This is a genomic window from Polyangium spumosum, from assembly GCF_009649845.1.
Lineage (GTDB): Bacteria > Myxococcota_A > Polyangia > Polyangiales > Polyangiaceae > Polyangium > Polyangium spumosum.
This window is the reverse complement of record NZ_WJIE01000022.1, coordinates 1-57,347: the sequence shown is the minus strand read 5'-3', so window position 1 is coordinate 57,347 and position 57,347 is coordinate 1. Positions and strand designations below refer to the sequence as shown.

The 57,347-nt window shown below is 68.9% G+C and carries 52 protein-coding genes (1 of these 52 running past the window's edge); 21 read left to right on the top strand and 31 right to left on the bottom strand.

The window, feature by feature from the left end:
- Nucleotides 1-419: the 5' end (the start) of a hybrid sensor histidine kinase/response regulator gene (locus GF068_RS39210; protein ID WP_153824681.1), read on the bottom strand. Its footprint begins 1,933 nt before the window's first position; only the first 419 of its 2,352 coding nucleotides appear in the window; its start codon is at nt 417-419; the stop codon falls past the left edge of the window.
- 158 nt (nt 420-577) lie between these two features.
- Nucleotides 578-2,557 (bottom strand): MopE-related protein, encoded by a 1,980-nt coding sequence (locus GF068_RS39205; RefSeq protein WP_153824680.1) that lies wholly within the window; start codon nt 2,555-2,557, stop codon nt 578-580.
- A gap of 175 nt (nt 2,558-2,732) precedes the next feature.
- On the opposite strand from GF068_RS39205, the gene GF068_RS39200 reads away from it, so the two are divergent.
- From GF068_RS39200 to GF068_RS39190, 3 genes are all read left to right on the top strand, one after another.
- Nucleotides 2,733-4,322, top strand: a complete 1,590-nt coding sequence (locus tag GF068_RS39200) for an ATP-binding cassette domain-containing protein (RefSeq protein WP_153824679.1) — start codon at nt 2,733-2,735, stop codon at nt 4,320-4,322.
- Entirely contained in the window at nt 4,319-5,227 is a 909-nt protein-coding gene (locus GF068_RS39195; RefSeq protein ID WP_153824678.1) for a nucleotidyltransferase family protein, read from the top strand. Before GF068_RS39200 ends, GF068_RS39195 begins: the two co-directional genes overlap by 4 nt.
- 61 nt (nt 5,228-5,288) lie before the next feature.
- Nucleotides 5,289-6,650, top strand: a complete 1,362-nt coding sequence (locus GF068_RS39190) for a hypothetical protein (protein WP_153824677.1) — start codon at nt 5,289-5,291, stop codon at nt 6,648-6,650.
- Nucleotides 6,651-6,673: 23 nt separating this feature from the next.
- On the opposite strand, the gene GF068_RS39185 is transcribed toward GF068_RS39190, so the two are convergent.
- Entirely contained in the window at nt 6,674-7,357 is a 684-nt protein-coding gene (locus GF068_RS39185) for a hypothetical protein (RefSeq protein WP_153824676.1), read from the bottom strand.
- 258 nt (nt 7,358-7,615) lie between these two features.
- Here GF068_RS39185 and GF068_RS39180 point away from each other — a divergent pair, with 258 nt between their 5' ends.
- Nucleotides 7,616-9,079 (top strand): FAD-dependent monooxygenase, encoded by a 1,464-nt coding sequence (locus tag GF068_RS39180; RefSeq protein ID WP_153824675.1) that lies wholly within the window; start codon nt 7,616-7,618, stop codon nt 9,077-9,079.
- Nucleotides 9,080-9,112: 33 nt separating this feature from the next.
- Here GF068_RS39180 and GF068_RS39175 read toward each other — a convergent pair whose 3' ends face one another.
- Complete coding sequence (locus tag GF068_RS39175) at nt 9,113-9,769, bottom strand: hypothetical protein (protein ID WP_153824674.1); 657 nt, start codon at nt 9,767-9,769, stop codon at nt 9,113-9,115.
- On the bottom strand, nt 9,721-11,013 hold the full coding sequence (locus tag GF068_RS39170) for an AAA family ATPase (RefSeq protein WP_170319946.1): 1,293 nt from the start codon (nt 11,011-11,013) through the stop codon (nt 9,721-9,723). Before GF068_RS39170 ends, GF068_RS39175 begins: the two co-directional genes overlap by 49 nt.
- A 591-nt stretch (nt 11,014-11,604) precedes the next feature.
- Between GF068_RS39170 and GF068_RS39165 the strand changes: the two genes are divergently transcribed.
- The 6 genes from GF068_RS39165 to GF068_RS39140 all read left to right on the top strand — a co-directional run bounded on the left by GF068_RS39165 (nt 11,605) and on the right by GF068_RS39140 (nt 15,484).
- Nucleotides 11,605-12,453: a class I SAM-dependent methyltransferase gene (locus GF068_RS39165; RefSeq protein WP_153824672.1), complete on the top strand. Its 849-nt coding sequence runs from the start codon at nt 11,605-11,607 to the stop codon at nt 12,451-12,453.
- Between the two features lie 74 nt (nt 12,454-12,527).
- Nucleotides 12,528-12,710: a hypothetical protein gene (locus tag GF068_RS39160; RefSeq protein ID WP_153824671.1), complete on the top strand. Its 183-nt coding sequence runs from the start codon at nt 12,528-12,530 to the stop codon at nt 12,708-12,710.
- Between the two features lie 37 nt (nt 12,711-12,747).
- Complete coding sequence (locus tag GF068_RS39155) at nt 12,748-13,803, top strand: radical SAM protein (protein WP_153824670.1); 1,056 nt, start codon at nt 12,748-12,750, stop codon at nt 13,801-13,803.
- Nucleotides 13,803-14,222: a lasso peptide biosynthesis B2 protein gene (locus tag GF068_RS39150; RefSeq protein ID WP_153824669.1), complete on the top strand. Its 420-nt coding sequence runs from the start codon at nt 13,803-13,805 to the stop codon at nt 14,220-14,222. The genes GF068_RS39155 and GF068_RS39150 overlap by 1 nt, the downstream gene beginning before the upstream one ends.
- Complete coding sequence (locus tag GF068_RS39145) at nt 14,219-14,497, top strand: PqqD family peptide modification chaperone (protein WP_170319945.1); 279 nt, start codon at nt 14,219-14,221, stop codon at nt 14,495-14,497. The genes GF068_RS39150 and GF068_RS39145 overlap by 4 nt, the downstream gene beginning before the upstream one ends.
- A 6-nt stretch (nt 14,498-14,503) precedes the next feature.
- Complete coding sequence (locus tag GF068_RS39140) at nt 14,504-15,484, top strand: phosphoenolpyruvate carboxykinase (ATP) (RefSeq protein WP_153824667.1); 981 nt, start codon at nt 14,504-14,506, stop codon at nt 15,482-15,484.
- Here GF068_RS39140 and GF068_RS39135 read toward each other — a convergent pair.
- Complete coding sequence (locus GF068_RS39135) at nt 15,481-15,906, bottom strand: hypothetical protein (protein WP_153824666.1); 426 nt, start codon at nt 15,904-15,906, stop codon at nt 15,481-15,483. The two genes, GF068_RS39140 and GF068_RS39135, sit on opposite strands and share 4 nt — an antisense overlap.
- A gap of 123 nt (nt 15,907-16,029) precedes the next feature.
- Here GF068_RS39135 and GF068_RS39130 point away from each other — a divergent pair, with 123 nt between their 5' ends.
- Entirely contained in the window at nt 16,030-16,839 is an 810-nt protein-coding gene (locus tag GF068_RS39130) for a formylglycine-generating enzyme family protein (RefSeq protein WP_338046753.1), read from the top strand.
- Here GF068_RS39130 and GF068_RS39125 read toward each other — a convergent pair.
- Genes GF068_RS39125 through miaB form a run of 3 tightly spaced genes read right to left on the bottom strand, consistent with a single transcriptional unit; the run spans nt 16,778 to nt 20,292 of the window.
- Nucleotides 16,778-18,232, bottom strand: coding sequence for a VanW family protein (locus GF068_RS39125; RefSeq protein WP_170319944.1), 1,455 nt, complete (start codon nt 18,230-18,232; stop codon nt 16,778-16,780). The two genes, GF068_RS39130 and GF068_RS39125, sit on opposite strands and share 62 nt — an antisense overlap.
- 55 nt (nt 18,233-18,287) lie before the next feature.
- On the bottom strand, nt 18,288-18,812 hold the full coding sequence (locus GF068_RS39120; protein WP_338046752.1) for a gamma carbonic anhydrase family protein: 525 nt from the start codon (nt 18,810-18,812) through the stop codon (nt 18,288-18,290).
- 4 nt (nt 18,813-18,816) lie between these two features.
- Entirely contained in the window at nt 18,817-20,292 is a 1,476-nt protein-coding gene (gene miaB / locus GF068_RS39115; RefSeq protein WP_153824662.1) for a tRNA (N6-isopentenyl adenosine(37)-C2)-methylthiotransferase MiaB, read from the bottom strand.
- Between the two features lie 98 nt (nt 20,293-20,390).
- Here miaB and GF068_RS39110 point away from each other — a divergent pair, with 98 nt between their 5' ends.
- Nucleotides 20,391-22,235, top strand: coding sequence for an AMP-dependent synthetase/ligase (locus GF068_RS39110; protein WP_240808082.1), 1,845 nt, complete (start codon nt 20,391-20,393; stop codon nt 22,233-22,235).
- A 40-nt stretch (nt 22,236-22,275) separates the two neighbouring features.
- Nucleotides 22,276-23,028, top strand: coding sequence for an AgmX/PglI C-terminal domain-containing protein (locus GF068_RS39105; RefSeq protein WP_153824661.1), 753 nt, complete (start codon nt 22,276-22,278; stop codon nt 23,026-23,028).
- Here GF068_RS39105 and GF068_RS39100 read toward each other — a convergent pair whose 3' ends face one another.
- From GF068_RS39100 to GF068_RS39090, 3 genes are all read right to left on the bottom strand, one after another.
- On the bottom strand, nt 23,029-23,232 hold the full coding sequence (locus GF068_RS39100; protein ID WP_153824660.1) for a hypothetical protein: 204 nt from the start codon (nt 23,230-23,232) through the stop codon (nt 23,029-23,031).
- Nucleotides 23,233-23,350: 118 nt separating this feature from the next.
- Complete coding sequence (locus GF068_RS39095; RefSeq protein WP_153824659.1) at nt 23,351-25,819, bottom strand: sodium-translocating pyrophosphatase; 2,469 nt, start codon at nt 25,817-25,819, stop codon at nt 23,351-23,353.
- Between the two features lie 365 nt (nt 25,820-26,184).
- Nucleotides 26,185-27,930 (bottom strand): serine/threonine protein kinase, encoded by a 1,746-nt coding sequence (locus GF068_RS39090; protein WP_153824658.1) that lies wholly within the window; start codon nt 27,928-27,930, stop codon nt 26,185-26,187.
- Nucleotides 27,931-28,255: 325 nt separating this feature from the next.
- Here GF068_RS39090 and GF068_RS39085 point away from each other — a divergent pair, with 325 nt between their 5' ends.
- A complete protein-coding gene (locus tag GF068_RS39085) occupies nt 28,256-28,522 on the top strand; it encodes a hypothetical protein (RefSeq protein ID WP_153824657.1) in 267 nt (88 codons plus the stop codon).
- A gap of 9 nt (nt 28,523-28,531) precedes the next feature.
- Here the strand turns inward: GF068_RS39085 and GF068_RS47520 are convergent, their stop codons facing one another.
- The 7 genes from GF068_RS47520 to GF068_RS39055 form a co-directional block, all read right to left on the bottom strand.
- Complete coding sequence (locus GF068_RS47520; protein WP_240808081.1) at nt 28,532-29,110, bottom strand: sterol desaturase family protein; 579 nt, start codon at nt 29,108-29,110, stop codon at nt 28,532-28,534.
- On the bottom strand, nt 29,017-29,349 hold the full coding sequence (locus tag GF068_RS45835; RefSeq protein ID WP_240808080.1) for a hypothetical protein: 333 nt from the start codon (nt 29,347-29,349) through the stop codon (nt 29,017-29,019). Before GF068_RS45835 ends, GF068_RS47520 begins: the two co-directional genes overlap by 94 nt.
- Nucleotides 29,350-29,384: 35 nt before the next feature.
- The gene (locus GF068_RS39075) at nt 29,385-30,287 is read right to left on the bottom strand and encodes a hypothetical protein (protein WP_153824655.1); all 903 of its coding nucleotides are present in this window, start codon (nt 30,285-30,287) and stop codon (nt 29,385-29,387) included.
- 27 nt (nt 30,288-30,314) lie between these two features.
- Nucleotides 30,315-31,403 (bottom strand): hypothetical protein, encoded by a 1,089-nt coding sequence (locus tag GF068_RS39070; protein ID WP_153824654.1) that lies wholly within the window; start codon nt 31,401-31,403, stop codon nt 30,315-30,317.
- 647 nt (nt 31,404-32,050) lie between these two features.
- On the bottom strand, nt 32,051-32,815 hold the full coding sequence (locus tag GF068_RS39065) for a DUF6065 family protein (RefSeq protein WP_153824653.1): 765 nt from the start codon (nt 32,813-32,815) through the stop codon (nt 32,051-32,053).
- A gap of 48 nt (nt 32,816-32,863) precedes the next feature.
- Nucleotides 32,864-35,254 (bottom strand): FG-GAP repeat domain-containing protein, encoded by a 2,391-nt coding sequence (locus GF068_RS39060; RefSeq protein WP_153824652.1) that lies wholly within the window; start codon nt 35,252-35,254, stop codon nt 32,864-32,866.
- 48 nt (nt 35,255-35,302) lie between these two features.
- The gene (locus GF068_RS39055) at nt 35,303-36,325 is read right to left on the bottom strand and encodes a hypothetical protein (protein ID WP_153824651.1); all 1,023 of its coding nucleotides are present in this window, start codon (nt 36,323-36,325) and stop codon (nt 35,303-35,305) included.
- A 210-nt stretch (nt 36,326-36,535) separates the two neighbouring features.
- Here GF068_RS39055 and GF068_RS39050 point away from each other — a divergent pair, with 210 nt between their 5' ends.
- The 3 genes from GF068_RS39050 to GF068_RS39040 all read left to right on the top strand — a co-directional run bounded on the left by GF068_RS39050 (nt 36,536) and on the right by GF068_RS39040 (nt 41,210).
- Entirely contained in the window at nt 36,536-38,629 is a 2,094-nt protein-coding gene (locus tag GF068_RS39050) for a M4 family metallopeptidase (protein ID WP_153824650.1), read from the top strand.
- Between the two features lie 37 nt (nt 38,630-38,666).
- Nucleotides 38,667-39,287, top strand: coding sequence for a YkgJ family cysteine cluster protein (locus GF068_RS39045; protein ID WP_153824649.1), 621 nt, complete (start codon nt 38,667-38,669; stop codon nt 39,285-39,287).
- Nucleotides 39,288-39,359: 72 nt separating this feature from the next.
- Complete coding sequence (locus GF068_RS39040) at nt 39,360-41,210, top strand: IgGFc-binding protein (protein ID WP_153824648.1); 1,851 nt, start codon at nt 39,360-39,362, stop codon at nt 41,208-41,210.
- A 36-nt stretch (nt 41,211-41,246) separates the two neighbouring features.
- On the opposite strand, the gene metG is transcribed toward GF068_RS39040, so the two are convergent.
- From metG to GF068_RS39020, 4 genes are all read right to left on the bottom strand, one after another.
- On the bottom strand, nt 41,247-43,310 hold the full coding sequence (gene metG / locus GF068_RS39035; RefSeq protein ID WP_153824647.1) for a methionine--tRNA ligase: 2,064 nt from the start codon (nt 43,308-43,310) through the stop codon (nt 41,247-41,249).
- Nucleotides 43,311-43,386: 76 nt separating this feature from the next.
- The gene (locus tag GF068_RS39030; protein WP_153824646.1) at nt 43,387-44,223 is read right to left on the bottom strand and encodes a lysophospholipid acyltransferase family protein; all 837 of its coding nucleotides are present in this window, start codon (nt 44,221-44,223) and stop codon (nt 43,387-43,389) included.
- A 20-nt stretch (nt 44,224-44,243) separates the two neighbouring features.
- Entirely contained in the window at nt 44,244-45,455 is a 1,212-nt protein-coding gene (locus tag GF068_RS39025) for a heparan-alpha-glucosaminide N-acetyltransferase domain-containing protein (protein ID WP_206079651.1), read from the bottom strand.
- A gap of 50 nt (nt 45,456-45,505) precedes the next feature.
- Nucleotides 45,506-46,078, bottom strand: a complete 573-nt coding sequence (locus tag GF068_RS39020; protein ID WP_153824645.1) for a hypothetical protein — start codon at nt 46,076-46,078, stop codon at nt 45,506-45,508.
- Between the two features lie 342 nt (nt 46,079-46,420).
- Here GF068_RS39020 and GF068_RS39015 point away from each other — a divergent pair, with 342 nt between their 5' ends.
- Nucleotides 46,421-46,819, top strand: coding sequence for a hypothetical protein (locus tag GF068_RS39015; protein WP_153824644.1), 399 nt, complete (start codon nt 46,421-46,423; stop codon nt 46,817-46,819).
- A gap of 106 nt (nt 46,820-46,925) precedes the next feature.
- Here the strand turns inward: GF068_RS39015 and GF068_RS39010 are convergent, their stop codons facing one another.
- The 3 genes from GF068_RS39010 to GF068_RS39000 form a co-directional block, all read right to left on the bottom strand.
- Nucleotides 46,926-49,250 (bottom strand): DUF2169 family type VI secretion system accessory protein, encoded by a 2,325-nt coding sequence (locus GF068_RS39010; RefSeq protein WP_170319943.1) that lies wholly within the window; start codon nt 49,248-49,250, stop codon nt 46,926-46,928.
- 100 nt (nt 49,251-49,350) lie between these two features.
- Complete coding sequence (locus GF068_RS39005) at nt 49,351-49,710, bottom strand: cytochrome b5 domain-containing protein (RefSeq protein WP_153824642.1); 360 nt, start codon at nt 49,708-49,710, stop codon at nt 49,351-49,353.
- Nucleotides 49,707-50,990, bottom strand: coding sequence for a ferric reductase-like transmembrane domain-containing protein (locus GF068_RS39000; RefSeq protein ID WP_153824641.1), 1,284 nt, complete (start codon nt 50,988-50,990; stop codon nt 49,707-49,709). Before GF068_RS39000 ends, GF068_RS39005 begins: the two co-directional genes overlap by 4 nt.
- Nucleotides 50,991-51,148: 158 nt before the next feature.
- Here GF068_RS39000 and GF068_RS38995 point away from each other — a divergent pair, with 158 nt between their 5' ends.
- Entirely contained in the window at nt 51,149-51,523 is a 375-nt protein-coding gene (locus GF068_RS38995) for a hypothetical protein (protein ID WP_153824640.1), read from the top strand.
- Between the two features lie 16 nt (nt 51,524-51,539).
- Here GF068_RS38995 and GF068_RS38990 read toward each other — a convergent pair whose 3' ends face one another.
- From GF068_RS38990 to GF068_RS38975, 4 genes are read right to left on the bottom strand one after another with little or no spacing between them, the layout of a single operon-like run.
- Nucleotides 51,540-52,322 (bottom strand): AAA family ATPase, encoded by a 783-nt coding sequence (locus tag GF068_RS38990; protein ID WP_206079650.1) that lies wholly within the window; start codon nt 52,320-52,322, stop codon nt 51,540-51,542.
- A gap of 13 nt (nt 52,323-52,335) precedes the next feature.
- Nucleotides 52,336-52,551 (bottom strand): hypothetical protein, encoded by a 216-nt coding sequence (locus GF068_RS38985; protein WP_153824639.1) that lies wholly within the window; start codon nt 52,549-52,551, stop codon nt 52,336-52,338.
- A gap of 23 nt (nt 52,552-52,574) precedes the next feature.
- A complete protein-coding gene (locus tag GF068_RS38980) occupies nt 52,575-53,018 on the bottom strand; it encodes a hypothetical protein (protein ID WP_153824638.1) in 444 nt (147 codons plus the stop codon).
- Nucleotides 53,019-53,055: 37 nt separating this feature from the next.
- The gene (locus GF068_RS38975; protein WP_170319942.1) at nt 53,056-53,682 is read right to left on the bottom strand and encodes a hypothetical protein; all 627 of its coding nucleotides are present in this window, start codon (nt 53,680-53,682) and stop codon (nt 53,056-53,058) included.
- Between the two features lie 554 nt (nt 53,683-54,236).
- Between GF068_RS38975 and GF068_RS38970 the strand changes: the two genes are divergently transcribed.
- Both GF068_RS38970 and GF068_RS38965 read left to right on the top strand, forming a co-directional pair.
- Nucleotides 54,237-54,722, top strand: a complete 486-nt coding sequence (locus GF068_RS38970) for a hypothetical protein (RefSeq protein WP_153824636.1) — start codon at nt 54,237-54,239, stop codon at nt 54,720-54,722.
- 103 nt (nt 54,723-54,825) lie between these two features.
- Nucleotides 54,826-56,157: a neprosin family prolyl endopeptidase gene (locus GF068_RS38965; protein WP_153824635.1), complete on the top strand. Its 1,332-nt coding sequence runs from the start codon at nt 54,826-54,828 to the stop codon at nt 56,155-56,157.
- A gap of 702 nt (nt 56,158-56,859) precedes the next feature.
- On the opposite strand, the gene GF068_RS43940 is transcribed toward GF068_RS38965, so the two are convergent.
- The coding region (locus tag GF068_RS43940) for a hypothetical protein (protein WP_170319941.1) at nt 56,860-57,347 on the bottom strand (488 nt) is incomplete at its 5' end.

The following is a 57,347-nucleotide window of genomic DNA, read 5'->3' as shown; positions in this document are numbered from 1 at the left end:
GCCCACTCCGCTTCGGTCTCGAAGAAGACGGGCGCCCGCGTTCGTACGGCCATCGCGATCGGCGTCGAGGCGTCGAGCGGGTGCCGCCGCCACGACGAGAGCATCTCCTCGGACATCCCCTTCACGTCGAGGATCACGAGCGTATCGTCCTCGATCAGCGCGACGAGCGCCGCGCTCGCCCCCAGCGCGGCCGCGCCGAGCTCCAGGATCACCTTCGCGACGGCGTCCTCGCTGGTCGCCGTGAGGAGCGCGATCGTGATCTCTTCGAGGCACGCGAGCCGCCTCCGGGCGCTGCAGGCGTGCGTGTCGCCTCGCGGCGCGGGAGCCCGGCTCTCCTCGTGGCCAACCGAGGATCGAGCGTCCGAGGTGAAGAAGAGGTCGGTCCCAGAATCCCCCTCCCAATGTCCAGCACGATCCATGATTTGCGGGAGATTCTTCCCCGCTCGGGGCCAGGCGCGAAACCCGTGAAGATCCTGAACCTACGTCGGGGAGTTCCGGAGCGGGCTGATCCGGTACCTCGACGCCCGCGTCGGTCGCGTCGGTCGCGTCGAGGGGCGCCGGCCGCCTCGGGCCCGGCTCAGAACTCGCATTGGTTTGTCGCGGAATTACAATATGAACCGGCGGCGACGAACGGGCAGACGTCGCCGAAGTACTGCGTGCAGGGGATGCCGCAGGCGAACGCGGTGTGGGTGTAGCAGACCTGCCCGCCGGGGCAGTCGGCGTCCGAGGCGCAGCGGCAGTTGAAGTCGTCGGGGATCCCGTTGCCGTTCTCGTCGACGCCGTCGCAGCACTCGGTCACGTAATAATCGCTCGCGCTGCAGTCGTCGTCGGCGCAGTCGACGGTCCCGTCGCAATCGTCGTCGAGGCCGTTCTTGCAGGCGGCCGTGCCGAACTCGGGCTTGCCGGGCCCGCCCCCGAGGCACGTCGCGCAGAACCCGACGCTCGTGCAATCCGGATCGGCGCAATCGACGTAGACGTCGCCGTCGTTGTCCTTCCCGTCGTCGCACTTCTCCTTGGGGTTCGGCTCGATCTCCACGTTGAGCACGAAGGGCCCCTCGTTCGCGCCGAGCTCCGGGTCGATCGTGTATCCGTCGAGGAACACGTAATACGTGCCCGGATAGAGCAGCGTGAACTCGAGCTTCGCCGACCAGGTGACGCCCGCGCTGTCGTCGTCGCAGCCGATCTCCTTGCCCGAGTTGCACTTGCCCGTGCGCACGTAGAGCACCGAGTCGAAGCTCGTCCCGATGGAGTCGAGGTAGACCCGCGACGGCTGGTTCAGCACGAAATAGAACACGGCCTCGCCCGCGTCCCCGCCGCAGACGCCCTTCGTCTCGCTCACGTTGCCCGTCGTGTCGCCCGTGTACGTCCCCGTGCCCGGGATGAGCTTCGGCGAGAGGCAGTTCGCCTGCTGGAGCACGCAGATCGGGTTGTTCGCGCAGTCGGGATCCTGGCAATCGACGAGCGTGTCGTTGTCGTCGTCGAGCCCGTTGTTGCAGACCTCGGGCTTGGGCGCGCAGTTCGGCGCGAAGAAACACGCCGGATCGGCGCAGTCGATCTTGTTGTCGCAGTTGTTGTCCTTGCCGTCGTCGCAGACCTCGGCCGTGCACGTCTGGCAGGCCGGCGAGACGAAGCAGCTCGGGTCGGCGCAGTCGACGAGCTTGTCGCAGTCCTCGTCGACGCCGCCCGTGCAGACCTCGGGCGAACCCGGCGGCTGGCAGGCGCAAGGGAAGACGCCGAAACAATCGGGATCGGCGCAGTCGACGAGCAGATCACAGTCCTCGTCGGCCTTGTTGTCGCAGAGCTCGGCCTTCGCCTGGCACGAGCAGGCGGTGGAGCCGAAGCAGTCCGGATCGGCGCAGTCGATGCTGCCGTCGCAGTCGTCGTCGAACCCGTTGTCACAATCGAGCCCCTCGCTCGGCTTGCAGCCGCACGCCGGCGTGCCCGCGCAATCGCTGTCGAAGCAATCGACGATCGTGTCGCAGTCGTCGTCCACGCCGTTCGCGCAGGCCTCGCCGCCCGGCGAGGGGACGCAGCCGCAGGTGGGCGCGTTCTGGCAGGCGGGATCCGCGCAGTCGGCGACGCCGTTGCAGTCGTTGTCGGCCGCGTCGGTGCATACCTCGGGGCTGCCCGGGAACACCTTGGGGTTCAGGTCGTTGCAATCCCCGCCGCCACAGGCGAGCGGGGGAAAGCCGTCCTCGTCGTCGTCGCGGGGCCCGTTCTGACAGACGCCGCCCACGCAGGTGTCGGTCGTGCAGGGGTCGGCGTCGACGCAATCTTGAGGCACGACACACGGCTCGGAGCCGCCCGCGCCGCCGACGCCACCCACGCCACCCACGCCGCCGACACCACCCACACCGCCGACGCCGCCCTGCCCCCCTGCGCCGCCGGGGCCCGCGGCGGACTCCTCCGGCGGCGTGCCGATGCCGGTGCGGCTGCAGGCCACGAAGGAGAGGCCCGCCCACGCGAGCGCCGAGAGCAGCGACAGCGCCCGTGCGCGGCCAGGGCGACGGCCAGGGAAGAGCGGCGACGAGCGGAGCGCGGATCGGTTGGTCGACATCGGGGTGCTCGCGGGAGGGCGCGCGCGGGCGTCCCCCGCGGCGGCCGCGCCGATGCTATCAAGCCGAGGCGCCTGCGGGTGAAGTTCATGGTCGAGCTCGCCCGCGGACGTCCCCACGCAAGTGCCGCACGAGGCCCCCATCCCCCCGCGACCGTCCCGACCTCACCCCGCGCGCGTGCTGCTCCGCGGGGCCGGGCCGAGCCTCGTGCTCGTCGCGGCCGCCGCGTGCGCGCAACGCGTGGCCCTGCCGCTCGCGGCCCTCTGGCTCGGCGACCGCGGCCCCCGCGACGCCCTCGTCCTGCTCGCGGCCGCCGCCGCGTTGAGCTTCGTCCGCGCGCGGGCCGCCGACGCCCTCGCCCGCGAGGTGCGCCTGCGCCTCGTCGACCTCTTCGTCGCGCCCCTCGAGCGCGGCGCGGTCGTCGGGATGCCGCCGCCGGCGATCACCTCCGCGCGCCTCTCCACGGCGCTGCCGGTGCTCGTGAGCTGGGCCGTCGAGGGCGTGGCCATCCTGCTCGCCGGCCTCGTCGCCGTGCCTGCCGTGACCGCGCTGCTCGTCTCCGCGCTCGGGGCCTCGGCGCTCGCGCCGCTCGCCTGCGCGGCCCTCGCGGGCGGGCTCGTCACGATGCTCGGCGCGTCACGCGTGGAGGCGGCTTGGTCGCTCGTCTTCGATCGATCACGCCTCCTGCTCGCGCGGGCCTCGGCGGGCTTCTCCGGCGCGGCCGAGCTCGTCGCGCATGGTCGCGCGCGGGCCTTCGTGGACGAGCTCCGCGCCGAGGTCGCCGCGTGGTCCTCGGCCGAGCTCCGCGCCCGCGCCACGAGCGCCGTCGCGGGCTGGGGCGCGCTGCTCGCGACGGTCGCCGCGGCCCTCGGCGCGGCCGAGCTGCTCGGCGCGACGGCGTTTCAGGCGGGCGAGGGGCGCGACGTGCACCGCTCGCTGCTGCTCGTGCTGGCGGCGATCCCCACGCTCCAGATGACGATCGCGGGCCTCGGCAATTTCGTCCACGCGCGCGGGGAGCTCGTATCGCTCGGCGACATGCTCGCGAGGGGCGCGGCGGACGGGCCTGCCGCGAGGGCAGACGCCGAGGGACACGCGCTCGATCCACGCGCCGAGATCCGCGTCGAGGACGTCGCCTACACCTATCCTCCGCGGGACGACGCGGCCGGGGCGGAGCGCACCCGCGCGCTCCGTGGCGTCTCGCTCGTGCTGCCGAAGGGCGAGAGCCTCGCCGTGCTTGGCCCGAACGGCGCGGGCAAGACGACGCTGCTCTACCTCCTGCTCGGGCTCGTTCGTCCGGACGAGGGGCGTGTCCTCGTCGGCGGCGAGGCGCCGGAGCGCCGCGCTTGGTTCGGCGATCGCGTCGCGTTCGTCTCGCAGGAGCCCTTCGAGCCACCCGACGCGACGATCGCCGCCTTCCTCCGCGCCTTCGACGCGGACGCGCCCGACGCTCGCCTCGCCTCTGCGCTCGACGAGGTCGGGCTCTGGGCCTCGCTCCGCGCCCGCGCCGGCTCCGACGTGGCGGCGCTCGCCTTGCGCCTCGGCTCGCTCTCGCGTGGGCAAGCGCGTCGGGTGATGCTCGCGCGGGCGCTCGTGCGCGAGGCCGACCTCGTCGTCCTCGACGAGCCCGAAGCGCACCTCGACGCCACGAGCGTCGCCGAGCTCGCCGCCCTGCTCCGCCGCCTCGCCGAGCGTCGCCGCGTCATCGCCGCGATCCACGATCCCGCCGTGCTCGGCTTCGAGAAACACGTGCTCCGCCTCTCCGCATGACGCCGCCGACGCCGCTCCTCGACCTGCTCCGCGATCCACGCGCCGTGATGCCCGCGCCGACGCCCGAGGCGCACGCCGAGGCGCTCCTCCGCGCGCACGTGCTCGTGTCGATCTCGCGCGCGCTCGTCTCGCGAGGCGAGCGCGTGATGCTGGTGAAGGGCGCGGCGCTCGCGCTGACGGTCTACCCTTCGGCTGCCGCGCGGCCGATGTGCGACGTCGATCTGCTCGTGCCACCGCGGCGGGAGCGGGTGGTGATCGAGGCGCTCGCGGGCGCGGGGCTCGAGGTGCACGAGCATCCTTTGCGCCCCAGGAGTCGCGTGATGCTCGGCGAGACGCAGCTCGTCGCGCGCGCCGGGCAGATGCGGCTGCTCGTGGAGGTGCACGGCACGCTCGACAAGATCGTGCCGCGGCCGATCGACGTGGCGGCGATCGAAACACGCGCGACGCCTGCGCCGGGGCTCCCGGGGCTCTCCTTGCCGTCGGTGGAGGATCATGCGCTGCTCGTGGCGCTACACGCGGCGGGCCACGAGTTCCGGCATGAAATGGCGTGGCTCGACCTGGAGCTCCTGCTGCGAGCGGGGCTCGACCGGCGGGTGCTCGTGGAGAGGGCGCGCGCGTTCCGGCTCGAAACGGTGATGTTCGTGATGCTCTCGACGCTGCGCGCGCTCGGGGCCGCGAGCGTGGATGCGGAGCTCGTGCGCGCGTTCGAGCCGGGGAGGCTGCGGCGCGTGGCGCTCGCGCCGTTCTACGACGTGGGAGCATTTCAAGTGCCGCGCACGAAGGCGGCGCTCGGGATCCGGTGGGTCGTCGGTCAGACGCCGCTGCGGGACGACCTCGCGGCCTGGATACGAGGGCTCGCGCGGTATGCGGTGGCGCGGGTGGAGGATCGGATCGGGAGGTGGTGACGAGGCGACGCTCGACGCCCGTGCGCGGTCGAGTGATCCTCGGCGCCGGAGGTTCTCCACCATGATCCAGCACATCACGAAGCGCATTGCGACCGGGGCTCTCGCCGTCGTCCTCGGGCTCGCGGGCGTGGCTTGCGACGACGGGGACGACCCGAAAACGACGGGAGGCGGAGGCAACGGCGGAAGCGGCGGAAGCGGCGGCAGCGGCGGCAGCGGCGGCGGATCGAGCCAGGGCGCGCAGTACGTCGACGCCGTCTGCGGCAAGCTCTTCGAGTGCTGCAACGCCCAGGACCTCGTGGCCCGCGTCGGCAATTCGGGCATCGTCGACTACGCGGGCTGCCGGATCCTCTATCGCACGTTCTGGGAAGGCGGCTACGAGCCCACGGTGAAGGAGTCGGAGGCGAGCGGGCGCGCCACGTTCGACGAGGCCGCGTTCGCCTCCTGCCTCGACGCGCTGAAGGGGCAGAGCTGCAACGACTTCGCGACGAGCCTCTCGGCGGGCTGCGACGATTTCATCATCGCCAAGGTCGAGAAGGGCGGCGCGTGCGCGCACGACTTCGAATGCAAGACCAAGGCGTGCGAGGTCCCGGACGGCGCGACCATGGGCACCTGCGTCGACGCCCCCGCCCCCGCGGCCGAGGGCGCGGCCTGCGCCGGCAATGACGATTGCGCCGAGGGCCTCTATTGCGACGGCCCCACCGACACGTGCGCGCAGAAGAAGCCCGACGGCCAGGCTTGCACGAGCAACAACCATTGCCAGAACGGCACCTGCGCCCTGGAGAACGGCATGGGGACGTGCGCCACGGTTTGCCAGGGCGGCGGCCCTGGGCCCGGCAGCATCGACGCCGCGCTCGAGACCGTGGGCGCGGCCTACGTCATCGCGGGGTGCAAGCGGACGTTCGCGTGTTGCACGGAGCAAGAGCGCATGGACTCCTTGTTCGACACCGAGGCCGAGTGCCGCCTCCTCACGGGCGCCTTCCTCGGCGTCCGGCTCGTGAGCATCCACAACGACGTCGCCGAGGGCCGCGTCTCCGTCGACCCCGAGAAGCTCGCGTCCTGCGCGCAGGCGTACGAGGCGCTCACGTGTGAAGAATCGGCGAAGGACCAGAGCGGCCTGGATTGCGAGGGCGCCCTCGTCGGCCTCGTCGCCGACGGCCAGAGCTGCACGGATCACGGGCAATGCGCGAGCAAATATTGCAACGAGCCGTCAGGCCAGCCGATGGGCACGTGCGCGGCGCTGCCCGGCGTGGGCGCCCCCTGCACGGACACGTGCGCGGAGTCGCTCTATTGCGCGGCCGGCACGTGCGCGCCGCAAAAGGTGATCGGCGCGGCGTGCGACACGACGAACGAATGTGTCGAGGGCAAGTGCGTGGCCGACGCCATGGGCGCGAAGAGCTGCGTGCTGGTGTGTGACGGCATCTAGGCCCGGGGCGTGCCCGCGCCCCATCACGGCAACCGCTCGGCGCGGGCCACATCGAAGAGCGGGAGCGACCCCTCGATCAGGCATTGCGCATTCGGCTCGCAGACCACCGTCCGCGGCTGCCCGTGGAGCCGCACCCGATCCCCCGCGCGGCCGCCGTTCGGGGCGAGGGACCAGGCGAGATCGTCCTGGGTGATCAGGTGCCCGGCGAGCGCGAAGAAACCCTTCGATCGGGCGAGCGTGCCTTCGATCCTCACCGCGGGCTTCTCGATCGAGGCCGCATCGATCCGCGTCACCTGCGTGAACGGCCCCGAGCGCATCTGCACCGCGACACCGTCCTCGTCTTTCGCGGGTGACGCCGCGACCTCGTGGACCTCCCCCTCGATACGCACGACGGCGCCGAGAAACCAATCTGCCTTGTCCGGATCCCGCCCCGGCGCGTCGGCGAGCGCCTCTTGCAGGAGCTCACCGTCGACGATGGCGCCTCCGACCTCGTAGCCGCCTTTCGTGGGCTGGACCATGCCTCGCGCCACGGCACGCGCGGGGGTGGGCGCGGCGACGGCGGTCTGCGGCGGTGGTGGTGTCTCCGCGGGAACGGGCACGACGGGGGGCGGCTCGGGGGGTGGCGCGGGTGTACACGCCGCCGTCATCGAGACGATCGCAGCGGCGAGAGCAAGCGGCGGCGGAACAAGAAGAGGTCGGTGGCGCACCGGGATACCGTAGACGTATCACGAGCGTCTCACAAGGCTGCGGCGGCGATACGGCCGATGGGCGACAGGGGGTGATTTTTCCCCCCTCTTGCTTCCAGCCTATATCACAGGGGGGGGCTTGCGGGAAGACCCATGACGTGCCGTAGAGTCGCCCGCCTCGGCCCGACGAGCTGGCCGACACCAGCACACGGGGCCATGGGAGGACGATATGAGCGCAATGGTATCGACGGACGGGCGTGAACCGACCGGAGGCGTGCAATGACCGGCCATGCGGTGGTGATCGCCGGAGGAGGTCCGACGGGGCTGATGCTGGCGGGTGAGCTCTCGCTGGCGGGCGTCGACGTCGCCATCGTCGAGCGGCGCACGAGCCAGGACCTCGTCGGCTCACGCGCGGGGGGTCTACACGCGCGCACGATCGAGGTCCTCGATCAGCGCGGAATCGCCGATCGGTTCGTCTCGCAGGGACAGTTGCACAAGGTCGTGCATTTCCACATCCCCCTGGACATCAGCGACTTTCCCACCCGGCACAACTACGTGCTCGCGTTGTGGCAGAACCATATCGAGCGCATCCTGGCCGGCTGGGTCGCCGAGCTCTCGGTGCCGATGTACCGCGGACGCGAGGTGACGGGCTTCGTGCAGGACGACACCGGCGTCGACGTCGCGCTGTCCGACGGACAATCGTTACGCGCGCAATGGCTCGTCGGCTGCGACGGCGGACGCAGCCTGGTCCGCAAGGCGGCCGGCATCGAGTTCCCCGGCTGGGATCCGACGACGAGCTGGCTCATCGCCGAGGCCGAGATGGCCGACGAGCCGGCCTGGGGCTTCCGCAACGACGCCGTGGGCACCCATGCGATCGGCAAAATGGAGGACGGGAAACGCGCGCGGGTGGTGCTGACCGAACCGCGGGTCGCCCCCGCCGGCGAACCGACCCTGCAGGACGTCCGGGAAGCATTGATCGCCGTCTACGGGACCGATTTCGGCATCCACAGCCCCACCTGGATCTCGCGATTCACCGACATGACGCGGCAGGCCGCGACCTACCGCGACAGGCGGGTTTTGCTGGCCGGGGACGCGGCGCACGTGCATCCGCCCGTGGGCGGACAGGGGCTCAACCTCGGCGTGCAGGACGCGGTGAACCTGGGGTGGAAGCTGGCGCAGGTGATCGAGCGGAGGTCGCCGGAGAGCCTGCTCGACACCTATCACGCCGAGCGGCACCCGGTCGCCGCGCGCGCGCTTCAAAACACGATGGCGCAAATGGCGCTTCGCCGCACGGACGACCGCACGAAGGCGCTGGGCGACCACGTGTCGGAGCTGCTCCGCATGGAGGAGCCTCGCAAGCGATGGGCCGCGGAGATGTCCGGCCTGGGCATTCATTACAACCTGGGCGAGGGACACCCGCTGCTCGGGCGCCGGATGCCGGATCTCGACGTGCTGACCGCCGACGGCCCGCGGCGGGTGTTCACGCTGCTGCACGATGCGCGGCCGGTGCTGCTGAACTTCGGCGAGCCCGGCAGTTTCGACGTCGCTCCGTGGGCGGATCGTGTTCGGCGGGTCGACGCGAGATACGAGGGTGGTTGGGAGCTTCCGGTGATCGGGGCGGTCGCTGCGCCTGGCGCGGTCCTGGTTCGGCCGGATGGATATGTGGCCTGGGTGGGAGACCGAATGCAGGTGGGGCTCGGGGAGGCGTTGACGACGTGGTTCGGACCGCCGGGGGCGGTGTAGCGTCCTCGACAGGAAACCGCCTACGTCCGCCGTTTACGAGCTCGACCGCACGTACGCAGCCACCAAGGGCGCGTCGCGCTCCAGCACCTTCAGGGCTGCGTCGGCGTCCATTCCGTTTGCGATCTCCTCCTCGTACCTCGCCAGGAAGCTCTGACGCAATCGCATCACGGCCGTGCCGCGGTCCAGCCCCAGGTGCTCGATCGTGAACGCTGCCTTCGCGCGCTTGCTCTTCGGGCAGGCCGTGGTGACCTCCAGCTCCAGCGCATTGTTCAACTGGAACCAGACATCACGCACCTCGTGCGGGTCGAGGATCTCCGCGTCGCGATTTCGCTTCCGGTTGTTCACTTCGCCGTCGGCATAACGAAGGTTACGCCACTCGTAGGCGAGCGCTCGTTGCTGCTTGCGCACCGTGGGGTCGGGATGATGTTTGCTGAGGTAATGGTCGACCTGGCCGCGCGCGATCCACATCGCCAGCCAGCCGCAGCGACACTTGAACGCTCTGCGCAGCTCCGGCTCGAACTGGCTCCAGAAATCCCTCGGCTGCTTATCCAGCCGCGACGCGTTGGCTTTGAGCCACCTCTTCCCTTCGCTACGGCAGCGCGTGTCGAAATCCTTCGGTTCGCGAGGACGTCGTACGCGAATCACGAACCCTCGACCTTCAGCTTCATGCGCTGCAATCCGAAGCGCCATACCGCCCAGTATGGATCGGTGGACGGGAGGAGCTCCGCGAGCTTTCGCTGGATCTCGCGCGCGCGGCGAGGCATCGCGCCTTCGCCCAGCAGGAACGTGTGCGCCTGCTCGAGGGCCTCCTCCGCTTCGGGAGAGCGAGCCTCTTGCAGCCCGAAGACCTCGCTCACGAGCCAGCCGGTCGCGTCACCGTGCTTCGTCCAGTCGATGCGATGAAGCTCCACGTGTCCTTCTTCCATTGCGAAGCGGAACAGTTGATCGCGCTCCTCCTCGAAGTGCGGCTCCAGGGAGGCGAGCACCATGGGCGAATGCGTGGTCATCAGCACCTGCACGCTCACGTCGCGCTGCACGTGCTCGATGGCCTTCAGGATCGCAGGCACGATGACCCGCTGCCACCGTGGATGCAGGTGCGCCTCCACCTCGTCCACCAGCAGCACCATACGCGTCTCGGGTGGGATTCCGCGGGATTCGCTGGCCTCACGGTGCTTCTCCCACGACCATACGAGCAGATAGGCCAGCGCGAGCACACGACGCATCCCCGCCGAAGCGTGGATCAGCGGCACCTCGCCATAGGGGAGCTCGAGCATCGGGATACGCCGCCCGTCATCGGGTTCGAGGACGCGCGGAGGGCCTCCCGGGCGCATGCGCTCCGACGGTTCGGGAGACAGAATTTCCAGCAGTTCGGTCAGGAGCCGGAACTCGTTGGAGGACGAATTCTGTTGCCAATCCCGCCAATCGCGGATCAGCCCCTCGCAGATCTTGCCAGGCGCATCGAGCGGCTTGCCGTCCCAGACCTCCTCCCGCGTAAAGTGATACGCGGGCGGCCGCTCGTGCTCCTCGTCCCACCAGTAGTTACGCGCTGGATCCCAGAGCGAGAATCCGCCGTCGATGCGGGCATAGAGCACCAGGCCCACGAGAGGCGGCCGGCCCTTGGAGCGTGTCCACTCCGTCGGCGACGCCCCGGGCTTGATCGTCGCAGACCCCTCGACGGCTCTGCGCCCGCGCAGACTCCAATGGATCGACGGTGAAGACATCTGCACGATCCCCTTGCGCGCGTCACGACGCAGGGGAACGGCCACCTTCCGACGTCCCATCGCGGGTCTGCCTGCCCAGGTTCGCGTGAGGATCCACCACGCCACGTCGAGCAGGAAGCTCTTGCCCAGCCCGTTGTCACCTGTGAAGACGTTCAACCGCTCGTCGAGCTCGGCCTCCAGCGGATCTACCGGCCCGACGTGGGTCAAACGCATGTGCTTCAGCACGACGCGCACCGTAGACAGTCGTCCATCGGCGTGATTCTGCCACCCGACCGCAGAGCGGGGCCAAGAAAGTTCGGCCCCACGCCTCACCTGGCCCCACGCCACCCATCCACCCACGCTCCTCACCCCGAGGAGCGCCCCCCGACGACCGTCAACCCCCGCTCCTCACAACGAGGAGCCACCCCGGACGCCCATCCACCCCCGCTCCCCACAACGAGCAGCGCCCCCGGACGCCCGTCCACCCCCGCTCCCCACGACGAGGAGCCTCCCCTGACGCACGTCCACCCACGCTCCCCACGACGAGGAGCCTCTCCTGACGCCCATCCACCTTCGCTCCCCACGACGAGGAGCCTCCCCTGACGCACGTCCACCCACGCTCCCCACGACAATCGTCGAATTTCTGCTCCCTCTGGAGACCGCTCCCGCGGGGAATGACATCCAGGCCGTGACCGAGGCGCTCGGGGCGCAGCAGGACAAGCGCTTTCCCGTGATCGAGGAGAGCCGGAAAGCCAAGAACGAACCGGCCGAAGAGCTCGAACCCGAACCCACGAGCACCACCCCCGCCGGCTACCATACGCCCCCGTGCCCTACCGCATCCCCTCCTGGGTCCGCGCCCTCCTCGCGGCCGATCGCCTCGCGCACCGCCTCGCCACCGCGCGGGAAGGCTTACGCGACGAGCTCCTCCTCGCCTGGATCCCCGAAACCGATCGCGCCGCCCTCACCGCCGCGCTTTACGCCCGCCAGCGCACCTACCTCCCCGGCGGACATCGCTTCGAGAGTGGCCTCTTCACCTGGGAGAAGCGCGCCCTCGACGCCCCCGCCTTTCCTCGTGAAGGCCGCGTCCTCGTCGGCGCCGCCGGCGCGGGTCGCGAGGTCGTCGCCCTGCTCGATCGTGGCTACTCCGTCACCGCCTTCGACCCCTGCGTCGACTTCGTCGAGAGCGCTCGTGCGCTCGTCCAGAATCGCCGAGCAAAGATCCTCCTCGGCTCCTACGACGACCTCGTCGCCGCCTCCGAAGGCCGCGGCGGCGCGCTCGCCTCGCTCGCCGAGCCTCCCTCCTTCGACGCCGTCATCCTCGGCTGGGGCAGCCTCTCGCACGTCCTGCCCGCCTCCGCGCGCCTCGGCCTCCTCCGCGCCGTCCGCACGCTCGCGCCACGCGCCGTCGTGCTCACGAGCTTCCAGCTCCGACACGACACCGAGGCGAAGACCGAGACCAAGGGCCGCCTGCGCGACGCGCTCCGGCGCGCCTTCACGACGATGGGCGCGCCCGGCCGCAGCGAGCCGGGGGACCAGTTCTTCCCGGATGGTGGATTCTTCTCGTATCTCTCGCCCGACGAGATCCCACGCGCCGCGTTCGAGGCCGGCTACGAGGTCGCGCTCTTCGAGGAGGGCCCCTACCCGCACGCCCTGCTCGCGCCGCTCCGGGCCTGAATGGCGCGACGCGCGGACGCAACGAAGTCTCGGCGCTCCCGTTGTGGTACGCTGGCAGGAGGAGAACGACGCGTATGGCCGACATCAAAGACAGGAGCGCCGAGCTCGAAGGCGAGCAGCTCACGCAGGGCGCCGAGGCCGAGGACACGCGCAAGCCCTACGAGCCGCCGCGCCTCACGAAGAAGCGCTCCGTGGCCCGCGCGACGCTCTTCACGCCGATGGGCCCGGCCATGACCGGCGTCACCATCATGGGGTAGGCGCCCCCCGCGCCCGCCCCGGAGTCCCCATCCCGCCATGGCCGTCACGTGGATCGCCTTTCACCTCACGGACCGCTGCCAGCTCGACTGCCAGCATTGCCTGCGTGATCCCGGCCAGAAGCCGAAGGACCTCTCACTCGCGACGATCCGCAAGGTCCTCGGCGAGGCGCGGCGGCTCTACAGCACCAAGCAGGTCGCGCTCACCGGCGGCGAACCCACGCTGCACCCCGAGCTCGAGGGCGTGCTCGACGCGATCGTGGAGCACGACTTCACCTGGCACGTCGTCACGAACGGCAGGCGCTTCGAGCAGCTCCTCGGCCTCGTGCACGACGACCCGGCGCGGCGCGCGCGGCTCACCGCCGTCAACCTGAGCCTCGACGGCGCCGACGAGGCCACACACGACACGATCCGCGGCAAAGGCAGCTTCCGCGACGTCATGAAGGCCGTCACCCTCTGCGCCGCGCACGGCATCCCGTTCGTGCTCCAGATGGTGCTGAACGCGCGCAACGTGCACCAGATCGAGGCCTTCGGCCTCATGGCCGCCGAGCTCGGCGCCACGCGCGCCTCGTTCTCCATGCTGCAAGCGACGGGCACGCACCACGACGAGGCGCTCGCCCTGCCGCCACGCGCCTGGCAAAACGCCCAGCACCGCGTCGAGCGCCTCGCCGCCGTGCTCACCTTGCCGGTCACGATGCCCGAGGGCTTCTACCGCGAGCAGCCGTTCCACGTCTGCGAGCCCATGAAGAGCGAGCTGCTCCACGTCGACGTCGAGGGCCGGCTGAACCTCTGCTGCCAGCACGCAGGCGTGCCGAGCGAGGGCCCCGCGCGCGACGTCGCCGCCGACCTCACGACGACGAGCCTGCTCGAGGCGCACCGCCGCTTGCTCGGCATCATCCACGAGACGCAGGCGGCCAAGCTCGCCGCCATGGCCGAGGGCTCGCTCGGCACGTGGGACCATTTCCCCTGCAACTGGTGCATGAAGCACTTCGACAAACCCCACTGGACGGACGAGGGCGCCCGCGGCCCGGAGGCGCAGCGGGAGCGGTGGCGCGGCGCGTGGGCGAAGAAGGTCGTCTTGCCCGTCGTGCGCTGATGCCCGCGCCCCTCGGAAAGCGCCTGCGCCTCGCCGCGAGCGCGCTCGCCTTGCGCTTGTCGTTACCCGCGCGGGCCCGGCGATCGAGCCTGCCCGCGCTGCTCGACGCCCTCTCGCGAGGCACGATCGAGCCCGCGCCGCTCGACGTGATCGACGAGGCGCTCGCGCGGGCGGACGCGCTCACCCATCACTTGCCGTTCGTGCCCGACACCTGCTTCTACCGCTCGCTCGCGCGTTTCTCGCTCCTGCGCCGCGCCGGGCACGCGGCTCGTTTCGTGATGGGCCTGTCGCGCCCGGGCGAGATCGAGGGGCACGCGTGGGTCGAGCTCGACGGCGCGCCGTACGGCGAAGAGCTGGATCCGGACCTCGTCGTGACGTACGCCTACCCCTGTACAACCCCCAAGGAGCCCACCGCGTGACCGAGCCGCGCCTGCCCAGGCCGAATCCCCAGGTGCTCTTCACCGAGCTCGACGACGGCACGGGCGTGCTCTTGCACCTCGACACGAAGTTCTATTTCACGCTGAACCCATCTGCCGTGATCGTCTGGAAGTCCCTCGCCGAGCCCACCTCTGGCCCGAGCGCCATCGCCGAGCGGATCACCAAGCTCTTCCGCGTCGATCACGAGACCGCGGCGCGCGACGTCGACAACGTGCTCGGCGAGATGCTCGAAGACGGCCTCGTCCTGCCCGCCTGACGCCCGATGAAGACCGCGGCGCTACACGGCGCGACGCTCGCCTGGACCACGGAGGACGGCGCGCCCGATCTCGTCACGTCCCTCGGCCTCGCCGAGGGGATCGGACACGCCGAAGGCCGCGGGCGTATCGAGATCATCCTCCGCCGCGCGGAAGGACCCTTCGCCTCGGATCCCGCCGCCGAGGGGTTCCGCCCCTCGTTTTTCCACGGCGTCGTGCAGGCCTACCGCGAGCCCGCGGGCGCGCCGCCGACGTTCCTGCTCTGGGATCGCAAAAGCCGCATCCTCGTCCCCCGCGGCGCCGCGCGTATCGAGGCTCTGCTCGCCGCCGAGGAGCTCGTTTTTGGCTCGGCCCGCGCGTCCCTCGAGATCGCGCTCTCGCTCGCCCTGCGCGACGTCGGCCTCTTCCACCTGCACGCCGCGGCCCTCGTCCGGCCTGCGCACGGCGACGCCGTGCTCGTCGTCGGGGGCGCGGGCGCGGGCAAGACGACGACCACGATCACGCTCGCGTCCGCGGGGTACGGCTTCCTCGGCGACGACGCGCTCCTGCTCGAAGACGGCCCGGCAGGCCCGCGCCTCTGCGCCTTCCCGCGCCCGTTCCACCTGGGCCCCGCGACGCTCGCCGCCTTCCCGCGCCTCGCCGCCCTCGCAGGCCCCACGAAGGCGCACGGTGACAAACGCGACCTCGACCCGAGAGGCGCTTTCCCCGGCCAATCCCTGCCCACCGCCGCGGCCCCGCGCCTCGTCCTGCACCCGCGTATCGAGCCCGATGAGCCGACCACGCTCACGCCGCTCGTGAAGGCCGAGGCCCTCGGCAACCTCGTCGCGTCGAGCGGCGGCCTGGTCATCGACGACGTGCCCCGAAAAACGGAGCACCTCGCCCTGCTCGCGCGGATCACGAACGGCGCGCGCCACTTCGAGCTGCGCATGGGGCGCGATCTGCTCGCGGATCCCGCGACACTCCCTGCGCGCGTGGAGGCGGTGTTCTAGAAGAAGAACTGCGCGCAGCAGCCCTCGGTGGCCGAGCAGGCCGGGGCGCCGGACGAGTTCGCGCCCGTGCACGAGCCGACCGACACGCCGTCGACGCTGCACTTGCAGGACGCGGTGCTGTCGCTGGTCGGAAAACAAGCCGTGTTCAAGGTGCTGCCGTTGCTGCACTCGGCCACGAGCTGGCAGGAGTCGTCATTGCCGCTGAGGATCGGGCCGTTGCAGGTCACGGATCCCCCGACGCTCACCGACGTCGTCATGGGCTCGCCCGCGCCCACGCCACCCGCACCGCCCGCGCCCGCGCCGCCCACGCCATCGTCGCCGCCGTTGCCCTCGGCGTCGATCACGACCTTGCCGCCACAAGCCCCGAGCCCCGCGAACACGAGCGCGACGATCCCCACGAAGCCAAGCCTCATCCGTTGCATCGCAGCATCCTAACCCGGACGGACGGGGCCGGCGAGGGGACGGACGCGCCGCCCCGGGTTCGTCGCCGCGCGTGCTCCTCGCCCCCGCCCGCGTTTTTCTGCGCTAGGATGGGCCCCGCTTCGGTGCAGCTCACAACGCTCCTCGCCCTGCTCTTCGCCGCGCCCGAGCCCGCGCCCGCCGCGCCCGTGGCCCCGCCGCCCGCCGTTTGTCCCGCGGGCACGAGGCTCGTGGAGGGGACGCATTACGAACACGTGCAGCGCCTCTGCACCACCTGGCGAAGGGGGCATTGTTATTCGTTCCTCCCCGGAATGCTGGCGCTCGAGCCCGTCGCCACGCCGGTGCGCGTGTGCATGGACGAGCACGAGTGGCCGAACCGCGAGGGCAAGCGGCCCGAGGTGATGATGCGGTTCGTCGAGGCCGAGAAGAAATGCGCCTCGGTGGGCAAGCGCCTCTGCAGCGAATTCGAATGGGAGCTCGCCTGCGAGGGCCCCGAGACCCTGCCCTGGCCCTACGGACACACGTTCGACGCGGACGCGTGCAACGCGTCGAAGGAGTTCATCCCCTACAGCGAGGCGAAGCTGAACCACGAGGAGAAACGCGTGCGCGAGGTCGAGACGTGGCGCCTCTACCAGGGCGAGACGAGCGGATCACGGCCGCGCTGCGCGTCGAGCTTCGGCGTGAAGGACCTCGTGGGCAACGTGGAGGAGTGGGTGTTGACCTCACGCAAGGCCTGGCGATACCGCTCGTCGCTGAAGGGGGGATTCTGGGCCAAACCCTGGGCCCATTGCCGCGGGACGAACGACTCACACGGGCCGATGTTCCGCTATTACGAGATCGGGTTCCGCTGCTGCAAGGACCCGGAGGAGACCGTCACGGAGCCGGTGCCGGCTCCGGCGCCGGCTGCGACACAGGAAATGACGCCGTCTCCGTAGGAATCTCGTCCTCTTCGAGCCGCCCCTCGACGCCCTTCGCGCGCTCGGGCAAAGGCGGCAGGTTCGCCTCGTCGTACCCGGGCGCGACCCAGAAGACCTCGGGCGAGGGGCGATAACCGCTGTACCAGCGCCGCTCCTCGACGCGGCCGTCGACATACGAAATGCGGAGCGTCGAGGTGACGTCGTACCCGGGCACGCCCTTCTGACGCCGCACGCGTTTCCCGGGCGGGAAATGTTCTTTCACCGTGATCCGTCGGACGAAATCGTACGACTGCCCGACGCCGTAGGCGTACTCGACCTTCGCGACCGGCGCGCCGCCGAGGATCTCGACGCGGATCTTCGTGGGTTCGGGCGAATACGCGTGGATCAGGATGGGGAACGGATACGGGTTCTGCAGCTTGAGGTCGACGAGAGGGAAGCTCACGGTCGCGTCGAGGCCGAGCTTCGTGTAGCTGGAGGCGCGCGAGTGCCCCTTGCGCTGGACGACCTCGAGCCCGCCATAAACGGCCGCGGCGTGGAGCGTCGACGAGAGCTGGCAGGTGCCGCCGCCGATGCCGTCGGTGAGCTCGTCGCCCTGGATCTCGGGCGCCAAGGTAAAACCGTTCTCCCGCGTGCGAGGCCCGACGCGGTCGTTGAAGGAGATCATGGCCCCGGGCGGCAAGACGACGCCGTCGATCTTGCTCGCAGCGTTGCGGATGTTGACCGCGCGCCCCGCGCCCGAGCCAAAAAGCGAGAAGGAGGTCTCGAACGAGGAGACGACCTTCGTCACGTCGACGTTCGCGAGATCGAGCGCCGTCACCTTCGCCGGCACGCGGCGCGTGACCAGGCGGACCACGACGCCGTCCTCGAACTTCGCCGCGCGCATCTCGGCGAGCGAGGCGTCGATGTCGAGCTCGCGGCCAGGGACGTCCTCGATCTTGCGCTTGTTCTCGAGGTCGAGCGCCGCGTCGACGGGCGCGACCACGAAACGCGGCGCGATCGACTCGAGGAAGCGCCGCGCCTTCGGCTCGTCGATCCAGAACGAGAGCGGCACGAAGACCTGCCCCTGCCGCGCGAGGCTCGCCTCCTTCACGCGCCGCGAGAGCGAGCCCGTATGCCCGACCTCGCCAGCCCGATCGAGCGAGGCCTGCACGTCGATCTCGACGCCGATCGCGCCGAGCGAGGTCTCGACGACCTCGCCGTCATGATGGAAACGCGCCTCCCAGCCGAGCGCGTCGAGCTGACGACGCGCGAGCCACGAGGCGGGCGAGCCCTCGTCGGGCACACGTTGCTCGCCGAGGAACAGGCCCTCCACGACGGGAGAACGTGGCCCGTATCGATAGGCGCCGAGCCCGAGGCCCGCGGCGACCGTGGAGCTGATGCCCAGGACGAGGAGAAGGGTGGATTTCTGCACGGACGACGGCCGCAATCGTAGCGGCGATCCTCCGGTCTTTGGAAGTTTCTCGGCGCTAGTCGCCGCAGATCCCGCGATACCGCCGCGCATTCACGACGTAGTGCGCCGCCCCGGCGAGGCCGAGCATCGCCTCCTCGTCGGTCACCTCGCGGACGACCTTCGCGGGGCTGCCCTTCACCATCGATCGCGGCGGGATCACCATGCGCGGCGGCACGAGCGCGCCGGCGGCGATGACCGAGCCCGCGCCGATCACCGCGTTGTCGAGCACGATGCTGCCCATGCCGATGAGGCAGCCATCCTCGACCGTGCAACCGTGCAGGATCGCGCCGTGGCCGATTGTGACGTCCGCGCCGATCGTCGTCTTGGAGACGCCGTCCGTGAGGTGCAGGCAGGCGAGGTCCTGCACGTTCGTGCGCGCGCCGATGCGGATCGGGCCGATGTCGCCGCGCACGACGGCACCGAACCACACGCTCGCCTCGTCGCCGAGCTCGACGTCACCCACGAGCGTCACGTTCGGCGCGAGGAAGACGCCCCGCCCGAGCCGCGGCGCGTGGTCGCCGTAAGGAAGGACGAGCGCCACGCGCTTACCCTCCCCCGACAGGCACGATCGGAAGCGATCGCCGCTCCCCCGCGACGCGGGGCTTCGGCGGCGGCGCCGCGGGCGCGGACGGCAGCGGCTTCGCAGCGGCGCGCGCCTCCTCCGAGAGCTCGGCCTGCAGCGAGTGCTTGTTCGCGCGCGTGATCACGACCTCGACGATCTCGCCGCGCAGATCGAGCCCCTCGGCCCCGGCGACGTGCACGATCTCGTTGCGCTCGGTGCGGCCCGACCACGCGTTCGTGCCCTCTTTGCCCGCGCCCTCCACGAGCACGCGCTGGCGGCTGCCGACGAGCTTTTGCAGGTGGGCCCCGAGCAGCTCCTCGCTCACCTCGAAGAGCCGCGCGAGCCGCTCGCTCTTCTCCGCCTCGGGCACGTCGTCCGCGAGCTTGCGGGCCGGCGTGTAGGGCCGCTGCGAATATTTGAACCCAAACAATCCACGGAAGCCCACCTCCCGCACGAGCGAGAGCGTCGCCGCGAAGTCGTCCTCGGTCTCGCCCGGGAAGCCCACGATGATGTCGGTCGAGAGCGAGAGATCGGGCAGCCGCGCGACGAGCGAGCCGACCCGCGCCACGTACTCGGCGCGCGTGTAGCGCCGGATCATGCGCTTGAGGATCCGATCGCTGCCCGACTGCACGGGCATGTGCACGTGGCGGGCGAGGACCCCGAGATCCGCGTGCGCCTCGAGGAGCGACGGCGTGAGGTGCCGCGGGTGCGGGCTCGTGTACCGGAGCCTCGCGAGGCCAGGGACCTCGGCCGCGATGCGGCGCAGCAGCGCGGCGAACTCGCTCTCGTCCGGATCGTCGGGCGAGGCGCCCGGAGCGCGCGGCAGGGCCTCACTCGGATCGCGGTAGCTGTTCACCGTCTGCCCGAGCAGCGTCACCTCGCGCACGCCCGCCTCAACGAGGCCCGCGATCTCCGCGACGATCTCCGCGCTCGGCCGATACCGCTCGGGGCCACGCGTATACGGCACGATGCAGAAGGAGCAACGCTCGTTGCAGCCCTTCATGATGGTCACGTACGCCGTGGGCGTTTTCGAAGCCACGGACAGCGCAGTCAGGAAGCGCGGCGCTTCCAGGTCGAACACCGTCCGCACGAGCGGCGGGGCGCCGAGGCCGATGTCGTCGAGCAGGCGCGGCAGCTCGGGGATGTTGTCGGGACCGAGCACGAGGTCGATGCCCTGGCTGCGGCCGAGCAGGCGCTCGCCCTCCTGCTGGGCCACGCACCCGGCCACCACGAGGACCATCTCGGGGTGCTTCTGCTTCCACTTCGCGAGGCGGCCGACCTCGCTGAGGAGCTTCTGCTCGGCCTTCTCCCGGACGCTGCAGGTGTTCAGGACGACCACGTCCGCGGCCTTGGGGTCCTCCGATTCCGTGTACCCGGCGCGCCGGAGGACCTCGTGCATCCGCTCGGAGTCGTGGACGTTCATCTGGCAACCGAACGTCGTGATGGCGTAACGAGGCATGGCGCCGCTCATGTAACAAAACCGCGGAGGGGCGGCCAGCGCGCGTGCGCGCTTCTTTGCCGCCATGGCTGTTGCAGCGGGCGAAGGGAGCCGCGATCATGCCGGTCCCGGAAGGAGAGGACATGTCGTCGGCGAAATTCGAGACACTCGTGGACCTGTTCGAGCGCTCCGTGAAGCAGTTCAAGAACAAGGAACTGTTCGGCGTGAAGAAGGACGGCGCGTGGGTGTGGACCACGTACGGCGAGGTTGGAAAGCTCGTCGACGACTTCCGCGCGGGCCTCGCGTCGCTCGGGGTGAAGCGCGGCGACAACGTCGCCATCATCTCGAACAACCGCATCGAGTGGGCCGTCGCGGCCTACGCCTGTTACGGCCTCGGCGCCGCGCTCGTGCCCATGTACGAGGCGCAGCTCCCCAAGGAGTGGGCCTTCATCGTGAACGACTGCGAGGCCGTCGCGCTCATCGCGGCGACCGACGAGATCTACGAGAAGGCCAAGGAGATCCCGGAGAAGGCGCCCTCGCTGAAGCACATCATCGGCCTCACCCGCCCGAAGAGCGACGAGACGTCCTACGCGGCGCTGCTCGAGGCGGGCGCGAAGAGCCCCGCGCCGGCCATCCGGCCCACGCCCGCCGACACCGCGTGCCTCATCTACACCTCGGGCACGACGGGCAACCCCAAGGGCGTGATCCTCTCGCACGGCAACATCGCCTCGAACATCAACGCCGTGCACGAGATCCTGCCGCTCGTCACCGACGACCGGAGCCTCTCGTTCTTGCCGTGGGCGCACTCGTTCGGCCACACCTGCGAGCTGCACGCCCTGCTCTCGCTCGGCGGCGCGATGGCCCTCGCCGAGAGCGTCGACAAGATCGTCGCGAACCTCGCCGAGGTGCAGCCGACGATGCTCTGCAGCGTGCCGCGCATCTTCAACCGCATCTACGACGGCGTGAACAAGCAGATGGCCGCCAAGCCCAAGGCCATCCAGTCCCTCTTCAGGGCCGGCATCGCCGCGGCCACGAAGCGGCGCAAGGAGGGCCCGGGCTCGCTCTCGCTCGGCGAGAAGATCAAGCTCGCGCTCGCCGACAAGCTCGTCTTCTCGAAGATCCGCGCCAAGTTCGGCGGCCGCATGAAGTACGCCTTCAGCGGCGGCGCGGCCCTCTCGCGCGAGGTCGCCGAGTTCATCGACGCGCTCGGCATCACGGTCTACGAGGGCTACGGCCTCACGGAGACGAGCCCGATCGCCACGGCCAACCGCCCCGGCGCGCACCGCATCGGCAGCGTCGGCAAGGCGATCCCGGGCGTGAAGATCGTGATCGACAAGGAGGCCGCGGGCGAGAAGGACCAGGGCGAGATCATCATCCACGGCCCGAACATCATGCAGGGCTACCACAACCGCGACGAGGAGAACAAAGCGGTCTTCACCGAGGATCGTGGCTTCCGCACGGGCGATCTCGGGTACGTCGACGACGAGGGTTTCCTCTACATCACGGGCCGCATCAAGGAGCAGTACAAGCTCGAGAACGGCAAATACGTCTCGCCCGCGCCGCTCGAGGAGCAGCTCAAGCTCTCGCCCTACATCCTCAACGCGATGGTCTACGGCGACAACCGCCTCTACAACGTCGCGCTCGTGGCCATCGACGTCGAGGCCGTGAAGACGTGGGCGCAGGGCCAAGGGCTCTCGCTCGAGAGCGACGACGCGATGTGCGAGAACGCGCGCGTCAGGCAGCTCGTGATGGACGAGATCCACAAGTACTCGGCCGAGTGGAAGGGCTTCGAGAAGATCCAGCAGGTCACGCTGACGAGCGAGGACTTCACCACGCAGAACGGCCTGCTCACGCCCTCGCTGAAGGTGAAGCGGCGCGTGGTCTGGCAGCGCTACGGCCAGCAGATCGACGCGCTCTACGCCGCGGGCAAGTCCAAGGAGCAGAGCGCGTCGACGGCCGCGTGACGCGTTGACGCCCCCGTCCCCCGCTTCTACCCTCCTCTTCATGCACACTCAGGCTCGCTTGGTGGCGCTCGCAGCGGCGGCGTGGCTCGTCGTCGGTTGCGCGAGCAGCGCCGCCCGCCCCGGCGGCCCGGAGCCCGTCGTGATGGTCGGCGACGCGGTCAAGCCCAGGGCCGCAGACAAACCCGTCGTCGCCGAGGCCAAGAAGGACCCCGGCGAGGCGCGAAGGAAGGCGCTCGAAGACGCCGCCAACTACGGGATCCTCGGCGTCCTCGGCGGTCCGTCCGCGCGCATTGACAGCGTGGAGGGCGGCGTGGTCGGCGGCCTCGTCGGCGGGGGCGGCGCCGGCTTCGGCGGGCTCGGCCTCAGCGGGATCGGCAGGGGCGGCGGCGGCACGGCCGAGGGCATCGGCGGCCTCGGCACGATCGGCACCGCAGGCCGCGGCTACGACTACGGCGGCAGCCGCCCCCACGAGCGCGTGAAGGCCCGCATCGAGGCCGCCACCATCACCGGCCCGCTGACCGACGACGTCGTGCAGCGGATCCTCGCGGATCATCACAACGACGTGCAGGACTGCTACCTGCTCGAAGGCAAACGCGCGAGCCGCGTCCGCGGCCGCATGACGCTCTCGTTCACGATCGACGACGCGGGCCGCGTGATCGAGGTCTGGGTCCCCGAGCAGAGCTTCTGGTCGCGCGAGCTCTCGAGCTGCGTCGCGCAGGTCGTCGGCACCTTCCGCTTCCCCGCGCCTCCCCAGGGCGCGCAGGTGAAGGTGCTCCTGCCCGTCATCTTCTGATCAGACGTCGTCGTCCTCGTGCAGGATCGCTTCGAGGCCGTGGCGCGCGCGCGCGTCGAGCAGGTCCTGCTCGCTGAGCCACGTGCGGTCACACTCGGGCAGCGGCGCGACCTGGTAGACGTCTTTGCGGCTTTCGCCGTGCCCGTCTTCGAGCACGCGGACGACCTCGTGGTGGAAACCGCACGACGGGCAGAGAGCTCGCATGGCCTGATTTATAGTTCGAAGGCGTAACGCTCGCTTCGAAAAAGCGAACGCCCCCGCTCCGCGAGGAGCGAGGGCGCTCGGCCAGGACCGCTCGTGGCGGCCCGTCAGACGGGACAGATCAGTGCGCTGCGGGCGCAGCGGCCTTCACGTCCGTCTTGATGCGCATGCCGTAGAACGAACGCCACACGAAGATCGTCGACGCGACGAAGAAGACGCCCGCGAGCACGAGGCTCGTGGTGTGCGGGATCTTGATCGCGAGCTCGACGGCGAGCAGGCCGAAGAGCGTCGTGAACTTGATGATCGGGTTCATGGCGACCGACGAGGTGTCCTTGAAGGGATCACCGACGGTGTCGCCGACGACCGTCGCCGCGTGCAGCGGCGTGCCCTTCTCCTTCAGCTCGACCTCGACGAGCTTCTTCGCGTTGTCCCAGGCGCCGCCGGCGTTCGCCATGAAGAGCGCCTGATACAGGCCGAAGAGCGCGATCGAGATGAGGTAACCGATGAAGAGGAACGGATCGAGGAACGCGAAGGCCAGCGTGCCGAGGAAGACCGCGAGGAAGATGTTGATCATGCCGCGCTGCGCGTACTGCGTGCAGATCTCGACGACCTTCTTGCTGTCCTCGATGCTCGCCTTCTCGGAGCCCTCGAGCTTGATGTTCGCCTTGATGAACTCGACCGCGCGGTAGGCGCCGGTCACGACGGCCTGGCAGGAGGCGCCGCTGAACCAGTAGATCACCGCGCCGCCCAGGATGAGGCCGAGGAGGAAGGGCGCGTTGATGAGGCTGAGGCGCTGGATGGCCTCCACCACGCCGAACTCCGCCTGCAGCTCGAGGATGATCGAGAAGATCAGCGTCGTGGCGCCGACGACCGCGGTGCCGATGAGCACCGGCTTCGCCGTGGCCTTGAAGGTGTTGCCCGCGCCGTCGTTCTCCTCGAGGTAGTGCTTGGCCTTCTCGAAGTCGACGTCGAAGCCGTGTTCCTTCTTGATCTCCTCCTTGATGCCGGGGATCGACTCGATCACGCTGAGCTCGAAGACGCTCTGCGCGTTGTCGGTCACCGGGCCGTAGGAGTCGACCGCGATGGTCACCGGGCCCATGCCGAGGAAGCCGAAGGCCACGAGGCCGAAGGCGAAGACGGGCGCCGCCATCGTCGACGTGAAGACCGTCGCGAGGCCCTGGAGCGCGACCAGGTACGCGATGCCCATGAGGCCCGCGATGACCATGCCGAGCCAGTAAGCGCTGAAGTTACCGGCCACCATGCCGGAGAGGACGTTCAGCGACGCGCCGCCCTCGCGCGACGAGGTCACGACCTCGCGCACGTGGCTGCTCTCGGTCGAGGTGAAGATCTTGACCGCCTCGGGGATGATCGCGCCCGCGAGCGTGCCGCAGCTGATGATGAGCGAGAGCTTCCACCAGAGCGTGCCGTCGCCGAGGTTCGGGATCAGCAGGTACGAAACGACGAACGTGAGGCCGAGCGACACGAACGAGGTGAGCCACACGAGCCAGGTCAGCGGCGCCTCGAAGTTCATCTTGTCGACGGCGCCGTAACGCGCCTTCGCGATCGCCTCGTTGACGAGGTAGCTGACGACGCTCGCCACGACCATCATGATGCGCATCACGAAGATCCAGACGAGGAGCTGGACCTGCGTCTTGACGTCCGCGACCGCGAGCAGGATGAACGAGATGAGCGCGACGCCGGTGACGCCGTACGTCTCGAAGCCGTCGGCGCTCGGGCCGACCGAGTCACCCGCGTTGTCGCCCGTGCAGTCGGCGATGACGCCCGGGTTACGCGCGTCGTCTTCCTTGATGTTGAAGACGATCTTCATGAGATCGGAGCCGATGTCCGCGATCTTCGTGAAGATGCCGCCGGCGATGCGCAGCGCCGAGGCGCCGAGCGACTCGCCGATCGCGAAGCCGATGAAACACGGACCCGCGTACTCGCCGGGCACGAAGAGCAGGATGATCAGCATGACGAGCAGCTCGACGCTGATCAGCACCGTGCCGATGCTCATGCCTGCCTTGAGCGGGATCGCGTAGGTCGGGAAGGGCTTGCCGCGGAGGCTCGCGAACGCCGTGCGGCTGTTCGCGAACGTGTTGATGCGGATGCCGAACCAGGCGACGCCCGTGCTGCCCGCGATGCCGACGAGGCTGCAGAACAGGATGAGCGCGACACGACCGACGTCGAAGTGCTTGAAATAGCCGTAGTAGACGGCGATCACGAGGCCGATGAGGACCTCGAGCAGGATGATGAACTTGATCTGCGTGATCAGGTACGTCTTGCAGGTCGCGTAGATCAGCTCCGAGATCTCGAGCATCGAGCGATGCACGGCCATCTTCTTGAGCTGCATGTAGATCGTCATCCCGAAGATCAGGCCGAGCGCGCAGATCCCCATGCCCGCGAAGAGCAGGGTGCGTCCGTCCGTGTTCCCCATGAAGGAAACGGAGCCTAGATCGGGCAGAACCAGCGAAGCTTCGTCCGCCTTCGCGGGACGAGCCAGGGCGATGGCGAAAAGCGCGCCCACGACGGCCAAGGCGCGCGCGGGCCACGCTCGCGCCGCACCTGGGCGCGAAGAACCCTCTACGTTCATGACGGTGTGCCTCCTTCAAACGAGGAGACCGCCGAGCGAGGCTTCGCCCCGCGGTGATCTCCCAGGTTCCGAGGGGTTGGCCGCCTGCGTGAGTCGCGGATGAGCGGGCACCGACGGGGTTCTCCCCCGCGGCGCAGGCTCCGTCGAAGAACGACCCGCTAGCCCTGACGCCGACGCTTCAGCACAGCCTCGCCCTCGACGGTTTTCCCCGCCGAGGCGCGCGCTGACTACCACAGCGCGCCTTCCCCGTCATCTTTCTTTTGTTTGGAGAGCGGGACCGCTGTAGGCCGGTCCCTGAAGAGGCTCCGGGGGCTTCACTCGGGCTGTCCGAGCGAAGCCCCTCGCCGGGTGGATCGTGGGGAAGCTCAGGCCCCGGGGCGTTTTTCGAGGGACACCTTGGGCTCCCCGCTCTCGCTCGGCACCGCGTTTGCGTCCTTGTTCGCCGTGAGCAGCTCGGCCACGAGGTCCCGGCACTCCGGCTTGTTGCGCAGGTGCGCGAGCAGGAGGTTCGAAGCGTCGCTGAAGGCCTTCTCGAAGCCGAGGCCCTCGCGCGTCCGCTGCGCGACCTTCTCGCGGCCCTGCCCGAGATCCTCCTCGAGCGCCTCCGCGTACCGCGTCAGTTGCCCGCGGAGCTCGTCGATCTGGCGCCGCAGATCCCGCGCCGTCGTCTCGCGCGTGTTCTTCTTCGACTCGTACCGCGCGAGCTGCTCGCGCTTCGCCTGCACCGTCGCGGCCGTCGCGCCCGCGCGCTCGAAGACCGAACGATCAAACGCGCCCTGCCGCGCCGCGCCGTCCGCGAGCTGCTTCGCCTCGCTGGCGAGCTTCTCCGCCTGCGCGAGCTCGCCGCGGACCTTGTCCACGTCCTCGCCGTCCGCGCCCGCCTCGCGCATCACGCGTGACTCCTCGTGCGCGAGCTCCTCGACCTTGCGGCCGATCTCGGCGCGCAGCGCGCGTCCGCGCCGCTCGAGCGCCTCGAGCTTGCGCGTGTGGCTCGCGACCTCGCCTTCCAGGCGGTTCGCCTTCGCCGCGAGCTCCCAGAGCTGCGCGAGCGCCGTCTGGATGTCGGGCGGCGCGTTGCCCGCCGGATACGCGCGCGCCGCCATACGCGCGAAGAGCGCCGTCCGGTTCGCCCACTCGGTCACGCCTGCCGACTGCGGCGGCGGCGGCGGCGGCGGCGCGGGCACGGCCTCGCCGCCCGACTCGATCTCCCACGGCGTGCTCGGCAGGCTGCGCTGCAGGGCCTTGAGCTCTTCCTGGAGATGGTGGGCGTCGCGGTAGCGCTTGCGGATGTCCTTCTCGAGCAGCCGCATCGCGATCGTCTCGCCTTGCGGGTGCGCGTCGGGGCGGATCGAGCGCGGGCGCCTCGGGATCGCGGTCCGCTGCATCTCGAGCAGCGTCTCGCGATCGTTGGCCCTGAAAGGAAGTTGCCCCGTCAGCATCTCGTAGAAGAGGACGCCGAGCGCGTAGAGGTCCGCGTGGGGCGTGGCCTCCTCGCCGCGCGCCTGCTCCGGGGACATGTACTCCGGTGTCCCGAAGACCGCGCCTTTCGGGGCGAGGCGCGGGTCGCGGGCGATCGCGGCGAGGCCGAAGTCGAGGATCTTGACGAAGTCCTTCCGGCCGCCGCGCTGGGTGAGGAGGATGTTGTCGCTCTTCAGATCGCGGTGCACGACGCCGAGGTCGTGGGCGCGCGCGAGCGCTGCGCACATCTGCTCGAGGATGTCGACGCCGCGCGAGATCGGCATGGGACCTCGCGCGAGCTCGGCGCTGAGCGGCGTGCCGACGAGGTACTCCATCACGAGATAGAGCTCGCCCTCCTCGGTCTCGCCGATGTCGTGGATGTCGATGATGTGGGCGTGATCCACCCGGTTCGCGGCGCGGGCCTCGCGGAGCATCCATGCGCGGAGGTGCGTCTCGCCGCGGAGATCCGGCCGTATGAGCTTGAGCGCGACCACCCGATCGATGAGCACGTGGCGGGCGCGGTACACCACGCCCATACCGCCCTCGCCGATCCTGGTCTCGAGGCGGTAGCGGCCTGCGACGACCTTTCCGATCATCGGGTCCGCGCTCGCGGTCTTCGGGCCTAACGATCGCTGGAGCGCGCGCTGATCCATGTTCCTTCGTGTTCTCCTCGGGTACGGGGCTTGATCGCGTGACGGTCCACGCGCCGCCCGCTCGATCCCTCGCAGGGGCGCCCGACGTGTCTTCGTGCGGCTGCGGAGGCGAGGCCTTGCGGCATCGTCGCGGATACTACCAGGGGAGCGCGCGCCGCGTCGACGGGGCTTGATGACGAAGCCCCAAGGCTGCTAGCGTCCTCTCGTCGCCCCGGGCCTCCATGGCACTCTCGGGGGCGAAACCGAGAACATGTCAGGACCGATCGAGAGCTCAGGCGAAATCGAGATCTTCTGCCATCCGGCCCGATCTTCGAGCCGCGGCACCATGCCCTTCTTCGACAAGATCTCGGCCGGGGATCGCCTCTCGCTCGTCTTCGTCCCCAGCGAGACGTCGGTCCCGCCGTACGCCCTCAAGGTCTTCTCGCCTTCGGGCGCGAACATCCTCGACACGCTCGTGCGTGATCCGCCCACGGGCGCCCCGCAGAGCCCTCCGCCGATCGAGTTCGTCGTGTCGGCCCCGGGCGTCTACCGCATCGAGGTCCGCTCCCTGACGGGCCGGCAGCGCGGCGACGCCAAGATCCGCGTCGGCTGAGAGGGTGTTCTACAGGCGTCGCGAGCGGCGCGAGGCTAGGGAGGGCGAGCGAGGCGTACTTTGTACGCTGAGCGAGTCCGACCGACGCATCGCGCCGCGCAGCAGCCTGTGGAACACCCTCTGACGCGTCACGCCCCACGTCGAGCGAGTCAATCGAAATCGCTCATCCGACCAGCATCCAGAGCACGAGCGGCGTGGCGACGAGCCTCGTGGCCTCGAGCGGCTTTGCCCAAGCGCGCCCTTCGAGCACGCCCCCGAGCCCGCCGAGCGCCGCGGGGCGCGGGCGGCCGTCTCGAGGATGTCGCGGAGCGGCGCCCAGGTGCAGAAGAGCGGGTTCCACGACGCGACGGGCTTCACGGTGCCATACACCGGTGTCTCGGCTTCGGGCTCGAACGTGCCGAAGAGCCGATCCCAGACGATGAGAATGCCCCCGTGGTTCCGGTCGAGATACCGCCCATTGCACCCGTGATGCACCCGGTGATGGGAGGGCGTATTCAGCACCCATTCGAGGGGCCCGAGCTTGCCGACGAGCTCGGTATGAATCCAGAACTGATAGACCGTATCGATCCCGACGGCCGTGGCGAACATGGCGGGCGGGAAGCCGAGCGAGGCGAGACGTCGAAGAAGCGCCGCTCGTAGAGCAGGAGGTAACTTCCGAGCAGCAAGCCCGCCGCGACCACGCCGAAGAGGGTCTGCGCGGAGCCGAGGAGCAGATTGGCGAGCACGTCCGGTCCGCGGAAGACGCGCCGGTCCTTGACGCGCCCGGCGAGCCATTCGAGGCCCATCAGGAGGAAGAAGGCCGGGATCGAGAGGGTGACGATGTTCACGGCGGGGGGATGGTAGCGGGGTGGGAGGCCATCGATCATTCGTCGTCGACGACGCGGATGGGCAGCCACTTGAACCCGGTGACGCCTGCGTCTTTGAAGATACGCCAGACCTTGGGGGAGACGAGGAAATCGGGTTGCCACAAGACGGCCGTCTTCAGGTCGCCGCTCCACCGGGCAATCCCGAAGCGCTCCCACATCCGGTTGACGTCCTGGGCTCCGACGAGGTCCCGAGCGTGGTAGGCGAGTCGTAAGGGCTCCTTGGTGGAGGTGTTGAACTTGCCGCGCCCGCACGTCTTGCACACCTTGTTCCGTTCGACGCCCGTCGAGCGCGGCGACATCGGGGGGAGCGTGTGCGACGCCCACATTTGCCTCCAGGGCAGCTTGGTCTGCCGCATGTCCTTCTGCCTTGCGTACACGCTCCGGAAGGAGAGCCCCGAGAGCCCGGCGTTCTCGAGCGTCTCGGCGAGCCGCTCGTCGACAAGGATCTCGTTATAGCTGACCACGACGCGGAACTGCCCGAGCTTCGGCATGCTGTCCCTGCTGGTGCCATCGAGCACGTACGCGGAGGTTTGCCGCATCCCTGCGCCACAAGCTCCGCACGCGTTCGAGATGTCGTAGTCCGTGCCGAACCGAGGGCCTCCGAGGACGTCTATTTCGCAGGTGCCGCCCGCAAGGATGAGGGGGGCGGCCTCGAATTCCTCGTCCGTGTACTCGTCCCAGCGATCCTCGAACCAGTCGACCTTGTAGGCGAGGAGAAGCTTCTGCAGGAGGGGCAGGCGAGGGTCATCCGCGTCCAGTCGGACCTCGACGACTTGCCTCCTGACTGGCCATTCTTGTACCTCCGCCACGTCGGGCCCGCAGCCCGAGGGCGAGAGGACGGTCTGTTCCCCACCCGGGACATCGTTGCTATCGAAGTGCAGCCGAACTTTGGTTTTCATTGACGATGCCCTGCGCTTTCGCTCGAATCAATCCACGAAATAATGCTCCATGGCCTTCAGCCAGTGCGGTTTCAACTTGTAGACTCCCTGGTAAGCCGTCCAGAGCTTCGGTAGGTCTCTTTCTGCGATCCCCCTCGTAGCATCGCGAAGCTTGTTCGTAAACAATTGGTGCTCCTGGCTCGAAAGGATCACCGACGGCCCATCCAGGGCATCAAGGCCGATCTTCTCCATCCTCGCCGTCTCGTAGATGTGGTGAGCTTGCCACTTCCGTTTGTACTTCGCCGTGAAGTGCCGCATCACCCGATACGGCCCGACCACGCCCGCCTCCGCCATCGCCTGCGTCAGCTCCTCGCCGAACTCCTCCGCCAGGTACTTCGCCGCATCCTCCGACAGCCCACTCACGTCCTTGATGATCACCTTCTCGCCGCGCTTCAAGGCCTCCGACGTGGCCTTCATGAACTTGTTGCCGACCGCCATCGAGACCGGCGAGAACAACACCGCCGCGGCCGCAGCCTGGAGCCGCGGGTCGTTCGGCCCGTCGGCGTTCATCCCGCCGACGATTCCGTATTCCTTCCCGTCGGCGCGATGCAGGTTTTCATTCATTTGCAGGTTGAAGATCGCCCCCGCGATCACCACCTGCTCCAGAATGGCCCCGGCTCGCGTCTTCTTCTTCCGCGCCGGGCAGCCCTCTTTCGTCTGTTCACACGAGCTTACGCTCAGCGGCTTCCGCTCCGGAACATCGACGAGCTTCGGCAACACGCCGCCGCGGTCGACGAGCCCGTGCTCCTGGTCAACCCATTTCTCCTCGCGCTTCGGGAGGATCGATTCCTTCGACAAGACGCCCTCACGCGGCAGGATCGGCTCCTGCCGCAGCTTCGCGAGGCGTGACGGCGGTGGCTTCTCCTCCTCCTTCGGCTGCGTGATCAACTTCTCGCGGACGCGCTCCTCGACGGGCCTCTCGTCGTCCACGGGATCCTCGCCGCCCCGCCCTCCACCTTCGTCCTCAGCTTCCTTCGCCGCAGGCCGCTTCGCAGGAACAGGCTTCAGCGGCGGAGGCGGCTTCGGATCCGGCGGCACAGGCTCGCAAGGGTGGTTGCTGTATTCGGTCGGGATCATGTACCGGGTCTTCGACCCCACCCGCGGATTGAAGACGAAGATCGGATGGTGCGCGCTGCTCTCCGCGATCAGCGTGATCCACGGGGACGCAAGAAGCCTCCTGGATCCTGCGAGACCTGCCTCGAACCGACGCAAGACACGCCCCACACTCTGCGGGACCTGCCTCGAACCGGTTCAAGACACTCCCCACACTCCGCGGGACCTGCCTCGAACCGACGCAAGACACCTCAAACACTCTGTTGGAGGTGCCTCGAACCGACGCAAGTCACCTCAAACACGCTGCGGGACCTGCCTCGAACCGGTTCAAGACACCCCCCACACTCCGCGGGACCTGCCTCGAACCGGTTCAAGACACTCCATGTCGATGTGTTGGCCCCTTTTGCGTCGACGCAACACCCTCCCCGCAACCGCGCCCGCTCGATTCGCACACGCGTGCCCCCGGCCGCGTTCCCTCGTCGCATCCGCCTCACCCAGCCAAAGGCCGAGCTCGAGGCGGAGATGGGCTCGACCTGACCGAACCTCGCTCCCCCGGGCGCCCGCGCCCCGCCCCCTACTTCCTCCCCACCTTCTTCTTCAGCGCCTCGAGCTCCGCGTCGATCTCCGCTGCGGGCCGAAGCCGTGCACGATTGCGTCGGCGAGGCGCTCGATCACGCCTTCTTCACCTTCCGCCAGGCCTTCAATGCGAGCTTGCGCTGGTGCTCCTTCGCCATCGTCCCGTCCGGCGCGCGGCCGTGCACGTAGTCCTTTTGCCATTCGGCCTGGTTCGCGGTCGAGCCCTCGATCGGCAGCTCCTTGATGAATTGCGAGCGGCTGTTCCGCCATTCGAGGTATGCCTTCGCTTCCTCCGGGTCGTCGTAGAGGCCTCGTAGCTCCGGCTCGAACGACTCGAGCTCGCCGCGGCGCATCGGCACGAGCATCGCGATGGGCTCGCCGCGCTTCCACGTCACCGGGTGCTGCGGCCGCGTCAGTTGCCAGTTCATCGTGAACGTCGCCGTGCTCCAGTCCGTCTCGACGATCCCGTCGAGCGGAGAGGCCCCGTCCTTCGGCATGTTCGCCGGGCCCCGCACGAGCAGGTTGTATCCGGGCGGCGTGCGGAACAGGAACGGAATGGAGAACGTCAGGATCCCGTGCCCGAAATGGCTCATGGCCAGGTAGGGCTGCGGGCCCTCGAGGTTCTCGATACACACGCTCTTCAGCGAGCCCGTCCCGTCCCAGATCGCGCGCACCGTGTGCGGCGACAGGACGAGCCAGCCGGCCTGGTTCGCGATGAGCAGCGGCAGGCAGCGGTTCGCGAACGCGTCCCGCGTGTCGTTCATCCATTGCCGCTGGATGGGCCCCGGCACGAGCTCGGGCGGCTCTCCGGTGCTGGTGTGGTAGGCGACGAGGGGGAGCTTTTCGGATTTCTCGGACATCGGCCGGGACGATCCTAGCAAAGCTCCCCGGCCCGGTGGGACGAAATTTCAGGGCACGTTGCGCAGGACGACGAGCGCGTTCGTCGCATTCGACGTCACGAGCAGGTCCGGCCGGTCGTCGCCGGTCACGTCCGAGACCGACACGGACGTCGGGCGCGAGACCTCGCCGATCATGGGCCCGGCCGTGAAGAAATCGCCGTCCCAGAGCAGCACGTTCACCCGCCCGCCCGCGAGGACCACGAGATCGTCGTCGCCGTCCCCGTCGAGATCCTCGAGCAGGGGGTTTTGCCCGGTCCCGAGGCCCAGCGAGAACGTCGTCCCGATGAACGTCCCGTCGCCCTGCCCCAGCATGAGCGACACGCCGTCCTTCTGGGCGTGCATCGCCACGAAGTCCGCGTGCCCGTCGCCGTTCACGTCGCCCGCCGCCATCTCCCCGATGATGTCGTCCACCATAAGAAATTCCTGCGGGCTCGCGAAGGTCCCGTCGCCGTTGCCGAGCTCCACGAAGACCACGAATTCGCCCGCTCCCGCGAAGTCGAGCTTCCCATCTTCGTTGTAATCGGCGAGCGCCACCCCGTCCGTGTAGAGCGGCTCCGCCTCCGAGAACGTGCCATCGCCGTTGTTCCGGAGCGAGGTGCCGCCGTTGTTCGGATCGGCCACCGCCAGGACGTCGAGATCCCCGTCGCCGTCCGTGTCGCCCACGCCCACGTCCTCAGCGCCGATATAACCCGAATGGGATGGAATCCCGGGCCCGAACGAGAGGCCGCCCGTATTCGGGAATGTCTGCACCATGTACCCCTCGTCGGTCCCGCCCGGCAGCACGACGACGAGGTCCGCGCCCGGGTTCGCGTCCGCTTGGAACGCGAAGAGGCCGATCGGAACCTCGAGCACCTCGTGGGATCCGGCGATCTCGAACCCGCCGCCGGGCATTCCTCGTAGTATCGTATCGACCGCCGCCAGATGGCTGAACACGATGTCTTTTCGCCCGTCGCCGTCGAAATCGGCGGCGACCGATTTGCGGGCGCCCCCGCCGTAGGGTATGCCGGTCGGGGGCAAGAAGCCGCCCATTCCGTCGCTCCGCACGATCGAGAGCCCGGGGCCGTTGTTGCCCGCGACGAGGTCCGTGTGGCCGTCTCCGTCGACGTCCCCCATCGCGAGGGCCCTCGGCAGGCGCCCCGCCGCGATCTCGACCGGCGCGTCGAACGCCGCGCCGCCCAGGTTTCTCAGAGAATACGCGCCCCCGAAGGGATCCGTCGTGAGCAGGTCGAGCGCGCCGTCGGCGTCGACGTCGAGGACCCCGGCGATACTGCTGAACTCCGAGGCCGCCGATTTCACCATGGGCGCGAACGTCCCGTCGCCGTTGTTCACGAGGACGCCATACCCTCCCGCGGTGTACGCCCTCGGGCCCACGACCAGGTCGAGGATCCCGTCGCCGGAGACGTCGAAGAGCGCGATCGAATCCGACCGCTGCGCCGGCCGCGTCTCTCCGGCCGCGAACGTGCCGTCGCCCATTCCCTTGAAGAACCAGATCACGTTCGCGCTCGCCGTGCTGGTCGTCACGACGTCGTCGTTCCCGTCGCCATCGAGGTCGCCCAGCGCGAGCCCGAGCATGGCGTGCGCGCCGCCCACCGTGAACGTCGCCGAGAGTGCGATCGTGCCGTCGCCCGCATTCTTGAACACGTCGATGCCGTTCAAGTCGCGCGAGACCACGAGATCGACATCACCGTCGCCGTCGAGGTCCTTCGCCGCGAAGGCGCCCATCGTGGTGACGCTGCCGGCGTATTGCACGGGCGCGAGGAGCGTGCCGTCCCCTTGATTCAGGAGGACGAACACGCCCGTGGCCTCGCTCTGTCCGCTGACGGTCACGACGACGTCGAGCTTCTGGTCGCCGTTCATGTCGGCGAGGCCGATGTTCCTGCCGAGCGAGGCGAAATTCGTGCGTTGCACCTCCTGGAACGAGCCACCTTCCGAGGCGCGCAGGACGCCGAGGAAGCCGCCGGATGGATTCGCGACCACGAGGTCGAGCTTGCCGTCGCCATCCATGTCGCCCGCGCGGACGGCCGTATTGCCCGCGCCGACCGCGGCGGGATACGAGCCGTCGACGACGAACTGAAGGCCCATCGAGCCGCCGCCCGCGCCGCCCATTCCTCCGGCGCCGCCCATTCCTCCGGCGCCGCCCATTCCTCCCGCGCCGCCCATTCCTCCGGCGCCGCCCATTCCTCCCGCGCCGCCCATTCCTCCCGCGCCGCCCATTCCTCCCGCGCCGCCCATTCCTCCCGCGCCGCCCATTCCTCCCGCGCCGCCCATTCCACCCGCCCCGGCCATTCCGCCCGCACCGGCGGATCCGCCCGTCCCCGACGGGGTCCCCGTCGTCCCGTCCCCGCACGCCGAGAGCACGAGCGAGAGAGCCGCCCCTATCACAAGCTTGTCACGCTTCATCACCAAGTCCTCCGATCCTCCGCTGAACAAGTCATCCCTGGCCGTTCGTCAGGGCGATCCAATCACCACCGTCTTCTGCTCCACGACGGCCGCCCCGTCGGCGTCCGAGACCTCGGCTTTCAGGTGTACCTGCCTGCCGACGAGCTCCGCCATCGGGAGCTTCGTGTCGATCTGGAAGAGGATCCCCGTCGCCTCGCAGAACCCCTGCGCCGGCCTGTCCGGAAAAACGCGCATCGACTGCACCGGCCCGAGCACCTCGCCCGTGTCCGAAAGCATCCCGGAGACCTTGACGACGGCCATCTGCTTCAAGTTTCGCGTGCGGAGCGCCGCGAAGATGTGGTGCCCGCCCTGATCGCCGGGCCAGACGTGCAAGGTGTCCTGGTCCGAGAGCGGGCTCCACATCGCGTCGCCTTGCCCGAGCATGAGCGTCGGCGCGCCCGCGTCCTTCGGCTTGCACCAGCTATACTTCGCCCAGTCGGACGAATATGCCTCCAGGACCTCCGGCGCGAGATGAGGATCCAGGCAACGCCCCCAGTTGCACGTCAGGCCCGCGCCACAACCCGCGCCGCAACCCTGATGGCTCAGCGTGACCCGGAGCAGGGGCGTCTTGCCCGCCTTGGCGCGGGTGCTCGCGAGGCGCGGATGCACGTCCTGCCCCGTCCCGTCGAAATCGGTCTCCACCGAGACCTCCACGAGCGCGCCGTCCGCGAGGCCCTCGAGCTCGAATTCCTGGGGGAACACGATTGGCGCCGGCACGCCCGTGCCTATCGTCGCGTCCCGGACCACCACGCCGTCCACCTTCACCACGACGTGCACCGAGGCCGCTTGCCAGACAAGCTCGTTCGGCGCCTGGATCACGCCGACGACCACACGCGCGTCGCTCATGCCGCCGGAGCCGCCCATTCCGCCGACCCCGCCCATTCCGCCGGCCCCGCCCGCGCCTCCCATTCCGCCCGCGCCGCCGCCCATTCCACCGGCGCCGCCCGAGCCGGGCGGAGGATCCGGCTCCCCCCCGCACGCGACGAGGGAGCAGGATAACAACAGCAGACCGGTGATGGATCGAATGTTCACGGTGCGCTCCGGGGTCGATCGGAAATCTTACCGCGACCCCCGACAACGTGGAAAGCTTTTCGTGATGATGTCGCCACGCGTCACGGATCCGGTGCATCGTAGGCTGGCGGATTTCTGAACGTTCCTTCATCCACGGGAAGTGAGGTTCGCTTGGCACGAATTCGCCTGACGCTTGGTGCACATCGTCTCGGAGGAAGGTCCTGCGGTCTTTTGCTCTTGCTCTGCGCCGGCTGCGCGGCCTCCGAGGCGCCGGCGGAGGAGGAGGCCGCGGCGAACGCGGGCAAACCCGTCTTCACCCCCGGCGGCGACGCCGCGGAGCGCGCGCTGGCCGAGGCGATCAGCCGCGCGCACATCGCCGTGAACGCCGAGGTGCTGGGCCTCGAGAGCGCGGAGGACTTCGAGGTCCGGCGCGTCCGGATCGACGAGCTCTCCCTCGCCCACACCCGGATCCAGCAGACATTCAAGGGCGTTCCCGTCTTCGAGGGCGAGGCGATCGTGCACCTCGATCCCAACGGCGACCTCCACCGCGTGACCGACGGCCTCGTGAAGCACATCCGCCGCGGCCTCTCCGTGAAGCCCACCCTGAGCGAAGAGCAGGCGATCCGCGCGGCGCTCGCTCGATACGCCTGCGCGTCGTGTATCACCGCGGCGCCCGAGGCCGATCTGCTCGTGATGCGCCGCGAAGGCGAGGATTACCTCGCTTATCGCGTGAAACTCCGCCGCATCGACGACACGCGCGGCACCGCGATGCCGGTGATCTTCATCGACGCCCACAGCGGCGAGGAGATCCACCGTTACGATAACCTCCAGACCGCGCAGGGGACCACGCTCTACAGCGGCACCGTGACGATCGGCACGAGCCTGGCGAGCGGCCGGTATTACACGGAGGACCTCACGCGCAGGGTCGGGACGTTCACGTACAACAATGGTACGAGCACGGCCTATCGCATCGCCGACACCGACGACGTCTGGAACGCGACGAGCCAGCGCGTCGCGATCGACGCCCACTTCGGCGCCGCGATGGTGTTCGATTACTTCAAGGACGTCCACGGCCGCAATGGCATCGACGGCGCGGGCGGCCCCGTGGTGTACGGGGCGGCGAGCGGCGGCGCCGGCCTCATCAGCTCGGTCGTCCAGTACGGCTCGGCCTACAACAACGCGTTCTGGGACGGCACCAAGATGGTCTACGGCGACGGCGACGGCGCGACGTTCTCGCCGCTCGTCTCCCTCGACATCGCCGCGCACGAAATGGCGCACGGCGTGACGGAGTACGAGGCGAACCTCACTTACGAGAACGAATCCGGCGCGCTGAACGAGTCGTGGTCCGACGTCTTCGGCGCGCTCGTCGAGCGGCACGTCTTCGGCGAGAGCGCAGATACCTGGAGGATCGGCGAGGATTGTTATACGCCCGGCGCCGCCGGCGACGCGCTCCGTTACCTGGACGACCCGCACCTGGCGGGCGACGGCGGCTACACGTCGGACGACGATCCGGACCATTACAGCGAGCGGTACACGGGCACCGAGGACAACGGCGGCGTCCACATCAACTCGGGCATCCCGAACCACGCGTTTTACCTGCTCGCCAAGGGCGGGACGCACCACCTGAGCGGCGTCACGGTCACGGGCATCGGCGCCGACGACGCGGGCCGCATCTGGTACAAGGCCCTCGTCGATTACATGACCTCGAACACGAACTTCGCCGGCGCCCGCCAGGCCACCCTGAGCGCGGCAGGCGCGATCTTCGGCGCCTCGAGCGCACAATACGTCTCCACGCAGAGGGCCTGGTGCGCCGTCGGCGTCGGAGAATGCCCGGGCGCAGGCGGCGGCGGCGGCGGCGGCGGGACGAACCTGCTCACGAACGGCGCGTTCGAGGGCAGCGTGAGCCCGTGGGTGGCGAGCGGCGCGGGCGCGCTGTACGTGAGCAACGGCAATTTCCCCCACGCGGGCACGGGATACGCGTATCTCGGATATGCGAACAGCGTCTCGGGCTCGATGTACCAGCAGATCACGATCCCCGCCGGCGCCTCGCCGACGCTCGAGTTTCACCTGAACGTGAGCTCGTCCGAGACCACGGCGACGCAGCAATACGACAAGCTCTACGTCGAGCTCCGGAGCACCTCCGGCGCGCTGCTGAAGACGCTCGCCACCTACAGCAACCTGAACAAGGCCGCGGCCGGCGCTTACACGCAAAAGAGCCTCTCGCTCGCGGGTTACGGCGGCCAGACCGTCCGCGTCCAGTTCCGCGCGACGACCGACATCTCCGCGATCACCACCTTCCGGGTCGACTCCGCCGAGGTGAAGTGATTTGACGCGCCGCAGCCCGGGGCGTAAAACCCGGGCCGTGCGCGCCCTCCGCGTCCTCTCGCAACGAGATCAGGCCATCCGCGGCCGCGTCGCCGCCGAGGTGACGGGCTCGCTCGACCGCGCGGACCTCGAATCGGCGGCCCTCGTGGCCCACGCGGCCATGGAGCGGGAGACGTCACGCGTGCAGAGCGCCCGCGCCCCGGCCTGCGCGGCCGGCTGCTCGTATTGCTGTCATGTGCACGCGTATGCGACCGCGGCCGAGATCCTGGCCGTCGCCGCGTGGCTCTGCCGCTCGCTCGCCCCGGAGGCCCTGTGCGCCCTGAAGGAGCGGCTCGCGGCGCACGTGGCGCGGGTCGAGCCGCTCTCCGACGAGGCGCGCTGGGCCGCGCGGATCCCTTGCGCGCTGCTCGACGCGCGTGGCCTCTGCTCGGTGCACCCGGCGCGGCCGCTGCGCTGCCGGGCCTTTCATTCGTGCTCCGCCGAGGATTGTCGGGACGCATTCGAGGGCAGGAGCGACCTCTTGCCCTCCCGTTCGCCGCTCCTCGCGCGCGCCGCGGACGCCGTCGAGGCGGGCTACGACGACGCGCTCGTCGCCGCCGGGGTGGACGCTTCGGGCCACCGGCTGGAGCTCGGCCTCCTCCGCGCGCTCGAAGGTTGACGCCCCGGAATTCCAGGCGAGGCGCGCGAGACGGCGATCCCGAACGCGCCGAACCGTGGCATTCTCCCGCGCATGCGCACCCTGCTCGCTCTCTTTCTCCTCCCATGTTTCGTGATCCCCTTCGCTTGCTCGGCCGGCGGCGACCGCACGGCCACGACCTCCGGCGGCGCCGGCGGCGGCGGCGGCGGCAGCAGCGGCTGTGGTCAATGCTTTGGCGCCCTCTTCACGCCCTGCAATCCCGACGGCACGCCCGGCGCGGTCGTCACCTGCGAGTCCGGCGTATGCGCGCCGAACGTGGGTTGTGTCGATTGCCAGCCCGGCGCCACGACCTGCGTGGGCAACGAGGTCCGGCGCTGCTCGGAGGAAGGCAAGGACACGGGCGAGGTCGTCGAGGTCTGCGACGCCGCCGCGGGGTTCGGCTGCTCCAATGGGCAATGTACCGGCGCTTGTGACGTCGCCGCCGATCAACCCTCCAATGTGGGCTGCGAGTTCTGGGCCGTGGACCTCGATCAGCAGGACTTCGGGGGCAACGACCCGGCGAGCGCGCCCTGGGGCGTCGTGCTTTCGAACCCCGGTCAGGCCACGGCGAAGGTCGTGATCGAGCTCAACGACGCGCCGCTCGGGATGCCCGCGACGCCGAAGCTCGTGATCGGCGTGGACGTCAAGCCCGGCGAGCTCTTCACGGCGCCCCTGCCGACGCGCGAGCTCGATTGCGGGGTCAAACCCAACGACGCCAACTCCCCCGGTACGTGCCTTTCCTCGAACGCGTACCGCATCACCTCGTCGACGCCGATCGTCGTGTATCAGTTCAACGTCTTCGAGAATGCCTTCTCGAACGACGCCTCGCTCCTCCTGCCGACGACGGGGCTCGGCAAGATTTATCGCGTCATCGGCTGGCCCGCGGGCCACCCCATCCCCACGGAGTTCCCCGGCATCGGGAAGATCATCGATCGCTCGTACGTGACCGTCGTCGGCACCAGGCCGAACACCCTGGTCACGGTCAAGCCGAGCTGGCGCATCAAGGGCAACCCGCCCGTCGCCGCGACGCCCGCCGGCGGCGAGATCAAGGTCACGCTCAATCCGTTCGACGTATTGAACCTCGAGACCGACGACGGCACGTTCCAGGAAGATCCCGCGACGATGACCGATCTCTCGTCCACGATCGTCACGGCCACGTTGCCGGTCGCCGTCTTCTCCGGCGTGGAGACCACGGGCGCGCCGGGCTCGGTCGAGGTCCCGAAGCCGCCGGGGTGGGAGGATGGCAGCACGTGCTGCCTCGATCACCTCGAAGAGCAGATGTTCCCCGTGGAGTCCGTCGGCTCGCGGTACGTGATCACGCGCAGCCCCGTGCGCTCGACGTCGAGCTACCGCGAGCCCGACGTCATTCGATTCCTCGGCGTCGCCGAGGACGCGACCGTCACGACGAACCTGCCCCCGCCCTTCGATTCGTTCACGCTCCAGGCGGGCGAGGTGAAGACCACGTGGGCGCAGGACAATTTCGTGGTCGGCGCGACGAAGCCGGTCATGGTGGGCCAGATCCAGGTCTCGAACGGATACGTCGACGGCCCCGCGCTCGGCGATCCCTCGCTCACCGTCTTCCCGCCGATCGAGCAGTTCCGGACCGAATACGTCATTCCGACGCCGAACTCGTGGTCGCAGAACTGGGTGGTCATCGCGGCCGAGGTTGGCTCGGAGATCACGCTCGACGGCGCCACGACGAACTTCTGCCAGATCGAGCCCGCGGGTATGGTCGAGGGCAAGACGTACCATTCCCGGAAATGCCCGCTCGCGCCGGGCGTGCACCGGCTCTCGGGCGACAAGCCCTTCGGGATCATCGCGTACGGGTATGGAAGCGCCGGATCGTATGCGTTCGCGGGCGGCGCAGACGTGAAGCGCGTGTACGAGCCGCCGCCGCTCAAGTAACGGCGGCCGAGGGGCCTCGACGGCCCCTTCGCCCGCTCAATGCACCCGCATCCCAGGCTTCGCCCCGGAATCGGCCGACAGGACGAACACGCTCTGCCCGTCGCCCGCCGCGAGCACCATTCCTTCGCTCATCCCGAACTTCATCTGCCGCGGCGCGAGGTTCGCGCACACGATCACGAGCCGCCCGAGCAGATCCTTCGGGTCGTAATACGCCTTGATCCCGGCGAACACCTGCCGCGTCGTGTCGCCGCCGAGCGACACCGTGAGCTTGAGCAGCTTCTTCGCCCCGGGCACACCCTCGGCCGCGATGATCCGCGCCACGCGCATGTCGACCTTCGTGAAATCGTCGATCGTACACTCGGGCGCGAGCGGCTCCTTCGCGAGCGCGTCGCCCGCGTCGTCCCATTTCGCCGGCGCCGCCTCGGCCGCCTCCGGGGCCGCCTCGGCCTTCGGCGCCTCGCCCGGCTCACCCGCGCGGCTCGCTTCGATCATCTTGTTCACGGCATCCATCTCCATTCGCTTCATCAAATGCTTGTACGGCGCCACGGGCGTGCCCACGAGCGGCTTTTGCGCGAGGTCCAGCCGATCCATCACGCAATGCAGGAGCTCCCCCGACTCCGCCGCGAGCTTCGGCAAGACCGGCGCGAGGTACAGGACGATCTGCCGGTAGAGGTTCAGCGCCACCGTGCACGCGTTCTGCACCTCCTGCTCCTTGCCCGGCTGCTTCGCGAGCGCCCAGGGCGCCACGCGATCGACGTATTCGTTCGCCCGATCCGCGAGCGAGACGATGAGCCGCATCGCCCGCGCGAAATCGAAGGACGCGTACGCCTCGCCGATCTCCGCGCCCGCCTTCGCCGCCGCCTCGAAGAGCCCGCCGTCGTCCGGGTAACTCGCGGACAGACCCGTCTTCGCCACGAAGCGCGACGAGCGGCTCGCGAGGTTCACGATCTTGTTCACGAGCTCGGCGTTCACCTTCTGGACGAACTCGTCCAGGTTCAAGTCGAAGTCCTCCACGCGCGAGCCGAGCTTGCTCGCGAAATAATAACGGAGGTACGACGGATCGAGGTGCTCGAGGTACGTCCGCGCCATGACGAACGTGCCCTTGCTCTTCGACATCTTCTCGCCGTTCACCGTGAGGAAGCCGTGCACCTGCACCCGGCTCGGCAGCGAATAGCCCGCGCTCTTCAGCATCGAGGGCCAGAAGAGCGTGTGGAAATAAACGATGTCCTTGCCGATGACGTGCACGATCTCCGTCTCGTCGGAGCGCCACCACCGGTCGAACGACTCACCGTTCTTGTCGCACCACTCGCGCGTCGTGCCCACGTATCCGATCGGCGCGTCGAACCAGACGTACCAGTAATGCCCCGGCGCGTCGGGGATCTCGAAGCCGAAATAAGGCGCGGGGCGCGAGACGTCCCAGTCGCGCAAGGGCTCGGCGAGGAAGTGGCCGGCCAGGTAGTTCGAGATCTCCCTCGGCATCCGGCCCTCGGCGGCCGTCCATTCGGCGAGGAAGGCGTGGTCGGGCTCGATCGCGACGAACAGGTGCTCGGCGCTCCGGAGCTCGGGGCGCGCGCCGGTGTGCACGCTCCTCGGCTCGACGAGCTCGGTCGCGGTGTACGTCGAGCCGCACTTGTCGCAGCTATCGCCGTACTGGTCCGGCGCGCCGCAGCGCGGGCACGCGCCCTTCACGAAGCGGTCGGCGAGGAACGTGCCCGCCTGCGGATCGAAGAGCTGCGTCACCTCGCGCGTCGCGATGCGCCCGTTCTTCCGGAGCGAGGCCCAGATCTCGTGACACACCTCGCGCGTCGCGGCCGAGTTCGTGCTGCCGTAGTGGTCGAACTGGATCATGAGGTCCGCGAAGTCGCGCTGGTGCGCGGCGCTCATGTCCGCGATCACCGCCTCCTCGGAGCGACCTTCCTTGCGCGCGCGAATCATGATCGACGTGCCGTGCGTGTCGTCCGCGCAGATGTAGATGCAGCGGCGCCCGGTCATGCGCTGGTACCGGACGAAGATGTCCGTCATCGTGTACTCGAGCACGTGCCCGAGGTGGATGTGGCCGTTCGCGTAGGGAAGCGCGCTGGTGACGAGCAAAGGCTTCATGGCGGGCGCAATGTGCACCATCACGCGCGCACTTGCCAAGCCAGACCCGAACGTCAGAGGCGATCGTCCGTCCGCGTCACAGGTAGAGGCTCGTGCGCGCGGCCCTCCCCTCGTCGATGAGCTCTGCGATCCGCCGCTTCACCGCCTCCACCTTGGGGATCACCTCGGCGTCCTCCTCGTTGCCCGTGCCCTCGAACCACATCGGCTCGCCGAACCAGATCGAGCAGCGGGCCGGCAGCGGCAGGGGCAACAGCGTCGGCGTGATGGGGAAATACGGCACGCCGAGCGCGCGGGCGAGCGGCTTGATGTCGACGATCGACGGGCACGCCTCCTCGCCGCCGACGAACGCGAAGGGCGTGATCGGCGCGCGGGTCTTCATCGCGAGGCGCACGAAGCCCGTCCCGAAGTCGAGCAGCTTGTACCGGTCCCTCCAGAGCTTGCCGCTGCCCCGCGCGCCCTCCGGGAAGACCATGATGAGCTCGTCGTCCGCGAGCAGGCGCTCGCAGTTCTCGGGCAGCCCCGTGATCTGACCGGCCCGCGTCATCCACACGTTCACGAGCGGCACGCGCTGGAAGACCTTCTCGATCATCGCCTTGACCGCCCGCGGCGGACGCGCGTCGAGCATCATCGCGGTCGCCACCATCATGCCGTCGTAGGCGAGCTGCGACGAGTGGTTGCCGATGAGCAGGCCTCGGCCCTCGGGCACGCGCTCGATGCCGTGGACCTCGACCCGGAAATAGTGTCGGTAGAACCAGGCCGCGACGTAGAGCGTCCGCTTCGCCGCCGCCGTGGAGAAGCCCCATTTGTCGTACCCGAGCGCGTTCACCGTGGGCGACACCGCCTCCACGATCTCCGCGAGCTCCCGGGGTATCCGTCGATCCAGGGCCTCGAAGAGGCCCTCCAGCGCGCGCATCGTGCCTGTCACCTTTCGAGTCAAAGATAACCGAGTATCGTGAGATCCCGCCGCCTTCGCTTGAGATCCGCGAACCAGCGGCAGAGCGGGTAGAGCGCCGCGACCACGGCGAAGGTGTATCCGTAGACGAACGGCAAGCCGTGCTGCGCCTCCGCGGGCAAACCCAAGTGCTCCCACGAAAAGACCGCGTCGCCGTGGAGGGCGTAGTGCATGACGGCCGCGGAGGCGTGGATCAGGAAGAGGTGGAGGATGTAATAAAAGAGCGGCGCCCGGCCGAACGCGAGCAAGACGTCCTTGCCCGGCAGCGCGCGCCCCTCGAGCGCGCCGAGCACGAGCAGCGCAGGCCCGAGCGTCATGAGCAGGTACGAGAGCGACGGCGGGTACTTGCGGCAATTGAGGAACGAGAGGACCGTGCCGAGGGCGCTCTCCTGCGAGGACCAGGGCGCGGGATCGCCGTAGACGTTCACGAGCCGGACGATCACGAAGGCCAGCGTGATCGCCGCGCCGAGCTTGAAGAGCCGGCCCCGCCGCTCGGCCGGCGAGCCTTCGAGCAGCGCGCCGAGGCCATACCCCGCGGCCATCACGCCGATCCACGGCACGAGCGGATACGCGATGAACACGTAGCGCCCCGGCGCAGGCTGGAAGGGCCCCGGCTCGTGGAGGATCGACCAGAGGACCCCGAGCGCGCTCGATCGCTCGGGCGAGACGCCGTCGAGGAGGTTGTGCCCCACGATCATGCCGATGCCGATCGCGGCCACGGCCCGCACGGGCAAAAACACGAGGCCCGCGAGCGCGATCATGCTCCAGCCGATCGCCCAGATCACCTGGAGCGGCGTGAGGTGGTAGCCGAGATCGAAGGTCCAGCCGACGCGGATCACCGTGATTTCCAGGAGGACGAGCCACGCGCCGCGCGTGAGCAGGAAGCGGGAGAGCTCGCTCCGGCTCTTGCCCCGCGCGGCCTGCAGGAAGGCGCTCGTGCCCGCGAGCAGGACGAAGACGGGGGCGCAGAAGTGGGTGATCCACCGCGTGAAGAAGAGCGCGGCGCCCGTCTTCTCGACGTCGATCCGGAAGCCGACCTGCGGGCCCACGAAGTCCCGCACGTGATCGATCGCCATCAGGATCATCACGATGCCTCGCAGGGCGTCGACCGCGTCGAGGCGCACGCTCGCGGCGGGTTTTGCAGGGATCGCGGCCTCGGATGCGCCGCCAAGTTCGAGGGATCGGGACGTCACGGCGCGAGCTTACCAGGAGCGTTCGGCGTTGCGAACCGCTCGCGCGCGCCTCAGTCGAGGCGGAACCGATCCCCGGGGCGGCCGTTGTCGTCGCGACGATCGAACACGGCGAACGGGTTGAAGCGATTCGCGATGCGCTCGCTGTAGCGACCCGGGAGCCGCGCGCTCACGCCGTTCGTCGCGTCGCGCAGGACGACGTCGTCGTACGTCACGCGGACGAGCACCGGGACGCGGCCGCGCGGGCAGAAGTTGCCGACCTCGGGCGCGTCGAGGTCGATCGAGCCGATGAGCCGCCCGCTCGGGTTCGCGCGGAAGGCCTGACGCTCCGTGACGCGCTTTCGGACGATGCGCCGATCGCCCTGGCCTCCCGTGACGGTCCCGCTCCGGGTCGCGCAGCGGAACACGGCGCGGACCTCGGCGCTCAGGCGAATGTCGACGACCGCGCGCCGATCGAGGTTCTCCTGCCGGAACTCGACCTCGAAATCCCCGTCGCGTTCGATCTGAGGGTTCGCAGCCCGGAAGACGGGGTCACGACCTCGGCGCTGTGCCTCCGCGGGCGTCGCCGCGAGGAGCGGCGCGGCGGCGAGCGCGGCAAGCATGACGAATTGAATCGGTCGTCCCATGGCGTTTTCCTCCTTGCTCGCGCGGGTCTTCGCGCGGCGGGTTTTCGTTATGGACGAAGGCGAGCCCCCGCCCTCTTCGGTTGCCCCGTTCCCATGAGACCGCCCGGGATCGATCGGAAGCGCTCGACCGGCACGGAGGGCCTCTGACGCGGGCAATTTGTCCCGTCCTCGATAGAACTTCCAATGTTTGTGGGGGAGCGCGTGGCCGCCCCGCTCGACGAGGGCTCGCCCGGGCCAAAGAAACAGCGCGGTGGTCAGATGTGCTCCGCCGAGGGCGAGTGGATCTCGCCGTGGCCGGGGCGGAAGACCGCCGGACGAAAAAACGAATTGGGGAGGCCAACGATGAATCAGTTCACGAAGTTGTTCGCGCTGCTTGGTCTGTCCGCGTCGATGGCGTTTGGCGCCGGCTGCGCGGCCGAGGTCGAGGATCCCGAGTCCGAACTGGCCCTCGCGGACGAGGCGAACGACAGCGCGGAGCTCGCGGTGAGCGACGCGGAGGAGAACACGGCGGAGAGCGAGGACGCGCTCTCGACGGGCGGCCTGGGCGGCTGGGGCGGCGCCGGCTTCATCGGCGGGTACGGCGGCTGCGGCATCGGCCGCGGATTCGACTGCCTGGCCGGCGGGCGCCATTTCATCCGCGGGCCGTACTACGGGCCGTGCGGCGGCTACGGGCGCGGTTACTTCGGCTACGGCCACCCCTACTGGGCGGCGGCGCACGGCCGCATCGGCGGCTGCCTCTGATCGAGAGCCTCGAGCCCTCGAATCGAGACGAATGAACGAGGATCCGATCGGCGTCTTTCGCGCCGCTCGGATCCTCGTTTTTTTGTCGCCTCGTCGAGGCGGCGACCTATCGCCAGCCGTCGAGGGAGACCACCCGGCCGAGCGCGAGGACGCGTAATGCATTCGGGTGAGACTCGTACTGGTCCTGCTGGGCGTGGGCCTCGGCGAGCAGGCGCGCCTTCATCTTGAGCATGAGCGGCAGCTTCATCGCGAGGGCGAGCGGCAGATACACGGGGATGGGCGCATTTTCGCCCGCGGGGACGCAGAGGGCGCGGATCTGCTCGTCGCCGAACACGGTGCGCTTCTGGTATTTGCGTTGATCGAGGAGCACGCGCTCGATGTGGCTGTCGAGCTGGCTCACCGTGACGCTGCGCTTCGATTGGCGGAGCGCGTCGCGTAGCTCGCTCGTGACGACGTCCACGTTGCCGGGCGCCTGGAGGAGCGGGGTCTTCAGGACCTCGTTCGCCGCTTCGAGCGCGTCCTTGAGTTTCTTGTTGTCCTCGGTCACGAGCGGGGTCATCGCGGCGACGGCGGCCTTCAGGGACTCGACCTCGTCGAAGGGGAACCTGAGCTCGCCCGTGAGCAAGACGACGGGCGGCGTGAAGCGCCCCGTCTCGCTGATGGATTCGAGCATCGCCCGCTGAATGCCGCGTCCGTCCGTGGGCGCAGCCCGGGTGAGGACGCCGAAGGTGTCGTGCCGATCCCGGGAGGCATTCGGATCATCGGTGGGCAGGTCGTGCTTGGGATCGAGGGGCTCGAATTCGAGCTCGTCCACGATGTCCGGGTATGCCGCGCGAATGCGGGCGACGCCCTGGGGCTCGAACCAGAGGAGGTCCACGACCTCGGGGCCGAGCCTGCGTGAAGGGCGCGCCGGCGGCACGCGGGGGCGCGTGTCGTCCTGGGCCGAAGGTGATAACGTGACGGGCGCCGCGACGGGGGTATGCGTGGGCGCGCCGAGGACGTTCGCCGAAGCGCCGGCCGCCCAGGGGCTCGTCTCGCCGGCAGCCGGGGGAATCGCGGGCGCCGGGGGAACCACGGGCGCGGGGGGAATCGCGGGCGCCGGGGGAATCGCGGGCACGGGCGGCATCGCGGGCACGGGCGGCCTCGCGGGCACGGGCGGCATCGCGGGCACGGCAGCGGGCGCGGCAACGGCAGCGGGCGCGGCAGCAGGCGCGGCAGCGGGCGCGGCCGTCGCGCCGCGGGCCCTGCCGCGCGCGAGCCAGGCCGGCACGTTCCCGCCCTCGGCGCGCGCGAGCTCCTCGGTGGAGATGATCTCCGTCTCGACCGACTCTTCCTCGAAGATGTGTTGTTCGGCGGGACGAGCCGGCTTCGGCGGGGCGGCGGGCGCGGCCTTCGTGGGCGCAGCAGGCGCGGGCGCGGGCGCGGGCGCCTTTTGCGGCGCGAGTGCGCGGCTCAGGCTCATGACGTCCTCCCAGCCGAGCTTCTGGCGGGCCGCGCCCATCGCGACGAGCACGCGCCCGCGTTCGTCGCGGGAGACGAGCGGCATCTGCCCGCGCCATGTCACGGTGCAGATCGCGCGATCGGTGTCGATCCACAATGCGTCACCGACGAGGGAGATCTCCTGCGGCGCGCCGCGCGGGCGCTCGACGAACGCTTGTGGCCGCAGGCCCGGCAAGCGGGACGTGAGGCGTGGATGATCCGGGTGGAGGTGCTCGAGGACGATCTCGAGATCGGGCGTGATCTCGGGGAGGCGCTGATCGGCGGGCGCGGCGTTGAAGTACTCGATCTCGATGTCGTCGGGCAGCGGCCGCGTGTGCCACCCGTCGTGGGAAAAACTGCCGCGGTGGCGCCGGAGGCGGCTCTCGCGTTGGGGCCAGCCGGCGGCGATGGGCCCGAAACCCACGGGCGAGCCGTCATCCTTCAGCGTGTGCTGTCTACGCGCCGGATGCAGGTTCGGCAGGGGCCCGGGGGCGACGGGCAGGCCGACCGGGTTCATCGTCCCCGGCCCGCCCTGCGCGCGCTCGTAACGCAGCGGCATGTGCGTGAAGGCGGGGCCCTCGGTGATCTGCGCCTCGCCCGACCAGGACCTGTCGGCGTGGACCTCGACGGCCTTGTCGAGCGAGCCGATGACCAGACGCGCGAGCAGGGAGCGGCAAGGCTTGTGATGCGCGGCGAACGCGTGCCCGACGAGCGTGACGTCGGCGCCTTTGCGGAAGGGGACGAGGTCACTCGGGGAGTAGACGCTGCGGCGTGGATCGTCGTCCCAGTGGTTGTCCGCCTCGTTGATCGGCTCCTGCCCCGACGAGAGCCGCAGCTCCCCCGGGGCGAGCTCGAACGTGGCCTTGCAGACGACGGTGAGGACCCACTCGCGGCTCTGCCTTTGCCAGGGAAGAGAAGCTACGTAGAACGGGCCGAGCGCCACGATCTCCATCGGGCGGACAGTAGCAGAAGGGGGAGCGGGAACGGAAGCGGGTGCGTGAACGGGGCGATCGGCCGATCGTGGTCGGGCGCAGGGTGCGCGGCACATCTTCTCAATCCGCCACCTCGCCGACGAGGTAACTCTCGAGGAGCTGCCAGGCCTGCGGGGAATGGGATCGCCCGCGCTCCTTGGTCTCGAAGGCCGTCGTGCTCTCCTCGCCGCAATGCTCGGTGATCGTCCGCGGCGGCGCGGGGTGCGCGGCGATGTAATCGGACACGTCGTACACCTTGCCGCGGATCACGAGCCAGCAATCCTCGGGTCGGTCGTGGCGCGCGACCTCGGCGCGGCTCAGGACCCGCGCTCCTCGGGGCGCGGTAGGATGACGGGTTTTCTGCACGGCGAGGCCCACGAGCGTGCCCCACGCGAGCACGAAGGCGAGCACCGCAGCGAGGACGACGCGCCGCGTGTTCATCGCGCCATGCCCTCCTCGGCGTGAATACGCGACGCCGGCACGCCGTGCGCGCGCAGAGCTCGGCGGAGAGATTCCACCATGGCCGGCGGGCCGGCGAGCATGAGCTCCCTCCCTTCGAGCGAGCCCACGCGTGATTCGATGGCGGGCACCGTCGGCAGTCCGTCGGTATCCTCGTACATCGTGTGAATGTGCACTTTGGCGCGATCCCGGGTCAGCTCGCGGAGATCCTCCAGGTAAAGCGCCGCGGCTTCATTGCCGGCGCAGTACACGATGTCGATCGGCGGCCCGTCGGCGGCGAGGATCGACACGCGGCCCAGGAACGGCGTGATTCCAATCCCTCCGCCGATCCAGACCTGGGGTCGATGCTGCGCTTGCGCCGGAAACAGCCCGCCGAAGGGCCCCTGAACCACGGCCTCCGTGCCGACCGTGACCTCCTGGATGTGCCGCGTGCAGAAGCCCAACGATTTCACGGAGACATGGAGGCACGGATCGTCGGGACGACCGGTCAGGGTGTAAGGATGGGACTCGCCACACGCCTGATAATCGGGTGAATCGCGCATGGCGAGATACACGAACTGGCCGGCCTCGAAGCGGAGCTCCTTGTCGAGGGGCTCGAGCACGAGGTCCACGACCTTCGGTCCGCGGCGCCGCACGCGGGTGATCCGATAGCGGAGGCCTCGCCCGGGCGGATCCTCCACGAGGAGGCGATGCGCGAAGCCGAGGACCCCCAGCGCGACGAGCCCGAGCGCGAGCCCGGCAGCCAACGAGCCGCGATACGCCGCGACCAGGTGCCAGACCATGGCGCCGTACGCCAGCCCCATGGCCCGGTGCCATCGACGCCAGCGATGGAACGGCATGTGTTGCGCGACGGTCACGATAAAAAAGAAGAGGAACAGGAGAAGCGCGATCCAGCCCGAAAACACGGTCGCGGATGAAGGATCGGGCCAGAGGAGGCGGAGCGCCGCGGCGGGCTCGACCAGAAAGGCGCCGAGCGCGAGCGCGAGCGGGTGGACGAGGAGCAGCAAAAACCCCGCAACCCCGAGCGCGTGATGGGCCTGGTAGACGTGCCCGAGGCCTCGGAACGCCCGATCGAGCCAGGTCAGGCGCATCATGAGCAACATCGAGACCGCGAACAGACCGGCGGCGGCGAAACCCGAGAATCGAGAGAACCCGCGCCACGTGAAGACGTCCGCGCCCGCGGAGCACGCCCACGTGAGCGCGGGTATCACCGCGAGGGCGGCGGCGACGAGCACCAGGAGCCGGGGCGGGAGGTTCAGCACGAGCTCGTCCTGGCAAGCATCGGACCCGCTCGAATACGACGTGTTTGCGCGTGGAATGGGAGGCGAGCGACCCGGATCGGGGAAACGCGGCCCGTGGGCTGCATGAGCGACCCTGCGCGGCGCATCCCATTCGAGCGCCGCTCGCACAGGAGGTCACCGTGGTAGGCATTCGCCCGACCCCGCGCAGGGCCGTCGCGCCCGCTGCGCCCGCGGCGAGGGGGAGCAAGCTCCTCGGGTTCGTTTTGGTCGTCGGCCTCGGCCTTCCGGCATGCGCGGATGCCTCGTCCGCGCTGGCGCCGGCGACGTTCCAGGAAGGCGTGGGTCCGCTCGCCAAGGACCGCTGCGACGGGTGCCACGAGCGAATGCCGGGCGGAGCGATGAGCGCCTATCGCAACGCAAGAGCCCGCGTCACGCCCGGCGATCCCGACGCCAGCCCCTATTACACCGTCCCGATGGGCCAGGGCCACCCGGTCTCGTGGGGTGACTCCGCGGCGGCGGTGCGCGCGTGGATCGAGGCGGGCGCGCCGGAGTGAGCGAGCGGTATGGGCCTCATGGCCGGGGCGGTCCCTCGGATTTCCAGTACCGCTCGGGGCGCTCCAGGATCCCTCGCGTGATCTGGTAATGCTTCGTGTCCTGCAAAGTGACCACCGGCAACGCGGGATCGTCGAAGTCGAGGATGACGGCCCCCGGCAATGTGAGCAGGATGGGCGCGTGGGTGGCGATGATGAACTGCGCGCCGCCGCGCTCGACGCGATCCCGGAGCAGATAAAGGAGCGTGAGCTGTCGCTGCGGAGACAGCGCCGCTTCGGGCTCGTCGATGAGGAAGAGCCCTTCGTGGACGCGATGCTGGAAGACGTCGAGGAACGCCTCGCCATGCGAGCGGCGGTGTAATGTCTTGCCGCCGTAACGCATGTAGGGATCGCCGTTGAAATCCGGATCGCGCTCGCGTTCTTCGAGGAGCGTGGCGAAGTTCACCAGCGTCTCGGCGCGGAAAAAGAAGCCGTCGCGGGGACGATGCCGAAAACGCGGGCGGAGCGCGCGGGCGAGCTCGGAGCCGGCCTCGTGCGCGGCGTACAAGGTGTCGGTGCCCCCTCCGCCGGCCACGTGGAAACCACAAAGGTCCGCGATGGCCTCGAGCAGCGTGGACTTCCCGGAGCCATTCTCCCCGACGAAGAAGGTGACCGGCCGATCGAGCCCGAGGTCGAGGCCACGGACGAAGGGCAGGTTGAACGGGAAGCGCGCCTCGGCGGGGATACGCTCGGCGAGGGAGTAGAGCCCCTGGAGGTACATCTGGCCCGCGAAGGGCGGCTTCGTGGCTCTCTTCGAGGTCATGGGTGGTGCTCGATCATGCGATGTTGTCGGGTTTGAGATCCGGATGTTCTTGGTAGAGAGGGCTGAGGACGTCCGTGTAGAGATACCCGAGCGCTCTCCCGAATCCCATGATGTATTCTTTTCGTTCGGGCTCCGAGAGGCTCGCGCGTACGATGGCGATGGCGTCGTAGATCCTGAAATACGTCTCGAGTGTGATCGTGTTCAGCTTTTCGGCGGTGTCTCGGTCCATTGTCTCTTCTCGCGCAGGTGCCATCACTTCTCTTCGACGTGTGCAGCCAGCACACACGCCATTGCCTCGCAAATGTGAACGAGCACTTCATGGATCCTGCCACGATACGCCGCAGCTTCCACCGCGTCGCTGTTCTCGCGCACGAAGCCTGCCATCGCCTCGATCCGCTCGTGGAGTTGGTTCAGCGACGCGATCAACTCGTCCTGGGTCTCCTTCGTGAGCCTCAGCCTCGGCCGCTCGACGACCTGCATGGGCTTGAAATCCGGCGGCGCGAGCTCGAGATGCTCGCTTTGAATCGGCGCAATGACCTCGGTGAAGAGGTAGCCCATGATCCTCCCGCCATGCCCACGATAGATCTTGAACGTCTCCTCGTCGCACCGTTCCATGACTCGCCTCATCGACTCGTTCGTCTCGCGCGAGCAATCCATCGATATCGCGAGCAGCTCCTCGGCGGTCTTCTTGTCCATTGGTTGCTCCCTGTATCTACCGACGATCCATGTTGTGTCACTTGAGAAGCTTGAAACAGCCCTCTGCCTCCAGGCATTTTCGCAAGCAATCATGGTATGGCATGCCGTCCAGCGAGCCAGACGGCATGAATTCGTCGGTGCATTCATCGATGCATCGTGCCTTCACCTTCCTGCACCGCTCCCTCTCGGCCTCCTCATCGGTATCGTCCCTCGACGCCACGACCGCGACCACCACGAGCACCACGACCGCGATCACGATCATGGTCCCGGACGACCCAACGACCACCGGAATCAACCGGTACACCTGGGGCAACAGCGACGTGTTCGCCAGCACGCCTCGTGCAGGCAAGAGGCCTCCGCGCGAGGTCAGCTCGTCCGGGTCCGGTGAGAACCCCGCGTCCGGCATCGTCCGCAGCGCGTCGATCATGCACCGTTCGAGGCTGGTATCGTCGAGCCGCGCGCCCTTGGGCTTCACCTCCGTGACGCGATCGCCCCGCAGCTCGACCGCGAACTCGATTTCGTACGCCCGACGCTGGAGCCGCCCCGCTCGCTCCTCCGCGCACGCCTGAAGCGCGCGCACCGTGCTCGCAGGGAGCGCCCCATTCGCCCGGCGCTCGGGCAGCGCGGCGCGCTCGTCCGTCGCCCCGCATCCCATCGGCGCCATGCATACGGCCAAACCCGTACCGAGCAGCGCCGCCCCTGCAAGCTGCCGCCGCCCCCTCCTGCCTGCCTTGCCCATGAGCGCACCCCCTCGCTTGACGAGTGATGGTAGCTGGCGGTCGGGATGCCTTGGAAGAGGAGGCACGATCCCTGAAGCCTCGTCCACGATCCTCGGAGCCTCATCCACGACCCTCGGAGCCTGTCACCCGATCCTCGGAGCTTCGTCCACGATCCTCGAAGCCACGTCCACGATCCTCGGAGCCTCGTCCACGATCCTTGGAGCCTCGCCCACGATCCTCGGAGCCACGTCCACGACCCTCGGAGCCTCTCGCACGCCCCTCGGAGCCACGTCCACGACCCTTGGAGCCTCTCGCACGACCCTTGGAGCCTCTCGCACGACCCTTGGAGGCTCTCGCACGACCCTCGGAGCCTCGTCCAAGACCCTTGGAGCCTCGTCCAAGACCCTTGGAGCCTCGTCCGACGCGATCGTGCTTGCAAACGACCAAGACATCATGGCAAGCTCGTCCTCCGTTTCCAGCAATACCGAAAGGAGGCAGGATGGCAGGAGATCCCAAGTTCCCGGACGTCGGTGAACAACATATCGACGCCAGTGATCTGACGCTCCCCGATATCACGGCCGAGCGCGTGCAGGGCCTCACCAAGGTCCATGATGGCTACGAAGACGTCGCCCGCTTGCTCATCAATGCCAAACCCGATGTTCTCGATCGCGCGGGGATCAATCCGAAGGATATCGAGCGTCTCTCCGAGGAGTTCGCGAAGGAGCAGCGGCTCACGAAATTGCATGCCGCGTCCGTGAAGCTCACCGAGCTGCTCTTCGAGGGGCGCCAGGAGACGCGCCACGTCATCGGCACCCTCGTCGCCGAGGCCGCCGCGCAGACCCGCCGCCGCGCCGAGCGCACGAACAACCCCGCCGAGGTGATCGGGCCCCTGGAATCGCTCCTGGAATACCAATACGGCGCCGCGCAAAAAGGCGCCGCCACGCGGCAAAAGGCCAAAGAGGCGAAGGGCCCCAAAAAAGACTGAGCCCGCACGAGCCTGGATGGCGGCTTGACGCCTCGACGGCGCCCTCGTAGTGTGCGCCGTGACCATCCTTCCTTCCCGCCGCATACGCCGACGACGTGAAGCCATGCGAAACATGGCGCTCGTCGTCGTGACCTCGCTCCTACCCTTCAATGGCGCGTGTGTGATCGTCCTGGGTGACGGGACCGGGCCTTCGGGCGCGGGCGGCGCGGACGGCAAGACGTCCGCGTTGCCCGATCCCGAGGAATGGCGCGTCCCGCCGCCGGAGTTCACGCCCGAGCAACAAAGGCGCAAGGACGAGGTGGACGCGTACATCGCGAAGGTGGTCTACAAGGACAAGCCCATCACGAAGACGGTGCAGGGGTATTCGGGGGATATCCTGGACTATGTCCAGATGCCTCCGCTCGGCGTGACGGTGCCGGAGATCCCGGCGCTGCTCTCCAGCACGGCGCTGCCCGAGGGCGTCACGCATGCGCTCACCGAGGTGGAGCAATATCCGGAGCTGTGGGGGCCGACGGACGCGACGTTGTTCAACCGGCCGGATTTCTCGCGATACATCCTGGAGGACACGGGGGCGACGTCGATCCAGGACTGGATCACGAACCATCAGGTGCATGGGTTGCCGGATGCGGCGTATCGGCTGTACGCGGGGCTCAACGTGGTGGCGCCGAACCGGGGTGCTTCGGCGCGGATCAACCAGTTCAAGCCCGAGGTGGCGGATCGGACCTTCAGCTTGATCGAGCTCGCCGTGCGCTGCCCGGCGGTCGGCGACGCCACGGAGTTCATCGGGCTCCTGCTCACGGTCGATCGCGTCAACAGCGGCGCGGACTGGGTCACGAACAAGCAGGAGTTGCGGCTACGAGTCGAGTACTATCAAAATGTCAACGGAAATGTCACGCACAGCTACGATTTCCAGGCAGCGCACTTCACGGAGATGCCCCCGGAGGCGGTGAACGGGTGGCCGTGGACGACGCTTGGCGAGGTCGTGACGCCGTCGGTGCCTGGCGGGGCGCAGACGGAGGCGTGGCTCGCCTGGGTCATGGACCCCCAGGGGAGCTGGTGGGCCTTCTACAATGGCCGCCCCCTGGGACACTATTCGCACGAACTTTTGCCGACTCTGAAACAGGGGGCGTGCGGGGTGCACTATTACGGTGAGGTTTTTGATCCGAAGCCAGAAGACGGCTGGGCGCCAACCGAGATGGGCAGCGGGCAGTTCGCCACGGCGCCGGCGGGCCACGTGGCCTGGGTGCGAGAACCCAAGTACCTGGACATGAACTGGCTGGTGACGGATCCGCAGGACGATGCGTTCGAGCGCTGGTCGAAGCCATACGAGCCTTCGTGCTACACGCGGTCGTCGATGGTGGATTTGGGATGGCCATGGCAATACTTTCTGCTCGGCGGCCCGGGCGGCAAGGATCCTTTATGCAAGAAACCGTGAGGCAAACGATGAGCCGAAGTTGTGGGCTGTACGCTCTCGTCACGCTGGTCGCGTGTTCGTCGGGTACGCCGCCGCTGGGAGGAGGCGGTGTCGAGGCTCCTCCTCTACAGGCGAGCGCGGGCTCGGTGGATGGGGGCGCGGTTGCATCGACGGACGGGGGAGCCGATGCGTCTGCGGGCAGTGACAAGAATGTTTGCAATGTAGCAGACTGCCAACGTTACCCCGACGAGCGACCGTTCTCGCGACGCGCCGAGGAGGACTTTGGTCTCACCCTCACGCCGCGAGAGAAGGAGATCATGGACACCTGTCCCATGCGTTTATGGTCGAAGGACGTGCCGGACCGAGCGTGCACGAAGGACGAGGAGTGTGGCGAGGGGTTCTGCAATCGAGGGCATTGTGAGCCCATCTTTACCTGCGGCCACAACATGGGAAACCAATGTTCGGAGAGCCGTTACTGCCGCGGCGTCTGCTTCGAGGGGCGCTGTCGATCGTGCATCTCCGACGAGGAATGCGAGAAGAAACGGCAGGAGATACACCCGGGCTCGCAATCCACGTACCCCGTAACATGCGGCCCTGCGCGCGCCCCTGATAATTATCCGGGACGGCATTGTTTCGGGACTTGATCCCACGATCCGCCGCCGCGACAAGGGCCGCAGGCTCCGCTGTGCAAGAAATCATGAGGCAAAGGATGCTCCGATGCCCCTACGGAATCACACCGCTGACCCCGATGCCGCCCCCGTCGTTCGAGACCTGGGGCTGAATGATGACATTGGGCGGGGTCGGACGGCTGGCGATGCCGATGATGAGGCCCGTCACGGAGAGGGCTCCAACGATACCACCCGCATAAGCGAGCCCCTTCCCTGTTGTCACGGTCCCGTCGTCCGGTGCATTCACGTTCATGATCAGGCCCGTGATGAGCCCCCCGAGACCCAGCCCTATCCCCACCCCGCTCGCAATCATGAGGTTCCTCGGCCACGTCGGCTCCGACCTCTCCCCCAGGTTGGCATTGATGTTGAGACTCACGGGCCGGCCGAACGCGACGTGATGACTCTCGTAGCGTAGCTGCATCGCGATCGAGAGCGGCTGTCGCTCCCCCGGGCCGATCTTCACGAACGTCTGGTTCAACCAGTAGCCGCCCTTCATGGCCTTGATCGCGTGGTTGCCGGGCTCGACGAACACCTCGTCGACGA

Coding starts and splice junctions, on each gene's coding strand:
- GF068_RS38980 (WP_153824638.1), bottom strand. CDS start 53,018: ATGGACAAGAAGACCGCCGAGGAGCTGCTCGCGATATCGATGGATTGC.
- GF068_RS39110 (WP_240808082.1), top strand. CDS start 20,391: ATGCCGGTCCCGGAAGGAGAGGACATGTCGTCGGCGAAATTCGAGACA.
- GF068_RS39070 (WP_153824654.1), bottom strand. CDS start 31,403: ATGATCCCGACCGAATACAGCAACCACCCTTGCGAGCCTGTGCCGCCG.
- GF068_RS39015 (WP_153824644.1), top strand. CDS start 46,421: ATGAATCAGTTCACGAAGTTGTTCGCGCTGCTTGGTCTGTCCGCGTCG.
- GF068_RS39065 (WP_153824653.1), bottom strand. CDS start 32,815: ATGTCCGAGAAATCCGAAAAGCTCCCCCTCGTCGCCTACCACACCAGC.
- GF068_RS39135 (WP_153824666.1), bottom strand. CDS start 15,906: ATGCAACGGATGAGGCTTGGCTTCGTGGGGATCGTCGCGCTCGTGTTC.
- GF068_RS39195 (WP_153824678.1), top strand. CDS start 4,319: ATGACGCCGCCGACGCCGCTCCTCGACCTGCTCCGCGATCCACGCGCC.
- GF068_RS39060 (WP_153824652.1), bottom strand. CDS start 35,254: ATGAAGCGTGACAAGCTTGTGATAGGGGCGGCTCTCTCGCTCGTGCTC.
- metG (WP_153824647.1), bottom strand. CDS start 43,310: ATGAAGCCTTTGCTCGTCACCAGCGCGCTTCCCTACGCGAACGGCCAC.
- GF068_RS39150 (WP_153824669.1), top strand. CDS start 13,803: ATGCCCGCGCCCCTCGGAAAGCGCCTGCGCCTCGCCGCGAGCGCGCTC.
- GF068_RS39095 (WP_153824659.1), bottom strand. CDS start 25,819: ATGAACGTAGAGGGTTCTTCGCGCCCAGGTGCGGCGCGAGCGTGGCCC.
- GF068_RS39205 (WP_153824680.1), bottom strand. CDS start 2,557: ATGTCGACCAACCGATCCGCGCTCCGCTCGTCGCCGCTCTTCCCTGGC.
- GF068_RS38965 (WP_153824635.1), top strand. CDS start 54,826: ATGCGAAACATGGCGCTCGTCGTCGTGACCTCGCTCCTACCCTTCAAT.
- GF068_RS39180 (WP_153824675.1), top strand. CDS start 7,616: ATGACCGGCCATGCGGTGGTGATCGCCGGAGGAGGTCCGACGGGGCTG.
- GF068_RS39105 (WP_153824661.1), top strand. CDS start 22,276: ATGCACACTCAGGCTCGCTTGGTGGCGCTCGCAGCGGCGGCGTGGCTC.
- GF068_RS38990 (WP_206079650.1), bottom strand. CDS start 52,322: ATGACCTCGAAGAGAGCCACGAAGCCGCCCTTCGCGGGCCAGATGTAC.
- GF068_RS39040 (WP_153824648.1), top strand. CDS start 39,360: ATGCGCACCCTGCTCGCTCTCTTTCTCCTCCCATGTTTCGTGATCCCC.
- miaB (WP_153824662.1), bottom strand. CDS start 20,292: ATGCCTCGTTACGCCATCACGACGTTCGGTTGCCAGATGAACGTCCAC.
- GF068_RS39175 (WP_153824674.1), bottom strand. CDS start 9,769: ATGGCGCTTCGGATTGCAGCGCATGAAGCTGAAGGTCGAGGGTTCGTG.
- GF068_RS39030 (WP_153824646.1), bottom strand. CDS start 44,223: ATGCGCGCGCTGGAGGGCCTCTTCGAGGCCCTGGATCGACGGATACCC.
- GF068_RS39155 (WP_153824670.1), top strand. CDS start 12,748: ATGGCCGTCACGTGGATCGCCTTTCACCTCACGGACCGCTGCCAGCTC.
- GF068_RS39140 (WP_153824667.1), top strand. CDS start 14,504: ATGAAGACCGCGGCGCTACACGGCGCGACGCTCGCCTGGACCACGGAG.
- GF068_RS38985 (WP_153824639.1), bottom strand. CDS start 52,551: ATGGACCGAGACACCGCCGAAAAGCTGAACACGATCACACTCGAGACG.
- GF068_RS38970 (WP_153824636.1), top strand. CDS start 54,237: ATGGCAGGAGATCCCAAGTTCCCGGACGTCGGTGAACAACATATCGAC.
- GF068_RS39170 (WP_170319946.1), bottom strand. CDS start 11,013: ATGCGTTTGACCCACGTCGGGCCGGTAGATCCGCTGGAGGCCGAGCTC.
- GF068_RS39085 (WP_153824657.1), top strand. CDS start 28,256: ATGCCCTTCTTCGACAAGATCTCGGCCGGGGATCGCCTCTCGCTCGTC.
- GF068_RS38975 (WP_170319942.1), bottom strand. CDS start 53,682: ATGGCGCCGATGGGATGCGGGGCGACGGACGAGCGCGCCGCGCTGCCC.
- GF068_RS39100 (WP_153824660.1), bottom strand. CDS start 23,232: ATGCGAGCTCTCTGCCCGTCGTGCGGTTTCCACCACGAGGTCGTCCGC.
- GF068_RS39090 (WP_153824658.1), bottom strand. CDS start 27,930: ATGGATCAGCGCGCGCTCCAGCGATCGTTAGGCCCGAAGACCGCGAGC.
- GF068_RS39005 (WP_153824642.1), bottom strand. CDS start 49,710: ATGAACACGCGGCGCGTCGTCCTCGCTGCGGTGCTCGCCTTCGTGCTC.
- GF068_RS39075 (WP_153824655.1), bottom strand. CDS start 30,287: ATGAAAACCAAAGTTCGGCTGCACTTCGATAGCAACGATGTCCCGGGT.
- GF068_RS47520 (WP_240808081.1), bottom strand. CDS start 29,110: ATGTTCGCCACGGCCGTCGGGATCGATACGGTCTATCAGTTCTGGATT.
- GF068_RS39020 (WP_153824645.1), bottom strand. CDS start 46,078: ATGGGACGACCGATTCAATTCGTCATGCTTGCCGCGCTCGCCGCCGCG.
- GF068_RS39160 (WP_153824671.1), top strand. CDS start 12,528: ATGGCCGACATCAAAGACAGGAGCGCCGAGCTCGAAGGCGAGCAGCTC.
- GF068_RS39190 (WP_153824677.1), top strand. CDS start 5,289: ATGATCCAGCACATCACGAAGCGCATTGCGACCGGGGCTCTCGCCGTC.
- GF068_RS39010 (WP_170319943.1), bottom strand. CDS start 49,250: ATGGAGATCGTGGCGCTCGGCCCGTTCTACGTAGCTTCTCTTCCCTGG.